We start from the raw sequence: 57,115 nt of genomic DNA, 5'->3' as shown, positions 1-57,115 counted from the left end.
CGGCCGCGGGCCCCGGTGACGTCGTCGTGGCCGGTTACCCGATCCTGCGGCGGCACGGAGACGTGCTCGCCGAACGCGACTGGGCGAGCACGGTGTTCGACGAGGCGCAGGCGTTGAAGAATCCGCGCACCCAGCTCGCCAAGGCCGCCCGTGCGCTCGCCAGTCCCGCGAAAGTCGCGCTGACCGGCACACCGGTGGAGAACCACCTCGAAGAACTGTGGGCGCTGCTGCATCTGATCGCGCCGCGCCTGTTCGCCCATCGCGGGCAGTTCCGCCGCCGCTTCGTCCGGCCCATCCAGGAGGGTTCGGCCGTGGCCGCCGCCCGGCTGCGCGACACCATCGAACCGGTCGTGCTGGCGCGCAAGAAGTTCCAGGTCGCGGCGACGCTGCCCGCCAAGATCCACACCGATCTGCTCTGTGACCTGACGGCCGAACAGGAGCAGCTCTACGACCGGCTGCTGGACCGAGCCATCGACGACGGGTTCGGTTCCGGCGCACAACGACAGAGCCGAGTGCTCGCCGCGCTGACCGCGCTCAAGCAGGTGTGCAACCACCCCGGATTGGTGACCGGCGACCTCGCCGAACTACCGGGCCGTTCCGGCAAGCTGGATCTGTGCACCGACATCGTGGCCACCAACCTCGAGACCGATTCGCCGACACTGATTTTCACCCAGTACCGGCAGACCGGTGAACTGCTGGTCCGCCATCTGGCCGAACAGTTCGGCGTCACCGCGCCGTTCTTCCACGGCGGGCTGAGCCAGGCCGAGCGCGCCGCGATCGTGCGCGACTTCCAGTCCGCGGACGGGCCGCCGGTGCTGGTACTGAGCCTGCGGGCGGCGGGCACCGGGCTCACCCTGACCCGCGCCGCCGACGTCGTCCACTTCGACCGTTGGTGGAACCCCGCGGTGGAAGCGCAGGCTTCCGACCGGGCGCACCGTATCGGCCAGACCCGCACGGTCACCATCACCACGCTCACCTCCGGCACCACCGTCGAAGAGCACATCGCGGGCATGCACGACCGCAAATCCGCGCTGACCGACCTCTCGGACTCGGCGGGCATCGCGGCGCTGGCCCGCCTCGACGACGACCAGCTCGTCGAGATCCTGCGGCGGAAGCGAGAGAACTGATGGCGGACAACGAATTCGGCTACACCCCCTGGGGCATGGACTGGGTGCGGCTCGCCGAGCCGCTGCGCCAGACCCGGCCGGAACCGCTGCTGCCCCGCGCCCGCAGCATCGCCCGCAATCAGGGGGTCCAGGCCACCGTCGAAGGCCGCGTCGTGCGCGCCCACATCCATCGCGGCGGTCAGGCCTCGGTGACCCATCTGGAGGTCGCGCCGCTGTCTCGTCAGTCGGTCGCCGCGATCGCCGAAGTGATCCCGGATCCCACTCTGCTGACCGACGAGATGCATCGCGCGCTCGTCACCGCCGGTGTGGCTCCGGCACCGGAGCTCGCGGCCGTCGACTGCTCGTGCTCGGCGCGCACCGATCGCTGCGTCCACGTGCTGGCGACGCTCTACGACATGGCGCGCCGGGTCGACGAGAACCCGCGGCTGGCGCTGGAAATCCGGGGATATTTCGAAGCGGCGCACAACGATTCGGACGTCCGCACCGAACAGCCGCGCTGGACGCCGATCAACACCCTCGACCCCGGCCGCTACTTCGAACCGGCCTGAGAACGGCTCAGGCCGCGGGACGGCGCGCGCGGAAGCGGAAACTCGTCGTCCCCGTCTCGATATCGACGTCGGTGAAGCCGGCGCGGGTCAGTCGCTCGGCCGCGGTGTCCGGGGGCACCGGCACGCAGGTGTCGCCCACGTGCAGCAGCCGGAAACCGCGGCTGTCGAGGCCGTCGCTGCCCGCGAACACCCCGCCGGGGCGCAGCACGCGCAGCGCCTCGGCGAACACCGCGTCCTGCACAGCGGCCGAAGGCACGTGGTGCAGCATCGTGAAACAGACGACGGCGTCGAATGCGCTGTCCGGCAAGGGCATAGCGGCGCCGTCGCCCTCGACGGCGGTCATGTCCGCGCCGTGCCTGTCGCGCAGCCGCGCGGCGAGGCCGGGGTCGATCTCGAGTCCGGTGAGAGCGCCGGTGCGCGACGCGAGGGTGCGCACGTTCGCGCCGTAGCCCGGACCGATCTCCAGCGCGGCGGCGCCGAGATCGAGCCCGGTCAGCGCCCACGGCACGATGCGCGTCGCGCTGGTGCGCTCCCAGAGCGCGGATCGGCAGAGCATGCGGTGCAAGAGGTTCATCGGCATGCACTCGACGCTAGGAATCCCCGGCCCCGTTCGCGAGAGGCTACGGTGACACACTGTGTCGCGCAACGGCCAACCCGCGCTGTATCCGGCCCCGTCGGGCCCGACCGCCATGGTGTTCGGCGTCGGCGCGCTGCCCGCCGGACACTGGTTCGACACGCACGCCCACCCGCAGCACCAGATCGCCTGGGCCGCACGGGGAGTCCTGGTCGTCGAGACCGACCACGGGCACTGGGTGCTTCCGCCGACGCGAGCGCTGTGGATTCCCGGCGGCCACCCGCATCGCACCGGCACCGCCGACGGCGCCGCGATGCGCGGCATCTTCCTCGAACCCGATCGCTGCCCGGTCACCTACACCGTGCCGACGATGGTGCGGGTGACCCGGCTGCTGCACGAACTGTTCGATCACCTCACCGCGCCCACGCCTGCCGCGGCCCGCACCGCCGCGCGCCGGGAACGCGCGGAGGCGGTGATCTTCGATCTGCTCGAGCCGGTGGACGTCATCCCGATCGGAGCGCGACAACCCGAGGATCTTCGCGCCAGAGCCGTCGCCGACGCGCTGACCAGCGACCCCGCCGACCAGCGCACGCTGGCGGAGTTCGCCGCCGACGTGGCGACCAGTACGCGCACCTTGGCCCGGCTGTTCCTCGCCGAGACCGGCGTCGGCTTCGGGCAGTGGCGCACCCAGGTCCGCCTCGCTGCCTCGCTGCCGCTGCTCGCGGCGGGCCTGCCGATCGCCAGGATCGCGGGGCGGGTCGGGTACGCCACGCCGAGCGCCTATGTCGCGGCCTTCCGGCGGACCGTCGGCGTCTCGCCGGGCCGCTACTTCACCGGCTGAGCGTCAGGCATTGGCGCCGCTGTCCACGGTGAGCATCGCGCCGGTGATGCTGCGGCCCGCGGGTCCCGCAAGGAACGCCACGGTGGACGCGACGTCGTCGGCGGTCCCGAAGCGGCCGAGTGCGGAGAGACCGACCTGGGTCGGGGCGTGTTCGCCGTCGGCCGGATTCATGTCGGTGTCGGTCGAACCCGGCTGCACCAGGTTCACCGTGATCGAGCGCGGGCCGAGCTCGCGCGCCAGCGCCTTCGTGAATCCGTTGAGCGCCGACTTGCTCAGGTTGTAGAGCGCGAGGCCGCCGAACGGGGCGTGATCGGTGAGATTGGTGCCGATGCTGATGATCCGGCCGCCCTCGGTCATGTGTCCGACGGCGGCTTGGGCGCCGACGAACGCCGCGCGGGCGTGCACGTGCAGCGCCCGGTCGATCTCCTCGACGGTGAACTCCTCGAAGGGCTTGCTCGGGAAGATCCCGGCGTTGTTCACCAGCACGTCGAGCCTGCCCAGTTCCGCGGCGGCGCGGTGCACCGAGTCCGCCACCTCGCCCGCGTCCGCGCTGTCGGCGCGCACGGCGATCGCGCGCCTGCCCAGCGCCTCGACCTCGGCGACCACGGAATTCGCGGCGGTTTCCGCGCTCTGGTAGGTCAGCGCGACGTCCGCGCCCGCGGCGGCCAGTCGCCGGGCGATGGCCGCTCCGATCCCCCTGCTGCCGCCGGTCACCAGTGCCACCTTGCCGGTCAGGTCGGACATCGGTACTCCTCCTTTTTGTGTCGATCAGTACATAAATAGCTAAGCCCACGGCCGCTGCGGCGTCAAGAGGTATATTTAACGATCGACACAGAAAGGAGTCCGCCGTGGCAGAACGGGGTCGTCCCCGGGCCTTCGACCGCTCGATCGCGCTGCGCCGGGCCATGGAGGTGTTCTGGGAGCACGGCTACGAGGGCGCATCGATGAGCGATCTCACCGCCGCGATGGGCATCAACTCGCCCAGCCTGTACGCCGCGTTCGGTGGCAAGGGAGCGTTGTTCCGGGAGGCCATCGAGCTGTACGGCCGCACCGACGGCGGCTACACCGACCGCGCCCTGCGCGAGGAGCCCACCGCCCGCGCCGCCATCGAGGCGATGCTGCGCGACAACGCCGCGGCCTACACGGTCGGGGACAAACCACACGGCTGCATGGTCGTGCTGGCAGGTGCGACCTACACGACCCGCAATACCGGCGTGCGCGACTTCCTCGTCGACAAGCGCAAGGAGACCACCGACCACATCCAGGCGCGCCTGCGCCGCGGGGTCGACGAGGGCGATCTGCCCGCGCAGACCGACACCGCGTCGCTGGCCGCGTTCTACACGACGATGCTCTACGGGCTGTCCATCCAAGCCAGGGACGGCGCGGCGCTGGACGAGCTCACCCGATCCATCGACTGCGCGATGGCGGCCTGGCCCGCGGGTTGAGCGCTACCGATGCGCGGATTCCTCGCCGACGCCGCCGTACGTGGCACTTTGCCGACGATGGCGCTTCACCGACGACAGCGCTTCACCGACGACGCAGTGCCGCGATGCGATCGCCGAGCTGTTCGGCGGTGGCCAGCGCGGTCGGCGGCCCGCCACACTCGCGACGCAGCTCGCCGTGGATCACCCCGTGGGGTTTGCCGGTGCGGTGGTGATGCATCGCCACCAGGCTGTTGAGTTCTTTGCGCAGCTCGCCGAGCCGGTCCGAGGTGGCCACCCGCTCCGCGGCCGCGGCGACCTGCGGCGCGGGCGCCGTGGGCTTCGCCTCGCCGCGGTCGGCCAGCTGACGAGCTTGACGATCGCGCAGCAGCGCCCGCATCTGATCGGCGTCCAGCAGGCCGGGGATGCCGAGGTAGTCGGCCTCCTCGTCGCTGCCGGCGAACGTCGCGGTGCCGAACGAGGAGCCGTCGTAGATCACCTGGTCGAGTTCGGCGTCCGCGGCCAGCGCGATGAACTTCTTCTCGTCCTCGCCGGGCTCGTCCTTCTGCTTGGCCGCGTCGACGAGCAGCTCGTCGTCCAGGCCGTTCTTCTCCCGGTGCGGCTTGCCGATGACGTGATCGCGCTGCACCTCCAGCTGCGCGGCCAGATCGAGCAGCACCGGCACCGAGGGCAGGAACACGCTGGCCGTCTCGCCCGCGCGACGCGCACGCACGAAGCGGCCGATGGCTTGGGCGAAGTAGAGCGGCGTCGAGGCGCTGGTCGCGTAGACGCCGACGGCCAGGCGCGGCACGTCGACGCCCTCGGACACCATGCGAACCGCGACCATCCATGGCTGGGTGTTGTTGCTGAACTCGGCGATCCGGTTCGAGGACGCGGGATCGTCGGAGAGCACCAGCGCGGGCCGCTCGCCCGAGATGTGTTCGAGCAGTTCGGCGTAGTCGCGGGCACGCTCCTGATCGGTGGCGATCACCAGGCCGCCCGCGTCGGGCATACCGGAGGCGCGCTTCTGGCGCAGCCGAATGTCGGCGGCGCGCAGCACCGCGGAGATCCAGTCGCCCGCCGGGTCCAGCGCGGTGCGCCAAGCGCGCGCGGTCTGTTCGGCGTTGAGCGGCTCGCCGAGGCGGGCCGAGTGTTCCTCGCCCGCGCTGTCGCGCCAGTGCGCGTCACCGGAGTAGGCCAGGAAGACCACGGGACGCACGACGCCGTCGGCCAGCGCCTCGGCGTAACCGTAGGTGTGGTCGGCGCGCGACTTCGGGAAGCCGGATTCGTCGGGCTCGTAGATGACGAACGGGATCTGGCTGTCGTCGGAGCGGAACGGCGTACCGGTCAGCGCCAGCCTGCGGGTCGCGTCGCCGAACGCCTCGGCCGTCGCGTCGCCCCAGCTCTTGGCGTCGCCCGCGTGGTGGATCTCGTCGAGAACGACCAGGGTCCTGCGGTTTTCGGTGCGCACCCGGTGCCGGGAGGGATGCGAGGCGACCTGTGCGTAGGTGACGACCACGCCGTGGTAGTCGCCGGAGGTGCCGCCGGTGGCGTTGGAGAAACGCGAGTCCAGCTGGATGCCGTTGCGGGCCGCCGAGGCCGCCCACTGGTGCTTGAGGTGTTCGGTCGGCGCGACCACGGTGATCTGGTCCACGGTGCGATCGGCGAGCAGCTCGGCCGCCACCCGCAGCGCGAAGGTGGTCTTGCCCGCGCCGGGCGTGGCCACGGCGAGAAAGTCGCGCGGCTTCGTGGCCAGGTACTTCGTGAGTGCGCGCCGCTGCCACGCGCGTAGTGAACCGCCCCCTGCTGGCGACTTTCCCGAATCGCCCGGCGTTGCTCCATCTCCCGCCGCAGCGCCATCCGACCCAGTCACGCAGAAGACAGTAGCGGCCGGGGACGGCGTGTCGCCAAACCGACGCGGTGGGCGCGATCGGCATCACACAATTCGGCGCGCAGTGCCCCGTGTTCACCTGCTGCCCGCCGACACGATACGGAGACGGACCGGTGCGCGAGCGCCGAGTGCGCGATGCTGTACACGATGACCGACCACAGACCCCTACCGGCGAGCGGGCCCGAGCCGATCCACAGCGGTGGCGCGGGCGCGCCCTCGCGCGGCTCGGACGTCGCCGTCCGGTGGGTCCGGCACGCCGGACGGCAGAGTCGCAGGCTCGTCGTCCGGGTCGCCAAGAAGGCCTGGGACGATTCGATCTTCGCCAAGTCGGCGGCGGCCGCGTTCTGGCAGACCCTGTCGCTGGCCCCGCTGCTGCTCGGGGTGCTCGGCAGTCTCGGTTATGTCGGCGGCTGGTTCGGGCCCGACACCGTCGAGATCGTGGAATCCAAGATCATGACGTTCAGCCGCGAGCTGTTCAGCGAGGCCGTGGTGACCGATCTGATCGAACCGACCGTCGGCGACGTGCTCGGCCGTGGGCGCGGCGCGGTGGTGTCGGTCGGCTTCGTGCTCTCGCTGTGGGCCGGGTCCTCGGCCATGGCGACGTTCGTGGACGCGATCGTGGAAGCGCACGACCAACAGGACGCCAGACACCCGGTGTGGCAGCGCATCTTCGCGCTGCTGCTGTACGTGCTGTTCCTGGTGGCGGCCGTGTTCATCCTGCCGCTCGTCGCGCTCGGGCCGTCCATGATCGGCCGGGTCCTGCCGGACGCGTGGCGGGAGCCGGGACTGCGGCTGCTGGACGCCTTCTACTATCCCGGCGTCGGCCTGCTGCTCATCGTCGGCCTGACCACCCTGTACAAGCTGGCGCTGCACCGCACGCTGCCCTGGCACCGGCTGTTCGGCGGGGCGCTGGTGGCGGGCGTGTTCTTCATGGCGGCCAGCGAAGGACTGCGCCGGTATCTGTCCTGGATCACCGCGACCGGCGTGAGCTACGGCGCGCTGGCGACCCCGATCGCCTTCCTGCTGTTCACGTTCTTCCTCGGCTTCGCGGTGATCCTCGGCGCCGAATTCAATGCCGCCGTGCAGGAATTCTGGCCCGCCCGCGCGACGCGCATCGAGCAGATGAAGGAGTGGATCTCCAACCAGGTGCGCGGCGAGACGCCGGAGGAGGAGGCCGAAGCCGACGCGGCGAGCCACCCGGAATCGGCGTGCGGGATCACCCCGGCCACGCGGGACGCGGTGCGCAGCTCGGGGTAGTCACGCGGTTCGAGGACTCAGTCGCCCTTGCGCAGGCTCTCGTAGACCTTCTTGCACTCCGGGCAGACCGGCGAACCGGGCTTGGGCGACCGGGTCACCGGGAACACCTCGCCGCACAGGGCCACGACCACGGTGCCCATGACGGCGCTCTCGGCGATCTTTTCCTTCTTCACGTAGTGGAAGAACTTCGGGGTGTCGTCGCCCGTCGTCTCGTCGGTGGTCGTGTCCGGGCGAACCAGGGTGTCGGTACTCACGGATTCCATGATGCCGTATGACGGCCTCGTGGCGCGCCCGCGCCCGGCGCCGGTGACGAATCGACCTCGGTGTGTGCGCCGGGAACACCGAGTGGAAGACTCGAGGTATGCAGCAGCACGGCGACTCCCCCGACGCCGACGACATCGGCCGCGGTGTTCGCCCGGACGTCACACCTCCCAGCCCTCCACGCTCGCGGGGTTATTTCCCCGGCAACGACGAGAAGCACCCGGTGCTCATCACCGAAGCCGCGCCCTCGCTGGAGGATCAGCATCGCGCGCGGGTGCGCAGGTACACGATCCTCATGGCGTTCCGCATTCCCGCGCTGGTGCTGGCCGCGGTCGCCTACAGCGCGTGGGGCAACGCCCTGATCTCGCTGCTCATCATCGGCGCGTCCATCCCGCTGCCGTGGATCGCGGTGCTCATCGCCAACGACCGCCCGCCGCGGCGCAAGGACGAGCCGAGCCGCTGGGACCGCCCGCACCGGGCCATCGAGTCCCGGCCGCACAACGCCATCGACGGCTGAGCCCTCACGCGGCGACCGTCCTGCGGATGACGATCGACATCAGCGCCGCCAGCCCGCACAGCGCGCCCGCCACATACCAAGCCGTGTCGTAGCTGCCCTGGAGGTCGCGAAGCACGCCCGCGCCGGTCGCGGCGATCGCCGAACCGATCTGGTGTGAGGCGAAGACCCAGCCGAAGGCCACGGGCCCGTCCTCGCCGAACAGCTCACGGCACAGCGCGACGGTCGGCGGCACTGTCGCGATCCAGTCCAGGCCATAGAAGATCACGAAGACCCACATGCTCGGCTCGGTGTGCGGCGCGAACAGCGAGGGCAGGATCAGCAGCGACGCGCCGCGCAGGGTGTAGTACGCCAGCAGCAGATAGCGCGGGTCGACCCGGTCGGTCAGCCACCCCGAGGCGATGGTGCCCGCCACGTCGAACACCCCGACCAGCGCGAGCAGGCCAGCCGCCGTGTTCGGCGGCATTCCGTGATCGTGGGCCGCGCTGACGAAATGGGTGCCGACCAGGCCATTGGTCGACGCGCCGCACACCGCGAAACCGCCCGCGAGCAGCCAGAATCCGCGCGTCCGCGCGATTCGCGCGAGCACGGTCAGCGCCCGCGTCGCGCCGCCGCTCACCGTCGTACGCACGCCCACCGCCGAGCCCGGTTCCGCGCCGTACGCCGAAACGCCCATGTCGCTGGGGAAATCGCGGATGAACAACAGCACCAGCGGCGCCACCGCCAGCGCGGCGCCGGCCACCACCAGCGCGGGCAGCCGCCATCCGTGCTCGTGCGCCAGCGCCGAGACCAGCGGAAGGAAGATCAGCTGCCCGGTCGCGCCCGCGGCCGTCAGCACGCCGGTGACCAGCCCTCGATGCCGCACGAACCAGCGCCCGGTGATGGTCGCCACGAACGGCATCGACATCGAGCCGACACCGACGCCGACCAGCAACCCCCACGTGGCGACCAGTTGCCAGGCCTGCGTCATGAAGACGGTCAGCCCGCTGCCCGCCGCGACGAGGACCAGCGCGCAGGCCACCACCCTGCGGATGCCGAACTTGTCCATCAGCGCCGCCGCGAACGGCGAAATGAGTCCGTAGAGCAGCAGATTCAGCGAGACCGCCAGTCCGATGGTGCCGTGCGACCAGCCGAACTCCGCGTGCAGCGGATCCATCAGCACGCTCGGCACCGAGCGGAACGCGGCCGCGCCGAGCAGCGCGACGAAGCCGACCCCCGCGACGCCCCAGGCGGGATGCCATCGTGGCGGCACCGGATCGATGGGCTCGGTGGGGGCGGTGCGCAGTTCGGTCACCCGCTGAGACTGCCGGAAAACCGCGCACCGAACGAGTGGCACGAATGCCACAGAACGTCGAGATTCCGCCAAATCGGTTCGACAGCCCTCCGGCCGCGCCCTACTGTGTCCGGGGGCACGGCAGCGCGATCGCGTGCGCCGTCGCTCGGTGACCACGTCGGCGGTCGCGGGCGCGTCCCGCGCGGCACAGGAGACAAGATGATTCGCTGGGTCTGGGCGTTCCTCGACCGTCCCGCACAACGTTTCGACGACTGCGCGGCCTTCTGGTCGACCATCACCGGCACCCAGCTCTCACCACGCCGCGGCGGCGACGACCAATTCCTCACGCTGCTGCCCGATCCGGCGCTCTTCGCCGCGGCCGGGGTCAAGATGCAGTCGGTGCAGGGCCTGGGCGGCGTGCACCTGGACTTCGACGTCGACGACATCGCCTCCGCCGTGCGCACCGCGCTGGACCTGAACGCCGAACTGGTCGCCAACCACCCGGACTACGCGGTACTCCGCTCGCCGTCCGGCCAGATCTTCTGCTTCACCCCGAGCGGGCGGGCCAAGGGCCGCCCCGCCCCCGCATTCCGCGCCCCCGATGGCACGCTGACCCGCCTCGACCAGGTCTGCCTGGACATCGGCGCCGCCGATCACGAAGCGGAGACGCGTTTTTGGGCCGATCTCACCGGCTGGCGGCACACCCCGGGCCGCCTCGCCGAATTCTCCCGCCTGCGCGCCGAGGAGACGCTGCCGGTCCAGCTGCTGCTGCAACGCCTCGGCGAGGACCGCCCCGCGAGCGCCCACATCGATCTGGCCTCCTCCGACATCGAGGCCACCGCCGCCTGGCACCAGTCGCTCGGCGCCGGTCTGGTGCAGCGCCACGAGCACTGGATCGTGATGACCGATCCGGCCGACGCGGTGTACTGCATCACCGCCCGCGACCCGAACGGCGTGTGATCCGCAGCCGAGTTCGACCCACACCGCGCTCCGTCTCCCGGTGACACGGGCGACAGGGTGCGGATGCCCGCCGGTAGCGGTGGCAGAGTACCGATGTGCCTACGAACCAGACGACGACCGGATCCCTGCTCACCGCCCTGTGCCCGGAGCTGCGGACGGCGCTGACCCGCGTCGGCTACGACGCCGACACCCTGCTGTCGGCGCTGGGTCCGGACGTGCACGCCGCGCTGGGCCGTTCCGAGCCCGTGCCGGTGCGGCGGGCCGCGCGTGCGGCCGGGGAACTCGGCACGCTGATCCGGCTGCTGTTGCTGGGCGACGCCCTGCCCGAGCGGGAGGTGGCGGCCGCCCTCGCACCGGTGGATGTCGAGCGGGCCGTCGCGGCGGGCCTGCTGGCGCGTGACGGCGACGAGGTCCGCGCGGCGCTGGACCTGCGTCCGCTGGACGCGGGCGAGGGCAACCGCTGGATCCTGTCGGATCTGGACGACTCGATGCGCAGGCGCACCCTCACCGAGGATCACGTGCTCGGCGTCGGCCACGCGTCGCTGTCGCTGTTGCGCGCCACACCCACCCGGCCCGTCGGCTCGGTCCTCGACCTCGGCACCGGCTGCGGCGTGCAGGCGGTGCACGCCGCGTCCTACGGGCGCACCGTCACCGCGACCGACGTGAACCCGCGCGCGCTGTGGCTCGCCGAGGCGACCGCCGCGCTCAACGGCATCGACATCGAACTGCTGGAGGGTTCCTGGTTCGAACCGGTCGCCGGGCGGCGCTTCGACCAAGTGGTCGCCAATCCGCCCTTCGTCGTCGGGCCCGCGCGCATCGAGCACTCCTACCGTGATTCCGGTCTCGCGCTGGACGGGGCCAGCGAACTGGTCGTCTCGCGTGCGCCGGAGCTGCTCGCGCCGGGCGGCACCGCGGCCATGCTGGCGGCCTGGGTGCACGTCGACGGCGAGGACTGGCGCCAGCGCGTGTCCTCCTGGCTGCCCGCCGAGGGCGTCGACGCCTGGGTGGTGCAGCGCGACGTCGCCGACCCCGCGCTCTACGTCGGCACCTGGCTGCGCGACGCGGGCCTCGACCCGCGCGATCCGGCGGCGCAGGCGCGCGCCGAGCAGTGGCTGGACGCGTTCGCGGCCGCCGACGTGGCGGGCATCGGCTTCGGCTTCGTCTATCTGCGCGCCGTCGACGGCCCCACCGAACTGCTCGCCGAGGACCTGACGCACGGCTTCGACGACCCGCTCGGCGCCGAGGCGAGCGCCTATTTCGAGCGTTCGGCCTGGCTGCGGACGGTGGCCGGGAACGAAAACCTCGCCTGGTCCGCACGTTTCGCGGTCGGCGAGGCGACCGCGCTGGAGCGGGTGTTCCTCGCGGGCCCCGAGGGCTGGCAGGAGCGCGTCGCGCGGCTGCACCGCGGCGACGGTCCGCGCTGGCAGCACGAGGTGGATGAGACGACGATCGCGCTGGTCGCGGGAATGCGGCCGGACGGGCTGCCGTTGTACGAGCTGATCGAACTGCTGGCGCTCGCCCACGGATTCGAGGAGGTGACGCCGGAGTTCGCGGCCGACGCGCTGACCGTCGTCGCCGGACTGGTCCGGCACGGGTTGATCGAGCCCGTGTAAGCAAAGGGCAACCGGGTATGCGTCGGCGGAGGCATCGGACAGGGAGCCGTTCCCACCCGCGGGGGTTCTCAGGAACTTCTCAGACGTAGGTGACCGAAACCGCAGTTCAGAAGCGGTTTATCGGGGCACGAGCGGGGAACTTTCTCTCTGTCGGGTCCGTTGATCGGAGTGAGACACCACCGACAGGAGGCAAGTCATGACCAGCCCCGCCACCACTCGAGTGCGCACCAGCGAATCGGACCTCGACGCCCAGAGCCCTGCCGCCGACTTGGTACGCGTGTACCTGAACGGAATCGGCCGCACCGCGCTGCTCACGGCTGCCGACGAGGTCGAGCTGGCCAAGCGCATCGAGGCGGGCCTCTACGCCCAGCACCTGCTGGAAACGGGCAAGCGGCTTTCCGCCGGCCGGAAGAAGGATCTCGCCATCATCGTGCGCGACGGCCAGTCCGCACGGGCGCACCTGCTCGAAGCCAACCTTCGCCTCGTGGTCTCGCTCGCCAAGCGCTACACCGGCCGCGGCATGCCGCTGCTCGACCTCATCCAAGAGGGCAATCTGGGCCTGATCCGGGCCATGGAGAAGTTCGACTACGCCAAGGGCTTCAAGTTCTCCACCTACGCCACCTGGTGGATCCGTCAGGCGATCACCCGCGGCATGGCCGATCAGAGCCGCACCATCCGGCTGCCCGTCCACCTCGTCGAGCAGGTGAACAAGCTGGCCAGGATCAAGCGTGAGCTGCACCAGCAGCTGGGCCGCGAAGCCACCGACGAAGAGCTGGCCAACGAGTCGGGCATCCCGGTCGACAAGATCTCCGATCTGCTCGACCACAGCCGCGACCCGGTGAGCCTGGACATGCCGGTCGGCAACGACGAAGAGGCGCCGCTGGGCGATTTCATCGAGGACTCCGAGGCCACCTCGGCCGAGTCCGCGGTGATCGCCGGACTGCTGCACCACGACGTGCGTAGCGTGCTCGCCACCCTGGACGAGCGCGAACAGCAGGTCATCCGCCTGCGCTTCGGCCTCGACGACGGTCAGCCGCGCACCCTGGATCAGATCGGCAAGCTCTTCGGTCTGTCCCGCGAGCGGGTGCGTCAGATCGAGCGTGAGGTCATGGCGAAGCTGCGCAAGGGCGAGCGGGCCGACCGCCTGCGGGCTTACGCCAGCTGACCCGTCGACGCCGGGTGCTTCCGAGGCGCCCCGGCGTCCGACTTGGTGGCCGACGCGTCACCGCACAGACGCCGGCCGGTGTCCGCGCGACCCGCCCCCTCCGGGTTCCGCGCGAACCGGTCGGCGAACTCTTGGTCAGGCCGGGTCGACGGCGACGTCGTAGTTGACCGTGTCGCCTTCCACCGAGGTCACCGTGACGGTGAGAGCGAGCGTGTCGCCGCCCGCCGTCAAGGTGCAGCGCATGGTCGTGCCGACCTTGCCCTCCAGATCGCCCGGGCAATCGATCGCGTCGGGCGCCTGTCCGACCTCCTCCGTCAACGTCTGCTTCACCGACTTCTCCAGCTCGCTCTCCTTCACCTCGGGCGTGGTCGAACCGATCTCCACCGAACACCCCGCGGCCACGAACGCGACGAACAACCCGGCAAGGGCAAAGGCTTTCATGTCGACACGAACCTCTCTGGTCGAATCCTTCGGATCTTCACCAGATCGGGTGTCGCACAAGCGCCGTTAACGCCGACCGGCAGCAGCCGGTCGCCGCGGCGCGGCGCTCACGCCAACCGCCGCGGGCCTACGTCGAACCGGCTCGGCTCGGGACCGATGCGCCCACGCGCGTAGATGATCTCCGCCGAGGTCGGCGAGGCCAGCACCGGATCGAAGGACAGCTCGCGCATTTCCGGGATGTCGTCGAACAGCGCCGAAATACGTTGGGCCAGTTCGGCGAGCGCGGCCTTGTCGACCCGCGGGCTGGCCGGTGTGCCGGACAGCAACGGGGCCGCGCGCGGCGCGTCTATCAGGGCCGCCGCCTCGTCTCTGGTCAGCGGGAGCGCGCGGTAGGCACGGTCGCCGAGCATTTCGATGATCATGCCGGACAAGCCGAACTCGATCACCGACCCGAACGACGGGTCGTCCTGGACGCGCAGGATGCAGCCGACGCCTTTGGTCGCCATCTTCTGGATGTGCAGCACCGGATCGCCGCAGACCTGCACCAGGTCGGTGTAAGCCTGGCGCACCGCCTCCGGTCGCCACAGGTCCAGGCGCACGCCGGACAGATCCGGCCGGCGCCGCCACATCTCTCCGGTGGCCTTCGCCGCCACCGGATATCCCAATTCCTCGGCCGCGGCCACCGCCTGCTCGGCGTCGCGCACCTCACGGAACTCGACCACCTGGATGCCGTAACAGGTCAGCAGCTCGACGGCCTCCAGATCGGTCAGCCAGCGACCGCCGGAATCACCCATCCACCGCGCCACCAGGCCCCTGGCCCGCTCGGTGTCGATGCCGTCCGGTCGCACCACCGCCGACACGGGTTTGTCCCGCCACTCCGCGTAGCGGCGGACCCGGGCCAGCGCCCGCGCCGCCCGTTCGGGATCCGGGTACGACGGAATCGATCCGCGCAGCGCCATCCCGCCCTGGCCACGCACCGCGAGCAGGTGCGGAATGCCCTGCTCAGCGATGAAGGTGGTGACGATCGGCTTGTCCGCCTCGGGCACCGCCGCCGCGGCAGACCGGATGGCGTCGGCGAACCCGGCCATCGGCAGCGGCACCGGCGGCGCGAAAACCACGATGACGGAATCGATCTCGGTGGCGCGCAGGGCCTCGACCACGGCGTCCAGGTAGGCGCCCGGGGTCGCCTGCGGACCCAGATTCACCGGTTCGGCCACATCCAGGCCCTCGCCGCGCGCCGCGTCGACGGCCAGCCAGCTCAGCGCGGTGCTGTTGCTGATCACCGCCAGCCGCGACCCGCCGGGCAGCGGCTGATAACCGAGCAGCGCCGCGCAGTCGAACAACTCCGAGATCGAGTCCACCTGCACGATGCCCGCCTGCGCGAACAGATCCCGCACGATCGAGCGATCCATGTCGCGGGCCGGCTGGCTGCGCCCCGCCTGCCGCCCGCTGCTCACCGCGACGATCGGTTTGGTGCGCGCGACCCGGCGCGCGATCCGCGAGAACTTGCGCGGGTTACCGAAACTCTCCAGGTACAGCAGGATCACGTCGGTGTCGGGCGCGGTGTCCCAGTACTGGAGCAGGTCGTTGCCGGACACGTCGGCGCGGTTACCCGCCGAGACGAAGGTGGAGAGTCCCAGGTTTCGCGCGGCGGCCTCGCCGAGAATCGCGGCGCCCAGCGGGCCGGACTGACAGAAGAACCCGATCCGCCCGCGCGCGGGCAGCACCGACGCCAGTGTCGCGTTCAGTGAGACCGCCGGATCGGTATTCGCGATGCCGAGCGCGCTGGGCCCGACCACCCGCATGCCGTGCACCCTGGCGGCCGCCACCAGATCGCGTTCGGCGGCGAGCCCCTCCGGACCGGTCTCGCCGAACCCGGCGGTGAGCACGACCAGGCCCTTGACGCCCTTGGCCATGCAGTCGTCGAGGACCGAATCGATCGCCGCGGCGGGCACCGCGACCACCGCCAGGTCCACCTCGTCGGGAATCTCGCGCACGGTGGCGTAGGCGCGCACCCCGCGCACCGATTTGCGGGTGGGATTGACCGGATACACCGGCCCCTGGAACACGCCCGACAGCAGGTTCGCCAGCACGACCCCGCCGACCCGGCCCGCGGCGGGCGTGGCGCCGATCACCGCGACCGAACCGGGCGCGAGCAGGTTCCCCACGCTGCGCGCCTCGGAGGCCCGTTCGCGCGAATCCCGCACGGACACCAGGGCTTCGGTCGGGTCGATGGCGAACTCCAGGTGCAGCACCGAGCCGTCCCTGCTGCGCTCGACCTGATAGCCCGCCTCCCGGAACACGGTGACCATCACGGTGTTCTCGGCGAGCACCTCGGCGACGAAGGTCTCGATCTTGCTCTCCGCCGCGGCGCCCGCCAAGTGCTCGAGCAGGATGGAGCCGAGTCCGCGGCCCTGGTGCTCGTCGGCCACCACGAAGGCGACTTCCGCCGAGCGGGGGCCGGTGCGGTCGAGCAGTTCGTAGCGGCCCACCGCGATGATCTGCTCGGCGAGTTCCACGACCAGCCCGACCCGGTTGTGATAGTCGAGATGGGTGGTCCGGTACAGGTCCTTGGGCGAGATACGCGGGTAGGGGCCGAAATACCGCAGGTACCTGGTGCGGTCGGAGAGCGCGGCGTGGAATTCCTGGATCCGGTCGCCGTCCTCGGAGGTCACCGGCCGCAGCCGCACCACCCCGCCGTCGGAGGCGAGCACGTCGGCGAACCAGTGCTGCGGCGGCGGGGGCGGCGTCGCCGGGGTGGACGGAGAGTCCGGGACGGGGTTCTGCTCAGTCACGGGGGTCCTCCGGATCCAAGCCGAGCAATCCGAAGCTGGCTCGGCGCGTTGCCAATACGGCCGTGTCGACGGCCCGCTGCGCCCGGTCGGCGCGCGCGTCTCCAGTCTCCACGGTCCCGCCGGGCCCGTCCCACGGACGGTATGTGATGTCGCCCCCGTCGCCCATGGTGCGCGGCGGCTCCGTGTTCGGCGCCACGGCGCGCACCATATCGATCCAGTCCTGCGGCACCGGGGTTTCCGGTGCGATGTCGCGGTCCAGCGCGGTCGCCAGCAGGTGACTCCAGGCGCGCGGCACCACCCGGACCAGGCCGTAACCGCCGCCGCCTACCGCGAGCCAGCGTCCCTCCGCGTATCGGTCGGCGAGATCGCGCATGGCGCGGAACGCCGCGCGCTGCCCGTCCACGGTGAGCTCCATGTCGGCGAGGGGGTCCTCACGGTGGGTGTCCACACCGCACTGGCTCACCACGATCTGCGGGCGAAACGCCTCCACCGCGCCGGGCACCACCGCGTGGAAACCTCGCAGCCACTGGGCGTCTCGGGTGCCGGGTAGCAGCGCGAGGTTGATCGCGGTGCCGTCTGCCGCGCCCACGCCGGTCTCCTCGGGCCAGCCGGTATTGGGCCACAGGGTCGCCGGGTGCTGATGGATCGAGACGGTCAGCACCCGGGGGTCCGCGTAGAAGACACGCTGCACCCCGTCGGCATGGTGCACGTCGACGTCGAGGTAGGCGATCCGGTCGAAACCGTGCTCGAGCAGCCAGGAGATCGCCACGGCCGCATCGTTGTAGATGCAGAAGCCCGAGGCGGTCGAGGCCATCGCGTGGTGCATGCCGCCGCCGATGCTGACCGCACGCCGGGTGCGGCCCTCGGCGATCTCGCGCGCCGCGGCGAGCGTGCCGCCGACGATGATCGAGGCCGCCTGGTGCATGCGCGGGAACACCGGGTTGTCGGGTGAACCGAGACCGTAAGGCGGGGCGAGGGGCTCGTCGGCCGGCGCGACCGCGTGCTCGACCGCCTCGATGTAGTCGGCCGTGTGGACGCGCAGCAGATCGGCGCGGTCGGCGGGCGCGGGCTCGAGCCGCTCGACACCGTCGAGCAATCCCAGGCTTTGGGCCAGCGCCATGGTGAACTTCAGTCGCGCCGGTTTCATGGGGTGCTCCGGCGTCCAGGTGTAGTCGAGGAAGCGATCGCTCCACACGACGGTGCCCGAACTCCGGTGCGCCCCTGGCTCGTGGGGCGACGCCGAGGGTGCAGTGGCCATGCTCGCAACGGTACGCGGGAAGCTACGCGCCCCGTCGGACGTTTGTATGCAGTAGAAATAGAGCAAGTACGAACACGGCGACAGGCCGTGCGCCGACACGGTTCCGATGGTGGGACGCGAACCGACACGGCGCACGGTGCTATCGCCGTGCGTGGGTAGAATTCGTGCCGACGAAGGGGTAACAGGTGAAGGATCTGGTCGACACCACGGAGATGTACCTCCGTACCATCTACGACCTCGAGGAGGAGGGCGTGGTGCCCCTGCGCGCCCGGATCGCCGAGCGCCTCGAGCAGAGCGGCCCGACCGTGAGCCAGACGGTCGCGCGTATGGAGCGCGACGGACTGCTGCTCGTCGCGGGCGATCGCCATCTGGAGCTCACCGAGAAGGGCCGCAGCATGGCCGTCGCGGTGATGCGCAAGCACCGGCTCGCCGAGCGGCTCCTGGTCGACATCATCGGCCTGGACTGGCAGAACGTGCACGCCGAGGCGTGCCGCTGGGAACACGTCATGAGCGAGGACGTCGAGCGGCGTCTGGTCGAGGTGCTCAACCACCCCACCACCTCGCCGTACGGCAACCCCATCCCCGGTTTGGACGAGCTGGGCATCACCGCGCCCACCGCGGTCGACGAGACCCTGGTGCGGCTCTCGGACCTGCCGCACGGCCAGCTGCACGCGGTCGTCGTGCGCCGCCTCGCGGAGCACATCCAGACCGACCCGGAGGTGATCGGCCAGCTGCGCGAGGCCGGTGTGGTGCCCGACGCGCGCGTGACGGTCGAGACCAAGCCGGGATCCGTGATCATCAGCGTGCCCGGCCACGACAGCGGCTTCGAGCTGTCGGACGAAATGGCCCACGCCGTCCAGGTGAAGCTGGTCTGATCCGTGAAACTTCTGGTCACGGGTGGTGCGGGTTACGTCGGGGGCGTCTGCGCACAGGTGCTGCTGGAGGACGGCCACGAGGTGGTCGTCGTCGACGATCTGTCCACCGGTAACGCCGACGGCGTCCCCGTGGGCGCGCGCTTCGTCGAGGGCGATGTCGCCGAGCTCGCGCCCGCGCTGCTGCGCGGGGAAACCTTCGACGGCGTCCTGCATTTCGCGGCCCAATCGCTGGTCGGCGAGTCGGTGCAGCAGCCGGAGAAGTACTGGCACGGCAATGTCGTCAAGACGCTGGAGCTGCTGGAGGCCATGCGGCTGACCGGCACGCCGCGCCTGGTGTTCTCCTCGACCGCCGCGGTGTACGGCGAACCCGAGCAGGTGCCGATCACCGAGGACGCGCAGACCCGGCCGACCAACCCTTACGGCGCGTCGAAGCTCGCCATCGACCACGCGATCACCTCCTACGCGATCGCCCACGGCCTGGCCGCGACCAGCCTGCGGTACTTCAACGTCGCGGGCGCCTACGGCGGCCTCGGTGAAAACCGCATGGTGGAAACGCATCTCATCCCGCTCGTCCTGCAGGTCGCACTCGGCCATCGCAAGGCCATCTCCGTCTTCGGCACCGACTGGCCGACTCCCGACGGCACAGCGGTACGCGACTACATCCACATCCGTGATCTCGCCGAGGCCCACCTGCTGGCGCTGCGCTCGGCCGAAGCGGGCGTGCATCGTGTCTACAACCTCGGCAGCGGCGCGGGATTCTCGGTGCGCGAGGTGATCTCGGCATGCGAGCGGGTCACCGGCCTGCCCATCGCCGCCCAGGACGCGCCGCGCCGCCCCGGCGACCCGGCCACGCTGATCGCCTCCAGCGAGCGGGCGATCGCCGAACTCGGCTGGCGGCCCGAACACAACGATCTCGACGAGATCGTCGCCGACGCTTGGGAGTTCCTGCGCTCGCTGGGTTCGCGCGCGCATAGCGCACCGTAGCCGCGCGCCGCACCGTCCGCCCCGCCGCGTCGGATCATCCCGGCCCCACCTCATCGGATCATCGGTCCGAGGTCGACGCCGAGCCACGCGGCGGTGGCGTAACCGCTGCGAGCGAGCCTGCGCAGCTGTTCAGGGCGCATGCCCGCGCACAGCGCGGTCTCCAACAGGGTCGCCATCGCGTTGGACGGGTCGGCGTCCAACGCCGCCTCCAGCGCGATGCCCGCGAACGGTCCATCGCCACGCAGATAGGCGCTGTAGCCGAGCAGGGCCGCGAACTCCGCGCGATCCGACCCGGAGCAACCGCGGGCGAGGGTCAGCCAGAGCCGTTCGGCGGCGGCCGCGTGGTCACCGGCGGCCAGCGCGAACATCGCGTCGCGGACCACCCGATCACGCAGGGCGGCAACGATTTCCGCGATCTCCGGCGCGGCTAGCACGGCGCCGGATTCGATGTTGGCGACCTGCCACAGCACGTGTTCCAGCGACCGCCTGCGGTATCCGGTCAGCTCGTCGTGCCGTATCGCCCTGGCGAACCGGTCCCTGGCCACCGCGACCGCGCTGTCGAGCTGGGCGCCGACCTCGGCGCACAGCGCCGCGTCGACGGCCACACGGTCGGTGAGCTCCGCGCGGGAACGCAGGATCGGCCGCCCGTCCAGCACGTGCGCCAGCGCCACCGTGGACGCGCTCGGATCCGGCACCGTGCCGCCGCCGGACCGGTCGAGCAGGCTCCACCACGGCCGCCCTTCCTCGATCGCGGCCACCGCCCACGCGCCGCCGATCCGGATGCCGCTGGAACCGAGCCGGTCGGCCAGTGCGGCGATCAACGCCCGCCCGGCGGCGCCGGACCGCGCGGCACGCCGCGCCTTGCGCGCGGGCCGACCGGCTCGGTCGTCGACGATCACCGCCAGCACCTCGGTCGCGCGCTCCGCGGCGCAGATCTGTCCGATCAGCGCCGCGAACGACGCGGCGAGACCACGACGGCCGCCCTCCGGCGCCAGATCGAACCGCAGCACCGCCGCGATGGCCGGGCTGGCGCCGGGCTCGGCGGGACCGAGCACCGCGACGACGAGTGAGCGAGACGGATAGAAACCGACCATCGCGGGCACGGCGGCGATCAGTTCGCCGGGATCGTCGACCCGCAGCGGGCGCGCCGAGTACCCGCCGCGATACAGCGGCGAGGGCTGTCCGCACAGCACACCTGCCCCTGGATCGTCCTCCTCGCCCGTCCTGCGGTTCCGTGAGCCGACGAACGAGGGACGTTGGCACAACCGCGGCCGTAGACCTTCCGGCCGCCGGTCGGTGCGCGCTGAGTCGCTGTGCTGCCGTCCGGGCGGGCAAGCCGGTTCGCGGCTCTCGCCGCCGCGCCGGGCCCCTGCGTCGCGGGGCGGGTTCGCTGGAGTCGTCATGCCGCCATCCTGCGCGTCGTCCGGACCGCCGCCGACCGCCCGACCTGCGCGAACGATGCCCCTGTGGATAACGGCCGCGCTGTGGACGAATCGGGGCGAGGCAGACGTCCGGCGGTGCGCGATGTCGTACCCCGCGAGTACCGGGCCGATGCCCGTGCCCGCACCGGCGCGAGCACCCGTCATTTCGCCCTGGACGACACGAATCACCGTGCGGAACCGACGATTTCGCCCCGGAGGACAGTCCCGCCGCGCGGGCCGATCCTCAGGCCTCGCGCACCTTCCGCACGGATGTCGTGAACAGCTCGTCCAGCGCCGCGCTGTCCGCGACCGCCTCGCTGAACGTCATGTAGGTCACCGCGATTCGCACATCACCCACCTGCCCGATCAGAGTCCGCATGTTCTGCGTCAGGCCGGGGCCGCCGACGTCGGGGGCGACGGTGCGGCGCAGCGCCAGCGTGTCGTCGGCATCGATGGGCGGCGCCGGGGTCAGCTCGGTCGACACGGTCGTGGTCGCGCCCGCGCGGGAGACCCGTACCTCACCGCACCGCCGGACCTGGTCGCGCAGTGTGGACAGCGGCTGCCGGGTCCGGGTGAGTTCCACGGTCAGCGTCCCGCGGGAGACCTCGTCGGTGCCGACCGCGATGGCGGTGTGATCGGGGCCGAACTGCTGTTCGGTGGGCGCGCACCCGTCCGGCCGCACGGTCGCGCCGCGGGTCACGCCGTTCAGATCGCCCGCCGCCTGGGCCGCCGCCTCCGGTGGTAGCACCACCGCCGGGTAGCTCGCGGGGAACTGCGCGGGGTCGGGCAGCATCGTCGTCAGTTCCGCGCCGATGTGCCGGACGGTCGTCGGCCCGACCGCGACCGGGCTCCCGGCGACGGTCGATCCGCAGCCCGCGAGAACCAGCGCACACACGACAGGCGCGCAGGCGCTCAGCACGCGCGTACGTCCCGTCCACACCGGCACAGTCACCCGGCCCACTGTGCCAAACGCGAGTTTCCGCTTCCACGCCGCCACGCCGACGACCCCGCCCCGGCCAGTGGCACATCGGGCGAAACGCTGTGCCGGTGTAACCCGCCGCGACGAGGGAATACCGGTATCGATCCGGGCGGGAATGCCTGGGGTTCGGGCGCTGTTGGCTCGTTCTATGGGTCGGTGTCCGCACCGTGCGCGGTACGTGTCATCGCCATGGGGGACAATGGACATGGGTTCCCCGCCGTGCTGCCCAGGATCGGCGGCCGCGGTGGACCGCGCAGGAAGGAGTACGCGATGGACTACGAGTCGCGAATGTACGAGCTGGAGTTCCCCGCTCCGCAGTTGTCGTCGGCCGACGGCGCGGGTCCGGTGCTCGTACACGGACTGGAAGGCTTCACCGACGCCGGGCACGCTGTCCGCTTGGCCACGACGCACCTGCGCGAGAGCCTGGAAAGCGAACTGGTCGCCTCGTTCGACGTGGACGAATTGCTCGACTACCGCTCGCGCCGTCCGCTGATGACGTTCAAGACCGATCATTTCGCCGATTACGCCGACCCCGAGCTGAACCTGTGGGCGCTCCGCGACACCGCGGGCACCCCGTTCCTGTTGCTCTCCGGTCTGGAGCCGGATCTGCGCTGGGAGAAGTTCACCACCGCGGTGCGGCTGCTGGCCGAACAGCTCGGCGTGCGCCGCAGCATCGGCCTGAGCGCCATTCCGATGGCCATCCCGCACACCCGCCCGCTCGGCGTCACCGCGCACTCCTCGAATCGCGACCTGATCTCCGATCACCAGCGCTGGCCGGGCGAGTTGCAGGTGCCGGGCAGCGCGTCCTCGCTGCTGGAGTTCCGGATGGCCCAGCACGGCCACGAGTCGGTCGGTTTCTCGGTGCACGTGCCGCACTATCTCGCGCAGACCGCCTACCCGGAGGCCGCGCAGACGCTGCTGGAGAACGTCGCCGAGAACGCGGGCCTGGAGCTGCCGCTCGCCGCGCTCGGCGAGGCCGCCGCGCGGGTCCGCGAGCAGGTCAACGAGCACATCGCGGGCAACTCCGAGGTCGAGACGGTGGTGAACGCGCTGGAGCGCCAGTACGACAGCTTCGTCACCTCCCAGGAACGCCAGTCCAGCCTGCTGGCGGGCGACGGCGAGCTGCCCAGCGGTGACGAACTGGGTGCCGAGTTCGAGCGTTTCCTCGCCGAACAGGGCGGTTACGACGGCGACAACATCTGACGGGCGCGGCGCGGTGGCCCGATCGCGGTGACGGCCCCGACAACGCCTGCCCTAAGCTGGTCGGAGTGGATCTGACCGAACTGCTCGACATTCCAGGAACCGACGCCGACGCGCTCTACGAGTCGTTCGGCATGTGGGCCGCCGAGCAGGGCACGCCGCTGTATCCCGCGCAGGACGAGGCGCTGCTGGAGCTGGCGTCCGGATCCCACGTCATCCTGGCCACGCCCACCGGCTCCGGTAAATCCCTGGTGGCGGTCGGCGCGCATCTGTTCGCACTGACCCGGGGCCAGCGCACCTACTACACCGCCCCCATCAAGGCGCTGGTCAGCGAGAAGTTCTTCGCCCTGTGCGAGGTGTTCGGCGCCGACAAGGTCGGCATGGTCACCGGCGACGCCGCGGTGAACCCCGACGCCCCGATCATCTGCGCCACCGCCGAGATCCTGGCCAACCTGGCGCTGCGCGAGGGCGCGGACGCCGACGTCGGCCAGGTGGTCATGGACGAGTTCCACTTCTACGCCGATCCGGACCGCGGCTGGGCCTGGCAGGTGCCGCTGCTCGAGCTGCCGCGCGCGCAGTTCCTGCTGATGTCGGCGACCCTGGGCGAGGTCGACTTCTTCGCCCGCGACCTGGAGCGGCGCACCGGCCGCGGCACCGCGATCGTGGCGGGCTCCGAACGACCGGTGCCGCTGACCTTTTCGTATGTGCGCACGCCGATCACCGAGACGCTGGAGGAGCTGGTCACCACCCATCAGGCCCCGGTCTACGTGGTGCATTTCACCCAGGCCGCGGCACTGGAGCGGGCGCAGGCGCTGACCAGCGTGAACTTCGCCACCCGCGCGGAGAAGGACGCCATCGCGGCGGCGATCGGCGACTTCCGCTTCGCGGCGGGCTTCGGCAAAACGCTGTCGCGGTTGATCCGGCACGGCATCGGCGTGCACCACGCGGGCATGCTGCCGAAATACCGCAGGCTGGTGGAGCGGCTGGCGCAGGACGGGCTGCTGAAAGTGGTGTGCGGCACCGACACTCTCGGCGTCGGCATCAACGTCCCGATCCGCACCGTGCTGCTGACCGGACTGACCAAGTTCGACGGCGTGCGCACCCGCAGGCTCAAGGCCCGCGAGTTCCACCAGATCGCGGGGCGGGCCGGACGCGCGGGCTTCGACACCATGGGCACCGTCGTGGTGCAGGCCCCCGAACACGAGGTGGAGAACGCCCGGCTGCTCGCCAAGGCCGGCGACGATCCCAAGAAGCAACGCAAGGTCCAGCGCCGCAAACCGCCGGAGGGCTTCGTGTCCTGGAGCGAGGAGACCTTCGACCGATTGGTCGCCGCCCAGCCGGAGCCGATGGTGTCCCGCTTCGCCGTCACCAACGCGATGCTGCTCAACGTGATCGCGCGGCCGGGCAACTGTTTTCACGCCATGCGGCATCTGCTCGAGGACAACCACGAGCCGCGTCCGGCGCAGCGCAGACACATCCTGCGCGCGATCCGCCTCTACCGCGCGCTGCGCGACGCCGGGGTGGTCCAGCAGCTGCCCGAGCCCGACGCCACCGGCCGCTACGCCCGCCTGACCGTCGACCTGCAACGCGATTTCGCCCTGGACCAGCCGCTCTCGCCCTTCGCGTTGGCCGCGCTCGACCTGCTGGATCGCGACTCCCCCGGCTACACCCTCGATGTGGTCTCGCTCATCGAGTCCACCCTCGAGGATCCGCGCCAGCTGCTGATGGCTCAGCAGCACAAGGCGCGCGGCGAGGCCGTCGCCGAGATGAAGGCCGATGGCATCGAGTACGACGAGCGCATGGAACTGCTCGAGGAGGTGACCTGGCCCAAGCCGCTGGCCGAGCTGATCGAGCCCGCCTACGAGACCTACCGCGCCGGACATCCGTGGGTCTCGGAGTTCGCGCCCTCCCCCAAGTCCGTCGTGCGCGACATGATCGAACGCTCGATGACGTTCGCCGAGCTCATCTCGCACTACGAGCTGGCCCGCTCGGAGGGCGTGGTGCTGCGCTACCTGGCCGACGCCTACCGCGCGCTGCGCCGCACCGTGCCCGACGCGGCACGCACCGAGGAACTCGACGACCTCACCGAGTGGCTGGGCGAACTTGTCCGGCAGGTGGATTCGAGCCTCCTCGACGAATGGGAGCAGCTCACCGGTCCCGGCGCGGAGAGCGACGCCGAGCAGCTGGCCTTCGGCGCGGAGACCATCCGCCCCATCTCCGCGAACGAGCGCGCCTTCCGCGTCATGGTGCGCAATGCCCTGTTCCGCCGCGTCGAGCTGGCCGCGCTGCGCCGCTGGGAGGCGCTGGCCGACCTCGGCACCGGACCGGACTGGGCCGAGGAGCTCGCCCCCTACTTCGCCGAATACGAGCGCATCGGCACCGGCCCGGACGCGCGCGGTCCCCAGATGCTCCGGATCGAGCAGCGTCCCGGTTTCTGGCATGTCCGCCAGATCCTCGACGACCCCGCGGGCGACCACGGCTGGGCCATCGAGGCGGTGGTCGATCTCGCCGAGTCCGACGCCGCGGGCGAGGTGGTGTTCGACGAGGTCACGGTGTCCGAAGGGTAGGGCCGCCGCCCCAGCTCGGATACGGGTTTCGACGGATTCGTATCTGGGTAGGGGCCGCTGATACTCTCTCCGCTGCTGCCCACGCGAAAGATCAACTATGCCCGAATCTCCGTACCTTGTCATCCACTCCGAGCGAGTTCGCGAAAATTACCGTGCGCTCGACGCCGCTGTCGCCGTCCGAGGGGACAAGGCCCGCATTCGCTTCGCGGTGAAGGCAAGCCCGGTGCCGGAGCTGATCACTCTGCTCGATGCCGAGGGCGCGGAATTCGACGTGGCGAGCATCGGCGAGATCGACCTGTGCCTCGGCCTCGGGGTGGCGCCGGACAAACTCTGCTACGGCAACCCCATCAAGAAGGCCGCCGACATCGCCCGCGCCTACGCCGCGGGGGTGCGCCGCTTCGCCTTCGACACCGAGGACGATCTGCTGCGCATCGTCGAGCACGCCCCCGGTTCGGAGGTCGAGTGCCGGTTCCTGGCCTCGGCCCCGGAGTCGCGCACCCCGTTCGGCACCAAGTTCGGCTGCGCGCCCGCCGAGGCGCTGCGGCTGCTGGTGCGCGCCCGCGATCTCGGGCTGGTCGTGGCCGGGCCCTACTTCCACGTCGGCTCTCAGCAACTGGATCCCGCGGCGTGGCGGATCGGCATCCAGCAAGCCGGTGAGATCGCGGAAGCGTTGGCCGCCAAGGACATTCACATCACCTCGGTGAACATCGGCGGTGGGCTGCCGATCTCCTACGCCGAGGCCGCCCCCGCGCTCGGCGAGATCGCCGCGGTCGTCAACGCCGCGGCCGCCGAATTCCTGCCCGAGACTGCCGGACTGGTCGTCGAGCCCGGTCGCGCGCTGGTCGGCAACGCGGGCACCATTCACGCCGAGGTCGTCGGCGTTCGAATCGCGCCGGACGGACGGCGCTGGGTGTATCTCGACATCGGCCGTTACAGCGGAATGGCCGAGACGGAGAACGAGTACATCGCCTACCGGTTCGTCACCGAACGCGACGGAGACCCCGTCGACGAGGCGGTGGTCGCCGGTCCAACCTGCGACGGCGACGATGTACTGTATCAACGCACACGGGTCCTTCTGCCGACCACGTTGCGAGCCGGTGATCGCGTCACGATCCTCGACACCGGCGCCTATACCGCGAGCTATTCGTCGGTGTCCTTCAATGGTTTTCCGCCCTTGACCGTTCATGTCTCGGGCGCTGAGCGAGAGTGAGTTTGCCTATGACGGCGGAATTCACCGGCTGGCACGTGCTGGCCGAGTTCGGTGGTGTCGACGCAGATCTCTGCGACGATCTCGAACGACTCGAATCGGCGTTGCGTGAGTCTCTGATCGCGGCGGGCGTCACCATCTGCGATGTCGTTCACAAGAAGTTCGATCCGCAGGGGGTGACCGTCCTCGCGCTGTTGTCGGAGTCCCACGCCTCGATTCACACTTATCCGGAGTCCGGCGACATCTTCGTCGACGTCTTCACCTGCGGCAGCATCGGCGCGGGCGCGACGAAGGCCGTCGAGATGCTGCGGGATAAGCTGTCCCCCAAAGACGTTCGCATGAAGGTCATTCAGCGCGGGCACGGCGCGCAGAAGATCGAGGAGCCGGTCGGCGCGGGCCTGACCCGGATCTGGGATCTGCACGATGTGATCGTCGACACCCATACTCCGTTCCAGCACATGGTCATCGCGCGCACCGAACAGGGCATCAGCCTGTTCTCCGACGACGACCGCCAGTCGACCGAATTCTCCCAGCTGACCTACCACGAGGCGATGATGGTGCCCGCCTTCGTGCTGGCCGAGAAGCTGGACAAAGTGCTGATCATCGGCTCCGGCGAGGGCGTCGCGAGCCAGATGTCGGTGGCCGCGGGTGCCACCCACGTCGACCATGTCGACATCGACCAGCTCGAGGTCGAGCTGTGCGCCGAGCACCTGCCCTACGGCTACACCACCGAGGAGCTCGCCGCGGCGGTCGCGGGCGAGGGCCCGGTCACGGTGCACTACGCCGACGGCTGGGACTTCCTGGCCAACGCCCAGCAGGCGGGCACTCGCTACGACGTCATCGTGATCGATCTGCCCGACGAGCGGGTCGAGGACGCGCAGCACAACCGGCTCTACGAGTCGGAGTTCCTGTCCCGATGTCGAGCGCTGCTCGCCCCGGGCGGCGTGCTCAGCGCGCAAGCCGGTTGCGCGACGATGTGGCGCAACGAGACCCTCGAGCGGTCCTGGAAGCGTTTCCACGAGCAGTTCGGCACGGTCGTGCACTACGGCAGCGACGAGCACGAGTGGTCGTTCCTGTTCGGTCTGGTCGACTCGATCGGGGATCCGGTGCCCGGCATGGTCGACCGCTTGGCCACCCTGCCCTACCGCGCGGAGACCATCGACGGTCGCGCGCTGGTGCGCGGCGCCATCGAGCCGCACGCGCTGCGCGCGGAGCACTAGGCTCCCGAAATACGCCGAATCGCATCGGCGCCAAGGATTTTCGACTTCCTCGGCGCCGGTGCGATTCGTCTTTTCCGCGCTCGGCGGTCAGCCGGGCGAGTACCGAAACGGTGCCGGCGCTCAGGTGGTGACGGGTGCGGGATCGCCGGAGCGCTCCGGCTCACCGCCCGGCTCCTTGCCCGCCGTCTCCGGTTTCGGCTGCTCACCGTCCGGTCCGAAGACCAGACCCGCCTTCCACGCGCCGCGCTCGAAGATCCGCTGCACCGGCGTCGCCACGAACGTGGTGATGATCGTCATCAGCGCCAGGATCGTGTAGAGCTCGCCGCTGATCAGCCCCGCGCTCAGGCCGATGTTCAACAGAATCAGCTCCATCAGCCCGCGGGCATTGGCCAGCGCGCCCATCGAGGCGGCCTCGCGCCTGCTCATGCCCTGCCAGCGCGCCGCGAGCCCGACCGCGCCGAACTTGCCCGCGAACGAGACGATCAGCACGATGGCCGCGACGAGCAGGACCTCCGGCTCGAAGATCAGGCTGAGCTGGGTGTTGAGGCCGGAGTAGATGAAGAACGCGGGCAGCAGCAGGTAGGCCACCAGCGGCTCGAAACGCTCCCGGATGGCGTCGAGCAGCTTGCCGCGCGGCATCACAGCGCCCGCGACGAACGCGCCGAATACCGAGTAGATCCCGCACCAGTCGGTGAACCAGCTGGCCAGCAGCACCACCAGCAGCACGATCGACAGTTGCGCGATCGGCAGCCCGCCCGCGCGCTCGGTGTCGCCGCGCTTGGGCTGCCAGGTCTCGAGCTTGGCCAGGAAGCGCCGCGCGACGAACACCATGAACAGCAGGTAGGCCAGTCCGCCGCCGATAGCGAGCAGCGCGCCGTTCATGCTGTCCTTGGTGGTGGCGACGACGGTGGCCAGCAGGACCCACGCGCACGCGTCGTCGACGGCGGCGCAGGCCAGCGACATGGTGCCGAGGCGCGTGTTCAGCAGACCCGAGTCGTAGATGATCCATGCCAGCATCGGGAACGCGGTGATGGCGACGGCCGCCGCCACGAAAAGCCCGCCCTGCCAAGGCTCCACCTTGTCGGTGAAATATCCGCCCGCGCCGACCATCCACCAGCCGAGCGCGCCGCCGAGCGCCAGCGGCACGGCCACGCCCGCGGTCGAGGTGGCGCCCGCCTTGCGCAGATGCGAGGACAGAATGTCCAGCTTGAACGAAGCGCCGACCAGGAACATGTAGAGCACCAGGCCGAGCTGGCCGACGACGTAGATCGCGGTCAGGTTCGGGTGCGTGATGCTCGCGCCTCCCACCGCGAGCTTGGCCGGGAACAGCCATTCCTGCGCCGAGGGCCAGATCAGGCCCAGAATCGACGGTCCGAGAACGAATCCGGCGACCATGATGGCCACCACCTGTACCTGACCCAACCGACGGAACACCGGCCAGAGCAGGCGGTAGGTCGCCAGGATGACCGCGACCTGAAGAAAGAAATGGGTGGTGATTTGCAAAAGCGATGGCATCGCAGCTCCCCTCCGTCGAGCTGGATTGTGCACTGACACTGAGAGATCGCGGAGCCCCTCCGGAACGCAACTCAGTGTCCTATTCTGTGCCTGATCCGCTCACCGTGCCGCCGCTTTCCTCCGGCACACCGGGATACGCCGACGCCCGGCGGCGTGTGGCCGGAACCGCGGTCCGACCACACGCGCGCCGGGCGCCCGCGCTCAGGAATTCCGTGCGCGCCAGTCCGCCACGTTCATCCCGCCGACGCCCCAATCGGTCAGCGCCACTTCGTCGATCACCACGAACGTGCTCGCCGGATCCTTGCCGAGCACATCCCGCAGCAGGTCGGTGACGCCCTTGATGAGCTGAGTCTTCTGCTCGACGGTGACGCCTTCGTCGGTGACCTTGATGTTGACGTACGGCATTACGCTGCCCTCCCGGAGATGAACCCGCCGTCGACGGGGAAGATGTGACCTGTGGTGAATTCGGCGTCCGCCAGATAGAGGACGGCCGCGGTGGTTTCGGTGACCTCGCCGATACGGTTGAGCAAAGCCAAACGGCCCGAGGCTTTTTCGTCGCCGTCGCCGTGCAACGGGGTGCGAATGATGCCCGGCGCGACGAGGTTCACCCGAATGCCCTCGGCGGCGAGTTCGGCCGCCAGGCTCGTGGTGAGCGCGTGCACGCCGCCCTTGCTGACCAGCGCGGCGGACGCGGGCAACCCGGCGAGCGCGTGGTTGATCAGCACGGTGCCGATGTTCACGATGCTCCCGCCGCCGCCTTGCTCTCGCATCCTGCGCACCACCGCCTGGGTGGTGAAGTAGGTGCCCTTGAGGTTGCCGTTCAGGTAGCTGTCCAGCTCCGCTTCGGTGACGTCGACGAACGGCTTGGCGCCGAAGATCCCGGCGTTGTTCACCAGTACGTCCACCCGGCCGAACCGCTCGACCGCGGCCCGCACCAGCGCGGAACCCGTTGCAGCGGAGCCGATGTCGCCGACCACCTTGCCGACCCTTTCGGGGGCGCCGAGCTCGGCGGCGACGGCGGCGAGCTTGTCCGGATCGCGCCCGTTGATCACCACGTTGTCGCCGCGGGCGACCAGCGCCCTGGCGACATCGCGACCGATCCCGCTGGAGGATCCGGTCACGATGACCGTTTTCGCTGACATGTTGTTTCCCTTCTTTTGATACGACCGGTCGTCTTGGAATGGGTACGAAGCGGCCCGCCGAAGCGGGCAGCGGAGTTCAGGGGCGGAAATAGTCGTCCAGGAGGCGCCGCAGACACTTGTGCAGCGGTTCCAGCGAGCGATCGACCTTCATCCGGATGACCGACCCCTCCCACGACTCGACCAGCAGGTCGGCGAGTTCCTCGGCCTCGATGTCGCCGCGCACCAGGCCGAGTTCCTGCGCCTCGTGCAGCGCCTCGGCCACACCGTCGCGCCACGTGCGGAACGCGCCGGACAGCGATTCGCGCAGCGTCTCGCTGCCCTCCAGCTCGCCGCCCAGGTTGGCGATCAAACACCCACCGGTGTAATCGGATTCGACGAACTCGCCCATCTGCCTGGCGAAGAACGCCCGCAGTCCGGTCACCGGATCCGGTGCGGGCCCGAGCGCTTCGGCGAGATTCCGCTGGATGCAGCGGGAGTGGTAGTCGATGACCGCCTGCCCGAAGCTCTCCTTGCTGTCGAAGTAGTTGTAGAACGAGCCTTTCGGCACGCCGACCGCGTCGAGCACCTGCTTGATGCCGGTGCCGTGATAGCCGTTGGCCAGGAATCCCGCGGCGCCCTCCTCCACCAGGAGCTGACGGGTGTCGTCACTGCGTCGCGGTCGTGCCATGCGAGAAATATACGACCGGTCGTCTAGGAATCGCAACCCGTCGGGTCGAGCGACCGTCGCCAGCCCGCGCACCGCAGGGTGAACGCGCTCAAGTGCTCGGCGGCGAACGCCTCGGCCCGCCACTCCACCGAGGTCGCCTCGGCGGTCCACACGTACGTCCACACCGCGCATGACGCGACAAACGCGCAGCCCTCGGAACTCTCCGGGTGGGGGCGCAGCAGGTCGTCGACCCGTTCTGCACCGAAATCCACTGGGCGCAAGTCGTATTCGTCGTCCTCGAAGGCGTCCAGCACCGCCCACTCCCCCGCGCTCAAGCCGAAGAGCAGCACGCCGCGCACCGTCGCTCGCCCATCCGGTACCAAGCCCGGATACACCCGGCCGGGCAGCGCGGCCGCGCGCCATCCGGTCAACTCGGCGGGTGACAGGTCGGGGCACCGGCCGAGCAGCTCGCGCAAGACCTCGGGAAACTGCAAGGTGCCGTAGACGAAGAGCGCGTGCTCGGACACGGACACCCGCGCTAAGCGTCCAGCCGGATGACCACCGACACCGTCCACCACAGCTCCTCTCCGCCGTCCCCACCAACTGTGCCGCATCGTCGGCGGCGGCGAGGACCCGGCTCCACGACAGGGACGGACCGGCGTCAGCCCCGCCCAGCGAGCCGGGCGAAGGCCTCGGCATCGTGCGACGAGAAGACGGTGATCTCGCCGCCGTGCGCCCGATTGAGTTCGAGGAGCCGTTCGCGGTTCTCCCGGAAGTCGCTCGACCCCAGTGAACGCAGCTCCAGGAGCTGCCAGATCAACGGGGTCCGCGGGTGCACCGGATCGACCTCGCTGCCGACGTAGAAGGCGTCGCCCGCGTGCAGCAACCAGCCGTCGCCGGTGTCGACCGCCACGCCCACGTGCCCCTCGGTGTGGCCGTACAGGGGGACGACGAGAATCTCCGGCGGCAGGCCGGGCAGGTCGCGGACCGCGCGGAAGCCGAACCACTCTGCGCCGCCGTCGATCTCGTTGGTCAGCCACTTCGGCCGGTGCGCCCACTGAGCGGGCTGGTAGCGCAACTTGTCGAACAAGCCCTTCGCGGAGGTCGCCGCGCGCAGTTCCGGGCCGTGCACATGCACCGTCGCGTCCGGGAAGTCGGCCAGCCCGCCCGCGTGGTCCAGATCCAGGTGGGTGAGCACGATATCGCGGACGTCGGCCGGGTCGTAGCCGAGCGCCTGGATCTGCCGGACGGCCGTCTCCCGTTCGAGCAGCTTGGCGCCCAACGAGAATCGCGCGGGCCCCATCATCCGCCCGGGATCCCGCACGCACTCCAGGCCATAGCCGGTGTCGACCAGGACCAGCCCGGTGTCCGTCTCGATCAACAGGCAGTGGTCGACCATGCCCAACGTCATCGACCCGCAGTTCAGGTGGTGAATCCGCACCCGCCGAGCGTCTCAGCCACCACGCCTGGCGGTCAATGCCCGCACCGCTGGGAATCCCTCACATCGGCCGCTGCGCGCGGATGATGGCGGCGAGGTATTCGTAGTCTTCGCTGCGGGCGCTGGAGGCGCGGAAGGCGAGGCCGATGGTGCGGCCGGGGGCCGGGTCGGCGAAGCGGGCGGTTTCCAGTGTGCCCCTTGCGGTTTCGGCGGCGACGGCCATTTCGGGGATGAGCGTGACGCCGAGTCCGCCCGCCACGCACTGCACCACGGTGGCGAGCGAGGCGGCGCGGGTGTCGCCGACGGCGCCGGGATGGACGTCGACCGAGCGGCACAGGTCGAGGGTCTGGTCGCGCAGGCAGTGCCCCTCGTCGAGCAGCAGCAGGGGCAGCGAGCCGAGCACCGCGGGCGCGATGTCCTTGCGGCCCGCGAGTTCGTGCCCGCGCGGAGTCACCAGCACGAATTCCTCGGTGTAGAGCGGAATCTCCACCAGACCCGAATTCTCGGTGGGCAACGCGAGCAGCGCGACGTCGAGCACGCCGGTGCGCAGCCCCTCCAGCAGGCGCGCGGTCTGATCCTCGACCACCTGCGGCACCAGCGCGGGCAGTCGCTTGAACAGCTCGGGCAGCAATCGGGGCAGTACGTACGGCGCGACGGTCGGGATGATCCCCATCCGCAGCGTGCCGCCGAGCCCGTCGCCGGTGGCAGAGGCCAGAAAGCGATCCGCCGCCTCGAGCGTCGCCATCGCCTTCGGCAGCAGGCGCATTCCGGCCGCGGTGACCAGGACCCGACGCGTGCTGCGCTCGATCAGCTGTAGCCCGAGTCCGTTTTCGAGCGCGGCCAATGCTTGCGATAACGTGGGCTGGCTCACATTGAGCCGGGCGGCCGCGGTACCGAAGTGCCGGTACTCCGCGATCGCAACGAACGCACGCAGCTGCGAGAGTGTCGGCTGATAAGTCTGATCAGTCACGCCTATCAGTTTAGTGCGACTGATCACCTTTACCTTTTCACCGGCCTTTAGGCAAGATCACAGCAGAACTTCCGCACGCCCAAAACCCCACAAAGGACGAGGAGACAAAGCATGGCCCTGCTGACCATCGGCGACCAGTTCCCGGCATACAACCTCACCGCGGTCATCGGCGGTGACCTGTCGAAGGTCGACGCTCAGCAGCCTGACGACTACTTCACCCAGGTCACCAGCGACGACCACGCGGGCAAGTGGCGGATCGTCTTCTTCTGGCCGAAGGACTTCACCTTCGTCTGCCCGACCGAGATCGCCGCGTTCGGCAAGCTGAACGACGAGTTCGCCGACCGCGACGCCCAGGTGCTCGGCGCCTCGGTGGACAACGAGTTCGTCCACTTCCAGTGGCGCGCGCAGCACGAGGACCTCAAGACCCTCCCGTTCCCGATCCTGTCCGACCTCAAGCGTGAGCTGGCCGCCGCCACCGGCGTGCTCAATGCCGACGGCGTCGCCGACCGCGCGACCTTCATCGTCGACCCGAACAACGAGATTCAGTTCGTCTCGGTCACCGCGGGTTCCGTCGGCCGCAACGTCGACGAGGTGCTGCGCGTGCTCGACGCGCTGCAGTCCGACGAGCTGTGCGCCTGCAACTGGAAGAAGGGCGATCCGACCATCAACGCCGGCGAGCTCCTCGCCGCCAGCGTCTGATTCGGAACACCCCGTCCCCCAACTGATCCCGATCCCCGCGCCTGCGGGGAGCGTCATCGAGAACGTCCCCCGCGCGCGGGGCCCGATCCACACAGAGGAAGCGTCGAATGAGCATTGAGAACCTGAAGAACTCCCTCCCCGAGTACGCCAAGGACCTCAAGCTCAACTTGTCATCGATCTCGCGCACCACCGTGCTGAACGAACAGCAGCTGTGGGGCACCCTGCTCGCGTCGGCGGCCGCGACCCGGTCGGCGACCACCCTGCGCGAGATCGCCGAGGAGGCCGCCGACGTCCTGTCGGCGGAGGCGTACAACGCCGCGCTCGGCGCCGCCTCGATCATGGGCATGAACAACGTGTTCTATCGGGGCAAGGCGTTCCTCGGCGGCCGCTACGACGACCTGCGGGCCGGTCTGCGCATGCAGATCATCGGCAACCCCGGCGTCGACAAGGCCGATTTCGAGCTGTGGTCCTTCGCGGTCTCCTCGATCAACGGGTGCGCCCACTGCCTGGAGGCGCACGAGCACACCCTGCGTGAGGCCGGTGTCTCTCGCGAGGTGATCTTCGAGTCGCTGCGCGCCGCCGCCATCGTGGCGGGCGTCGGTCAGGCCGTGCAGTCCACCGAGACGCTCGCCGCCGCGTCGGTCTGACGCGGCGACAACCCGGCGGTCCCGTCCACATCGGACGGGACCGCCGTCGTTTCGCCACCTCGGCGGACGCTCCGAAGAGTGACCAAGGCTACATTTGCTAGCAAGTAGCCAGCGGTGAGAGCCGGTAGGCTCGCGTGCATGGGCACACAGGATGAACCGGAAGCCATGGGCACACGGGTCGAGGTGGTGCGCGTATTCACGGATGCGACCGGACGCCTCGGCAATCAACTGGGCATCGCCCGTGCGAAAGACGTCGGCGACGTCGACGCGCAGGCCCTCGCGGCACGGGCCGGGTACAGCGAGACGGTGGTCGTCGAGGATCCGGTCGACGAGATAGCCCGCGTGCGGATCTATACCCCGGTCGTCGAACTCCCGTTCGCCGGACATCCGTCGGTCGGCACCGCGTGGTGGTTCGCCGAACAGGGCATCCCGGTGCGAGTGCTCGACCTGCCCGCCGGTCCGGTGGCTGTCGAGCTGGCCGAGGGCATGACGTGGATCAAGGCCCGCGGCGAATGGACGCCGGACTTCACCTTCCATCAGCTCGACAGCGTCGACGAACTGGAGACGGTGCGGCCCGACGAGTTCCCCGGTGGACCGCACTACCTGTGGTGCTGGACCGAGGAGCACCGTGCGACGGTGCGGTCGCGAATGTTCGCCCCCACCATGGGTATCGCCGAGGACGAAGCCACCGGCGCGGCGGCCGTCGCGCTCACCGCACTGCTGCGCCGCAGCCTGATCATCACCCAGGGTCAGGGCTCGCAGTTGTTCACCGAGTGGGACTCCGACGGCTGGGTGCGCCTGGGCGGACGGGTCGTCGCCGACACCGTCGTCGAGCTCTGATCGCGACCCGGCCGGGCGCCGTCGCTCCGAGCGGCGCGTTCCCCGCTAACGGCGTCTCACCGGAGCGCGGCGTTGCCGCCCAGCACGGCGGCGACCAGCATGTACGCCGTGCCGAGATCCATCACCACATGCGGCGCCACGGCCGCCGAGCCGCCACCGACCGGGTGCGCGAGCCGGTGCCATCCGCCGCCGCGCAGGCACAGCACCGCGGCCGCGTCCGCCAGGAAGAGCGCGGCGAGCGCGAGGGCCGCGAGCGGCGCGGGACCCGTGTGACCGCCGCCCGAATGGCCGGACATCGCGTAGAGCATGGCCGCCGCGGCGATCGCGTGATACCCGATCGCGAAGACCTGTCCCGCCGTAACCGCGCCACGAGCCGCGCGCCATTCCACGATCCGGCTCACCAGCAGCGCACCGAACACGACCATCATGGCGATCAGCACGCCGCGCACTGCGTGCGGGTTCGCACCGGCCGGAAAGATCAGCATCGCGAGCATGATCAGGCACATGACCAGATGAGCGGCATCCGATTCCTGAGGGTTCGCGCGAATCGTCGGTGAAAGTGACAGGGCCGAAAGCTGATTCGCGGACGATGGCGCGGCGGCGAGCCCGAGCGGCGCGGCGTCCGGCCCCGTCGCGCCTGAACAGTGATCGACCGCTCGGTCTCGGCCGAGAACCGATCCGGCCAACCGCAGCACCACGACCGCGGACGCCGCCAAGAACGCCGCCACCACCGCCCACCGCAATGCGGCGTATTCCTGCACGAACTCGGCCACACCCCACCACCTTTCGCCGCGGCGATCGTGAGACAGCCCTTCCATGCTCGCATCTCACACGGTGTTAGTGCGCCCTTTCTCACGACTCCGAGTTCGGGCGAACCAGCGCGGAAGCTCCCACCCGCGTCGCTCACCGCAGACGAAAGACCGGCCCGTTCGGACGAAACGGCAACGACGCGCCCGCCGGGATCAGATAGGCGTGCTCACGACGCACCCGCAGCACATCGCAGGCACCGTCGGTGATGATCAGGATCGGCCCGTCGGCGGGAAAGTCGTCGGCGCGTTCGAGCAGCCGCACGCCCGGCTGCAATACGGTGCCGCCGCGGCCGCGCACCCGCGCCCCGCGCGCGATCTCCTCGACCGGCAGGTATCCGGCGTCGTAGGCCGCGGCGTCGCAGTAGACCACTCTGGCGCGCGGCACGTCCCTGGCCAGTGCGTAGGAAGCGATGGCGCCCAAACCTTTTCCGAGCAGCGTCGTATCCATCGATCCCGACGTGTCGAGGACGACGCCGAAGGTCGGCAGACGCGCGGTCTCCTTGGGCCGCACCCAGGCGGGGCGCGGGATATCGGGCGTCGCCGCCTGCCTGCGGGAGGCGCGCGCGTAGCTGCGGCGCTTGTCGGCGGCGGGGACGTGCTCGTCGAACCAGCGCGCCAGCTGCGCGTCCCAGGGCAGCGGCGGCTGGTCCATGGCGCGGATGGCCTCTTCCAGCGCGGCGGGGACGTAGCCGCGCCCGCTGTTCAGGTGATAGGCGAGGCCGGTGCTCAGGGCGTTGCGGTAGTACTCGTCCAGATCGACATAGCGCCCGGCGCCGCCGGGATGCGGCAGCGGTTCGCCGAGCACGTCGCCGCGACCGCGCCCGCGCAACGTCGCCAGCTTGCGCAGCCGCCGCAGATCCACCGCGATGCGGTCGTACACCTTCTCGGCCGAACAGCCTTGCAGCGCGGGGTCGTAGAGCAGTCCCTCGGGCATGACACCGACCCCGAGCTCTGCCAGCCATCCGTTCACCACGTAGTCGCAGGCGATGTTGAACAGGTACGGGTCGCGCCACCCCGCGCGTTCGCCGTGTCGCAGTGCGGCGTGCAGCATTTCGTGCGCGAGCACGAAACGCCACTCCTCCTGGGTCAATCCGGCCAGTGGGTTGACGTAGATCTCCGCAGCCTCGGCGTTGACGGCGGCGATGGCGATGTCCCAGCCGCGCGCCAGATCCGCGTCGGCGACCAGCGTCATCCCGGCCGCCAGCGCGCCGAGCAGCGGATAGGAAGACACGAACCAGCTCAGCGCCGCGTCCCAGGCCCGCAGCGGCCGACGACCCTCCGGCGTCGCCTCCCCGCCCGCGACGGTCAGCGCGTCGCGGGCGGCGGCGGCGATGCCCGCCGCGAAGCGCCCCTGATGGTCGGCGTGCTCGGCCGCGACCGCGCCGCTGATCAGGAAGTCCGGCGGGTCGTCGCGCCGGTACTCGACGGGGACGGCGCTGTCGCGCCAGCGCGCCGCTGCCGCACGCTCGTCGGACAGGCTCGGCGCGCTGGGGAATTCGATCGGCCGACGCCCGATCTTCATGGTGGCCAGGTACTGGTCGACCACCGCGCAGCAGGCGGCGCGGTACGCGGGGTGCGGTTCGGCCTGGTCGATGGCCCGGCTCTCGGCCAGATCGATCTCGGTGAGGATGTCGCGAGGGTCGACGCCGCGCGGATCCAGATGCCCGAACCCGGCGTGCAGCAGGCAGTGCGCGAAAACCCAAGCCCACTCCTCGGATTCGGCGCGACGCTTCGGGTGGTAGGCGAGGCCGGAACCGATGATGCGCGCCCACACCTCCGGCGGGGTCACCCGCGGATCGAGCTCGTAGAGCCGTACCGGCAGGTGGCCGAAGGCCCGGTGGGCATTGACCATGCCCCAGCCGTCCAGCACCGCCTGGCGCCAGGGGTCGACGATCGCGCGGCGCTTCCCGCGCGCGGCGCTCACGACTACCGCCGCGCGGCCAGGCGCGGCAGGTCGCGAGTCACCTCGACCAGAAACCAGGAGGGCAGCACGGGCGCGCCGTCGGCGTCCGAGGCGATCACCAGTTGCGCGCATTCGACCGAGATCTCGGCCAGCTCCACGAGCATCGTCTTGGCCCGCAGCACGAAACGGTGCACCCCGCCGGAGACGTGCTTGCGCGAACCGGGCAGTTCCTTGATCAGCCGGGCGCGGAAGGTCTCGGACAGGAAGTACAGCAGATCCCGGTCGCCGGGGTCGCGCGGCCAGCCCGCCTCGCCCTTCAGCACGGCCTCCAGATCGTAGGCGTGGCGGATGGTCTTCACGAAGGCGCGGAACGCCGAGGCGTGCGCGGGCGTCAGCGTGCCCGCGGCGAGCACGTCGAGCAGGGTGTCGTCGAGGTCGTCGCCGCAGGAGTGCAGTGCGTCGGAGAGCATGTGCCACCCGCGCGGGGTGGAGAAGGGCGCCTCCGACTTCGGCGCCGCCGACCACAGGTGATCGGGGCGCTGGGTCACGTAGCGCACCACCCAGGGGTGAATGTCGTTGTGCGCGGCCCACTTCAGCCAGTCGTCCACGTCGGCGCGCAGGTGCAGGTGCACCATGCGGTTGACCAGCGCCGAGGCCATCGGCCGTGCCAGCGCGTTGTCGGTGGCACGGTTGCCCGCGCCGATCACCACCGACCCGGCGGGCAACTCGTAGGAGCCGATGCGGCGGTCCAGGATCAGCGAGTAGAACGATTTCTGCACCTCGGGCGCGGCCGCGTTCAGCTCGTCCAGGAACAGGCAGTAGGGCGTCGGCCTGGCGATGAGCTCGGGCGGCGCGAATCGGCTGCGGTCGCCGACGATCTGCGGCACCCCGATGAGGTCCTCCGGCGCCAGCTGGGTGCCGAGCAGCGTGACGCACTCCAGCCCGAGCGATTCGGCGAACGAGCGCACCAGCGAGCTCTTGCCGATACCCGGTGCGCCCCACAGGAACACCGGCCGCACCACGGCGACGTGCAGCAGCAGTTCCGGCAGCTGGTCCGGGGTTACCGTGACCGTCGCCTCCATACCTCTCCTCCCCCGTCGAGTATCACGAGGGTCGAAGGTACGCCCGCCGAGCCAGGTCGAGCCACCGTTTTTCCGGGACGTCAGGCGATCGACGGCGGGCCCTCCCGCTCGGCGGCGGCGCGGGCGAACCGGCCGGGCGAGGTGCCGCGCCACTGTTTGAACGCGTTCGAGAAGCTCGGCGCGCCCGAGTAACCCATCCGGTAGGCGACGTCCTCGACGGTCAGGCCGGCGGCCAGCAGCTCCTCTGCCAGGTTCCCGTAGGTCTCGCTGTACAGCCTGCGGTAGGAGGTGCCCTCGTCGGCCAAGCGGCGGCGCATGGTGCGCAGGCTCATGTGCAGCGCGGCGGCCACGTCCTCCTGCGAGACGCGCGCGCCCAGTCGGCGCAACAGGACCTCGCGCACCGATCCGGCGATGCCCTGCGCCAGCCCACGCCGCTGCAACAGCTGCGCGCACTGCTGTTCGAACAGCGCCGCGGTGAGCGGACTCGCCTGCGGCAGCGGGTCGTCGAAGCCTGCGGTGTCGAAGACGACGAGGTGCGGGCCCGCGCCGTCGGTGGCCGTGATGCCGTACTCGTCGAGGATCGGCCGCAGTCGCGGACGCAGTCCCCACGCGACCTCGCCGCCCACGATCGGCGCGGGAGCGTGGTAGACCGCGGTCCAATTCGTCAGCAGCACCGCAACATCGCGCTCCAGCAGGAAGCCACGCAACCGTTCCGGCACCTCGCGATCGTCGGCGTAGAGCAGCAGCCGCCCGTCCCGGTAGACGTGCCGGGTCTTCGCGAAGGTCGTGGTCATCCGGATGTAGCGCATCAGCAGATCCACCGCGGACCGCACGGTCGGGCTGCTGAGCAGCGCCAGTCCGAGGGCGCCGTAAGTGGTGACGTACGTGCGCATTCCGGCCTCCAGCCCGAGACCGGGGCGGTCGTCGAACCGGGTGACGAGATTGCCGATCAGGGCGAGTTCCTGCGCGGCGGTGACCTCCGTGCCCGGCGTCGTCAGCTGGGCGGGCTCGATCCCGGTGTCGCGCAGGCATTCCTCGAGCGGCACACCGTGGTCCCGCGCCAGCTCGACCAAGACAGCCGACAATGCGACCGAGCGCCGCCACTCCCATGTGGACACCGCTCCATCGTCGTCCAGGATGGCCGGATTCCGCATGGGTTTGGCCGGACATCGCAAGGACAGCCGCTCGTCCGGTCCATCCGTCCGCGGTACGCGGCGAACCTCGCGCAGCCGCAGCACAACTGGCCGATATGTGAAATGTCCTGACCCGACATCGCATGGCACCGGCCCCGCGCCGCGCCCTACCGTCGAGTAGAGGCGGAAGCGAGCGAAATCACATGTCGAAGAAGACACTTGTGGGCAAACGGGTAGCGATCACCGGCGGCGCGTACGGCGTCGGTAAGGAGACCGCGCTGGCCTTCCTTGCGGCGGGCGCGGACATCGCGCTGGGGGACTCGGACACGGGGCGGGCGCGCGCGGTCGCCGAGCAGTTCGGACGGATGCACGGCGGCACCATCGTCGGTCTCGCGCTGGACACCACCGACAGCGCCCGGTTCGCGGAATTCCTGGCCCGCGCCGAACGCAAGCTGGGCGGGCTGGACGTGGTGGTGAACGCCGCCGACGCCGCGCCGACGGGATCGTTCCTGAGCGAGTCCGAGGCCGAATCGGATCTCCAGATCGACGTCAACCTGCGCGCGGTCGTCACCGGATCCCGGCTGGCCGGACGGCGTTTCGTGGAGCAGGGGCACGGCCACATCGTCAATATCGGCTCGGCGGTCGGCGTCACCGCGGCGCTCGGCGCGGCGGTGTACAGCGCCACCAAGCACGCTGTGGTCGGGCTCGGCGCGGCACTGCACCGCGGGCTCGCCCCACAAGGCGTGCTGGTCAGCACCATCGCCCCCGGCTACGCACCCGCCCCCGAGATGGTCGCCGACGCCATCGTCGACTGCGTCGAGCACCGCAGGGCCGGGCTGGTGGTGGTGCCGCCCGACGGCTGGTTCCGCACCACCGTTCCCGATCCCGTTCAGCTGCGCCAGACCATGCGCCGCATGTTCGGGATGGCTTAGGCCCTGTCTAACGCAGTTCGCGCAGTAGGCGTTTGAGTACTTTGCCGGTCGGGTTGCGGGGCAGGCTGTCGACGAAGAGCACATCGCGCGGCACCTTGAACCGAGCCAGATGCGCCTTCACGTGCTCGCGCACCTCGTCCTCGGTGAGCGCGTGTCCGGCGCGGACCACGACCACCGCACGCAGCCGCTGGCCGTAGCGCTCGTCGTCGACGCCGAAGGCGCTCACCTCCGCGACCGCGGGGTGGGCGGCGAGCAGTTCCTCGACTTCGCCGGGAAAGACGTTCTCACCGCCGGAGACGATCATGTCGTCGTCCCGCCCGTCGATGAAAAGCCTGCCCGCACTGTCGAAGTGGCCGACGTCGCCGGTAGACATCAGGCCGTCGATGCGGTCCTTGTCGCCACCGCCGGTGTAGCCCTCGAACTGGTAGTCGTTGCCGACGAAGATGCGCCCGGTGCGGCCCTGCGGCAGCTCGGCGTCGTTGTCGTCGAAGATCTTCACCGTGGTGCTCGGCACCGGGGTGCCGACGCAGCCGGGCTCGACCGCCAGATCCGCGGGCGTGGCAATGGTCGCGTAGGCCACCTCCGTGGAGCCGTAGACGTTGTAGACCACGGGCCCGAACGCCTCGGTGACGCGCACACACAGCTCCGCGCCCAGCTGCGAGCCCGCGACGAAGATGATCCGAAGCCGCGAGAAGTCGTGTCCGGCACGGGCTTCGGGCCCGAGATCGACCAGTCGCTGCAGCATCACCGGCACCGTGATCAACGCCGTGGCGCGATGGCGGTGCAGGCTGTCGAGCACCGCTCGGGGATCGAAGCGGCGCCGGATCACCAGGGTCGACCCGAAGCCGACGGCAGTGACGGCGTGCGCGAAGCCGAGAGTGTGGAACAGCGGCGCCGGGCATTCGGTGATCTCCTCGGCGCGGAACGGAACCCGGCCGAGGATGGCGCCGAGCGGAGCCAGCGACCTCGGCTCCCGCCGCGGCGCGCCCTTCGGGGTTCCGGTGGTGCCGCTGGTCAGCAGGATGATCCTGGCGGCGGTGCTCGGCCTGCGCGGCGGTTTCCGGGAGCCGCCCGCGATCAGGTTCTCCAGCGAGTCGACCGCGGGCGCGTCGGTCCAGGCACGGTAGCGCCCGCGCGGCGGCCGCAGATCGCCGAGGATGCCCGCGTATTCGTCGTCATAGACCAGCAGGTCGGCGCCTTCGCGGCCGAGCACCTCGCGCAGCTGCGGCCCGGCGAAATCGGTGTTGAGCAGGATGATCCTGGCACCGCATTTGGCCGCGGCGAACACCGCGTAGTGGAAGCCGCGATGGTTGCGCGCCAGCACCGCGACGCCTTCGCCGTCGCGCAGACCGCGCGCCCGCCAGGCGTTGGCCAACGCGGTAGTGCGCTCGTCGAGCTCGCGGAAGCTCACCGCGCCGAGTTCGTCGATGAGCGCGGCCCGGTTCCGGTAACGCAGCGCCGCGACCGTCACGAGTCCGCCGAGCATGCCAGAGCGCACCACCGCCATGCCCATCCGCGCCAATCGGTCCGGCCGTTGCGGCGTCGCCAAACCCGCGCGCACCGCCAGGCTCGCGTAGTAGGTCTCGTCGGCGACGCGGCGGGCCGCGCCGAGCGCGACGGAGCCGAGGGTGTTGACACGGTTCATGGATCCACCTGAGCTGGGGCCGAGATGAGGGCGGGTGTCCTCACAGTAAGGTGTCTCACACAGTCCCGTCGAGAGCTCGGCTCGCGGCCATGATGGACGGTATGTCGAGCCGCATCGAGGAGCCGCCGTCGCGCACTGGGACACGCATTGCCGTCGACGACCTCACCGGCACCGACATCGTCGACCTGCTGGCCACCCACCTGGCCGAGATGCACGCCAACTCCCCCGCTGGCAGCATGCACGCACTCGACCTCGCCGAGCTCCGCGGGCCCGGCATCACCTTCTGGAGCGTGCGCGAGGGCGCCGAACTCCTGGGTTGCGGCGCGCTCAAATGGCTGGACGCCGCCCACGGCGAGATCAAATCCATGCGCACCGCGACCGGGCACACCGGCCGCGGTGTCGCAGCGGACCTGCTGCGGCACATCGTCGGCGAAGCCCGCGCCCGCGGCTACCGCAGGCTCAGCCTGGAGACCGGCGCCGCGCCCTATTACCTTCCCGCCCAACGCCTTTACGCGCGGCACGGCTTCCAGGTCTGCCCGCCCTTCGCCGACTACACCGACGACCCGCACAGCGTTTTCATGACACTGGCACTGTGAGCAGCCGCGATCAGCCCAGCGCTCGGGTGAACGCCGCCACCAGCTCGTCGACCTGCGCGTCGGTCATCACGAACGCGGGCGAGACCTGGATGGCTCCCTGACCCGCGGCTCTGCTCGAAACCCCTTGGGCACGAAGCTCTTTGACGAACGACAGCGCTTCGGACGGTTCGGCCAGCTGCACCGCGGCCACCGCGCCGAGTCCGCTACGCACCTCGGCGACCCGCGGATGCGCCGCCAGCGGCGCCAGCTTCTCGTCCAGGGTGGTTTCCAGCCGGGCGGCCTCGGCGAGGAGGTTCTCGCGTTCGACGATGTCGAGGTTGACCAGGCCCGCGACGGCCGCGGCGGCGTGCCCGCCGTAGGTGTAGCCGTGCCGCCACCAGACGCCGCCGCGGAAGAACGGCTCGGCCACGTGCGGCGCGGCGAACATCGCGCCCATCGGCAGATAGCCGCTGGTCAGCCCCTTGGCGGTGGTCATGATGTCGGGTCGCAGGTCGAATCGGGTAGAGGCGAACCAGCTTCCGCCGATGCGCCCGAATCCGGTGACCACCTCGTCCGCAACGAACAGGATGTCGTGCTCGCGGCAGATGCGACGCACCTCGCTCAGGTAGCCCTCCGGCGGCAGGTACACCCCGCCCGCGCCGATGATCGGCTCGCAGAAGAAGGCGGCGATGCGTTCGGCGCCGACCTCATCGACGAGGGCGAGCAGCGCCGTCGCGTCGTCCCACGCGATGATGCGCGCGTCGGGCATGAGCTCGCCGTACCCGGCGCGGTTGAGCGGCAGACCCGCCAAAGCCGTTCCCGCGACGTGCATTCCGTGATAGGCGCGCTCCCTGCCCACCACGATCGTCTTCTCCGGCCTGCCCAGTTCGTTCCAGTAGCGCCTGGCCAGTTTGGCGGCGGTGTCGATCGCGTCCGAGCCGCCGGAGGTGAAGAAGATCTTGCTGCCCGGCACCGGGGCGATGGTCGCGAGCCGCTCGGCGAGTTCCCTGGTGGCCGGTTCGGCCAGGTCGCCGAAGTTGGAGTAGTGCGCGATGGTGCGCAACTGGCCGGCGACCGCGTCGGCGATCTCGGCGCGGCCGTGCCCGACGTTGGCGAACCACAACCCGGCCGTGGCGTCGAGATATCGCGTGCCCGCCTCGTCGTAGACATAGGCGCCCTCACCGCGGGCGATCACGAACGCGCCGTCCCGTTCGACGGCGCCCATGTCGGCGAATCCGTGCCACAACGCGCTCATGCCTGCACCTCGCCGGCGCTCGGCTCCGGCACGCGCGAAGCGCGCTGACACATGATTCGCTCACTACGTTCACTCATGCCTGCACCTCGCTGGGTTCGCGCCATCGCTCGGCGAGCCCGCCGAGGGCGGCGACGGCCATCGCCAGCAGCGCGAACACCCCGGTCAGGACGATCAGTCCGATGATCAGCGAGACATATCCCTGATCGCGGGGATCCAGGAAGGGATACGGGTACCAGTCCACGAAGGGCCCCCGCGCGAGGGTGTAGACGCCGTACGCCGCGGGATAGATCAGCCAGCCACCGACGAGCCTGCCGGTGACGCCCAGGCTCACCGGTACCAGGATCCAGTCCAGCACCAGCACGATCGGCAGGATGCGGTGCAGGATGTCGTTGATCCACTTGTCGGTGAGCATCACGTCGATAGTCGCCAGCAGCACGGCGTACACCACGCCGGTGATCAGCAGGTAGAGCGTCGCCGCGCCGCGAAGCACCTGCCAGCGCCGCGAGCCCAGGTCCAGCAGGCCGCCGATCAGCAGCACGAGCACGCCGAGAACGTTCGACTGGATGGTGAAGTAGCTGAAGTAGTTCGCGGTGGAGAAGGTGTCCACATCCAGATTGCGCAGCGGGATCCAGGCCAGCGCAACGATGCCGAGTACACCGAAGGCAACACGAGGTCCTCTGATCACCCACGACGTGCCCGAGCCCGCGTCCATCGGCCGATCTTCGCACACCGGACGACGCTCGACCGGTCGAATCACCGCCGCTGGCATACGTTCGGCTAACGGCGCGGTCCGTCGCGGCGGACCGGCAGCGGCGGGCCGCGATGCCCGGCCCGGTAGGCTGGACGACGCAATGACCAGGACAGCTGATACCGGAACCCGCGCGCTCCGCACCCGCCTGGCGAATCTCTCCCTCCGCGACGAGTACCGGCTGCGGCGTCGGCTGGACCGGGCACGCGGCACGGACCTCGACGAGATCGCCGCCGACATCGCCGCCGCCGAGCTGCGCGTGGAGGCGCGCCGCGCGGCGGTGCCGCGGATCCGCTACCCGGAGCAACTGCCCGTCACGACCCGTCGCGCCGATATCGCGAAGGCCATCGCCGACAACCAAGTGGTGATCGTCGCGGGCGAGACCGGCTCCGGCAAGACGACGCAGATCCCCAAGATCTGCCTGGAGCTGGGGCGCGGCGTCCGCGGTGCCATTGGCCACACCCAGCCGCGCAGGCTGGCCGCGCGCACCGTCGCCGAGCGCATCGCCGAGGAGCTGGGCACCGAGCTGGGCGACGTGATCGGTTATACGGTGCGGTTCACCGACCAGGCCTCCGAGCGCACGCTGGTCAAGCTGATGACCGACGGCATCCTGCTCGCCGAGATCCAGCGCGATCGGCTGCTGCGCCGCTACGACACGATCATCATCGACGAGGCGCACGAGCGCAGCCTCAATATCGACTTCCTGCTCGGCTACCTCAAGCAGCTGCTGCCCCGCCGCCCCGACCTGAAGGTGATCATCACCTCGGCGACCATCGATCCGGAGCTGTTCGCCCGGCATTTCGCCGACGAAAAGGGCACGCCCGCACCGATTGTCGAGGTGTCCGGCCGGTCGTATCCGGTCGAGATCAGGTACCGGCCGCTGAGTCTCGAGCTTCCCGCCGCCGACGAGGACGACGAGGACACCCGCGTGGTGGACCGCGACCCCGTAGACGCCATCGGCGACGCGGTGCGCGAGTTGTTCTCCGAGGGCGACGGCGACGTGCTGGTCTTCCTCTCCGGCGAACGCGAGATCCGCGACACCGCCGACACACTGCGCGACCTGAAACTGCCGCGCACCGAGATCCTGCCGCTGTACGCGCGGCTGTCGGCCGCCGAGCAGCACCGGGTCTTCCAGTCGCACACCGGCCGCCGCGTCGTGCTGGCCACCAACGTCGCGGAGACCTCGCTGACCGTGCCCGGCATCCGCTACGTGATCGACCCGGGCACCGCGCGCATCTCCCGCTATTCGATGCGCACCAAGGTGCAGCGGCTGCCGATCGAACCGGTCTCCCAGGCTTCGGCCCGGCAGCGCTCCGGGCGCTGCGGCCGCGTCGCCGACGGCATCGCGATCCGGCTGTACGCCGAGGACGATTTCGAATCCCGGCCCGCCTTCACCGAACCGGAGATCCTGCGCACCAACCTGGCCGCCGTCATTCTGCAGATGACCGCGCTCGGGCTGGGCGATATCGAGAACTTCCCGTTCGTGGAGCCGCCGGACAAGCGCGCGATCCGCGACGGTGTCGCGCTGCTGGAGGAGCTGGGCGCGCTGGCTCGCGGCGCGGCGAGTCCCGACGCCGCGCTCGCGCTCACGCCGGTGGGCCGCGAGATGGCGCAGCTGCCGGTCGATCCGCGTATGGCGCGCATGCTGGTGCAGGCCAACGCCAACGGCTGTCTGGCCGAGGTGTTGATCGTCGTCGCGGCGCTGTCGATCCAGGACGTCCGCGAGCGGCCCGCCGAGTTCCAGCAGGCCGCCGACACCAAGCACGCGCGATTCGTCGTCGAGGGCTCGGATTTCCTCGCCTACCTGCGACTCTGGGACTACCTCACCGAGCAGCGGAAATCGTTGTCGTCCAATCAGTTCCGGCGGATGTGCCGCGAGGAGTTCCTGCACTACCTGCGGATCAGGGAGTGGCAGGACCTGCACGGGCAGCTGCGCACGATCACCAAGGGGCTGGGCTGGTCGGCCGACGGCCGCGGCTCTCGAACTTCCCGCGCGACAACAGAATCCGCGCCCGAGGGCGGCGATGACTCCGCCGCGTCGAACCGTTCCGGCAGACGGCGCGGCGGCCGAGGCACGGCCAAGCCCTCGGAGATCCCGGTCGTCGCATCCGAGAACGACGGCCTGCCATGGGATTCCACGGCGATCCACCAGTCGCTGCTGGCGGGCATGCTCTCCCACATCGGCGTGCGGGAGGCGGAGACCAGGGAGTTCCTCGGCGCGCGCGGCGCCAAGTTCATGATCTTCCCCGGCTCGTCGCTGGCGAAGAAGCCGCCGCGCTGGGTGATGGCCGCCGAACTCGTCGAGACGTCCCGCTTGTTCGGCCGTATCGCGGCCCGGGTGGAACCCGAGTGGGCCGAGCGGCTCGCGGGCGATCTGGTGAAGCGCACCTACTCCGAACCGCACTGGTCGGCCAAGCGTGGCGCGGCGCGCGCCTACGAGCGGGTCACGCTCTACGGCGTGCCGCTGGTGACGAGCCGCCCGGTGGACTACGGCCGGATCGATCCCGAGGTGTCTCGCGAGCTGTTCCTGCGGCACGCGCTGGTGCAGGGCGAGTGGCAGACCAAACACGAGTTCTTCCACCGCAACCGGGAACTGCTCGACGACGTGGCCGATCTCGAGCACCGGGCCCGCCGGCGCGACATCCTGGTCGACGACGAGGTGCTGTTCGAGTTCTACGACCAGCGCGTCCCCGCCGAGGTCGTCTCGGCGCGCCACTTCGACAGCTGGTGGCGCACGGCGAAGCGGAAAGATCCCGCGCTGCTGGACTTCTCGAAGTCCACCGTGGTCAACGCGAACGCGGCGGCGCTGGACCCGACGGCCTTCCCGGACGCCTGGCGCCAGGGCGAGCTGAGCTTCCCGCTGACCTACCAGTTCGAGCCGGGCCAGGAAGACGACGGCGTCACCGTGCGCATCCCGGTCGAGCAGCTGGCGCACGTGCGGGCCGTCGGCTTCGACTGGCTGGTGCCTGGCATGCGCGAGGAGCTGGCGGCGGCGCTGATCAAGACGCTACCGAAGACGTTGCGGCGCAGCGTCGTTCCGGCCCCGGACTTCGCCGCTGCCGCGCTGGCCGCGCTCACCCCGCGCGCCGAGCCGCTGCGCACCGGCCTGGCCAGGGAGCTGTCGCGGCTCGGCTCGGTGACGATCACGCCGAACGACCTCGACCCCGCCGCGCTGCCCGACCACCTGCGCATGACCTTCGCCGCGGTCGACACCAGGGCCCGGGTACTCGCCAAGGGCAAGAGCCTCGCCGCGCTGAAGACCGAACTCGCCGAACAGGTGGCGGCCTCGGTGGCGCGGGCGACCGCGGGCGCCGAGCGCGCCGCGGCCACCGTGTGGACCTCGGAGTCTCTCGGCACCGTCGAACCGACCGTGCGCCGCCAGGTCGCCGGGCAGACCGTGACCGGATATCCGGCGCTGGTGCCCGAGGGCGAGGGCGTCGCGGTGCGCGTGCTCAGCTCTCCCGCCGAACAGGCCGCCGCGATGCGGGCGGGCACCCGCACCCTGGTGCTGCACGCGATCCCCACCTCGGTGCGCACTGTCACCTCGGCTCTCTCGCCCACGGATCGCCTTGCGCTGAGCCAGAATCCATACGGTTCGCTGGAGGGTTTGGTCGACGACTGCCGCGCCGCGGCCGTCGACGAGCTGATCGCGGCCGCGGGCGGCCCGGTGCACAGCCCCGACCGCTTCGAGGCGCTCGTCTCCGCGATACGCCCCCGGCTGGCCACCGAGGTCGCCCGCATCGTCCGCCTCGTGGTGCCGGTCCTGGCCGCGGCGCATCGGGTGACCTCGGCGCTGGGCGGCGTCGCGGAGCGCGACATCGCCGAGGACGTCCGGCACCAGCTCGATGATCTGGTGTTCCCCGGCTTCGTCTCCGAATGGGGCAGTGCCCGCCTGCGGGACCTCCCCCGCTACCTGCGCGCCGCGCTGGTCCGGCTGGAGTCGCTGCCCGGTTCCGCCGTCCGCGACCGGCAGGGCATGGCCGAACTCGACCGCGTCCTCGCCGCGTACGACAGCTTGCTCGCCGCATTGCCCGACGGGCGCAAGAACGCGGCCGACGTCACCGAGATCTGGTGGATGACCGAGGAACTCAGGGTGAGCCTGTTCGCCCAGAAGCTCGGCACGCCGTATCCGGTGTCCGCCAAGCGGATCGAGAAAGCGATCGCCGCCATCCGCCGATGAGCGGACCTCGCTGCGGCAGGTACCTCGTCCGGCAGCGAGCCCGCCGGATTTCGTTCCGGTGGGCTCGGACGTCCACGTCAGTCGGCGACGACGCCCGCCGCGGCGCGCGCCTCGCGCATCTGCTGAATCTCGCGTTCGAAATCCTCGGCGGAGGTGAACGACCGGTAGACCGAGGCGAATCGGAGATAGGCCACCTCGTCGAGGTCGCGCAGCGGGCCGAGGATGGCGAGGCCGACCTCGTGGCTCGGCACCTCCGGCGAACCCGTCGCGCGCACGGCGTCCTCGACCTGCTGGGCCAGCAGGTTCAGCGCGTCGTCGTCGACCTCGCGGCCTTGGCAGGCGCGCCGCACGCCGCGGATGACCTTCTCCCGGCTGAACGGTTCGGTGACGCCGCTGCGCTTGACCACGGACAGGATGGCGGTCTCGACCGTGGTGAAACGCCGCCCACAGTTCGGGCAGGAACGTCGACGGCGGATGGCCGCGCCTTCCTCGGCCTCGCGCGAGTCGACCACCCGCGAGTCAGGGTGTCGGCAGTACGGGCAATGCATCCGAGAGATCCTTCGTCGATGTACCCGGCACAAGGCATATCCGTATCGACACGCGATATACCTCCATAGCTCTTCGAGGATACCCGGGTCGTCACCGGGGGTTTCGCCCGGCGGGCCGCATCACTCGACGAGCTGCCATCGCGCGGTCAGGTCGGCGACCAGTTCGGGCAGGCGCGGGACCAGCCTGCCGCGAGCGAGCTTGTTCCAGAAGGACTCGCCGAGCACCGCCGCCGCGAGCACGCTGTCGGTCTCCATGTCGATGTGACGCGGCACCAGGTCGCCCATGATGTAGGTCCAGCGGTCGTCCCGGTCGGCCCAGTTGAAGGCGGGGAGCGCGGTGCGCAGCGCGACCGGCCGCCCGCCGAGATCGGCGCGCACGGTGGCCGGGGCGAAGACGCCCGGTGCGCGCACGCCGGGCACCGCGGGTTTGCCCGCGATGGTGCTGACGTAGGTGAGCACCCGCCCGATGCCGTCGCGACCCGCGGCGGTGACGTCCCACTGATCGGCGACGATGTGGTTCTGCTCCCGGTCGGTCATCCGGATCAGCGCGTCGATGTAGCCGTCGCGGGTGCCCGTCGTGATCGACTGCCACGCGGCGTGGATGTCCGCGTCGACGATGCCCGCGGCGTACATCTCGTCGATGCCGGGCATGCCCAGCGCGACAAAGGCTTCGTGCATCGGGACGAGGTCGGTGAAGATGTGCTTCTGCATGATCATCAGCCGGGTCTGGTACCAGGCGATGTCCTCGGCGGACAGTCGCGCGCCCTGGGTGGCCAGCAGCCCGATATCGGCGGGCAGTTCGCCGACGAGTTCCTCGGGGGTTCCGCGCAGCAGGTCGGCGACGGCGTTGCCGAGCTGATGGATGCCGGGCACGTCGAGGACGACGCCCACATCGCTCATGTCGAAGAAGCCCGAAGCGAACGAGCCGCCCGCGATCCCCGCGAGCCCGGCCCAGTAGAACTCCGGGTGCGTCGTGGTGAGCCGCAGATAATTGACGTACACCTGATTGAAGGTGCGCTCGTTGGCCCGCGTGCCGCGGCTCGGATCCCAGCCCGCCAGATCGATCGCGGCGTTGCCGGTGGCCACCACGAGCCAGTACTGATGCAGCAGTGTCGCATAGCGTTCCGGCGCGATGCCGTCGGACCGCGCTTCGTCCAGCGCCGCGCGCAGCGTCGGTTCGTCCAGCGGCAGTGCGGGATTCAGGCCGCCGCCGCGCTCACCGTCGCCGTTGACCGACGGCAGATCGAGATAGCCGAGGTAGGCCGGAGCGGCGTGGGCGGCGGGAATCGCGGCGAGTCCCAAGAGAAGACAGAAGAACAGTCCGGCGAAGGCCCGCAGCGCGCCGCCCGCGGTGTGTCGATGCGTCATTGCACGAAGTCCCGAAATCGTTCGAGGCAGATGTTGCCTGGGTCACGTTTTCAGCACAGTAGCAACGTGTTCTAGTTGTCGATCGAGATTTTCGGCCACGGTTCGCGGCCTCGGACGACTCGGGAAGGACCGCCGAATCCACCCGGGAGGCAACGAATCAGCGCGGAAGGCCGTCGTAGACCGGCTGCTGCTCGATCTCCGCGGGAATCGAGGTCGACGGCTCGGGAACGACGACGGAGCCCGCCCGCCAGTGCGCCAATCCCAGCAGCGCCGCCACCACCAGCGCACTCATCAGCGCCGCGACCGCGAGCACCGCGAAGCCCAGCTGCGCCTGTTCCACACTCGGCACCGGGTGCGTTCCGCGCGGCGGGCGGGCCGCGGACGTGCGCACGGGACCGCGCCGATACATCTCCACAGACCCGCCCGGCCTGCTCGCCCGTGGGCGACGATCCGCCACGGCGCGCCCCGACGCCTCCACGGCGCGAAGTCCGCCGCGGTGCGCGCGTCGCACCAGGGGTACGGAGTCGAAGCCGAGCTCGTCGACCGGGTCACACGTTTCCGGGGCGGATGCGGCGGCGGGGATTTCGCGGATCGCTGTGTTCATCGGACAAACCTCCGTGTAGATGCAGGCAGGGTGGCTCGAAGGGAGTCGCTTTCGATCACATGTTCGAAGAACTGATGTTCGATTTCTACCACGCGCGGCCGCCGAAGTCAGCACGAAACGCCCGACATGCGTCGAACAGATGTTTGAAACCTCGGCGGTACCGGACTAAATTCGAGAGGCGACATCAACGACAAGAAGGGCGGTTGCGGTGAGCCACACAGACGACACGGGCGACGAGAGCGGAGTCGGCGGCGACCCGTCGCCGACCGGGGCAGATCTCACCGTGCGTCAGCGCAAGGTACTGGAGGTCATCCGGACCTCGGTGAGCGAGCGCGGCTACCCGCCGAGCATCCGCGAGATCGGCGACGCGGTCGGATTGACCTCCACCTCCTCGGTCGCCCATCAACTGCGGGCACTGGAGCGCAAGGGCTATTTACGCCGCGACCCCAACCGCCCCCGCGCGGTCGACGTCCGCGGACTGGACGAGGCGGTGCGCGCGGTGACCAGCCTGCCCGGCGCCGCGATCGAGGACGCCGAATCCGCCGCGATCGATCCGAACCGTCCGACCCCGACGTTCGTTCCGGTGCTCGGCCGGATCGCCGCCGGTGGGCCGATCCTGGCCGAGCAGGCCGTGGAGGACGTGTTCCCGCTGCCGCGCGAACTCGTCGGCGACGGTTCGCTGTTCCTGCTGAAGGTCGTCGGCCAGTCGATGGTCGACGCCGCCATCTGCGACGGCGACTGGGTGGTCGTCCGCCAGCAGAACGTCGCCGACAACGGTGACATCGTGGCCGCGATGATCGAGGGCGAGGCCACGGTGAAGACCTTCAAGCGCAGCGGCAAGGACGTGTGGCTGATGCCGCACAACCCGCTGTTCGAGCCGATTCCGGGTAACGACGCCCGCATCCTCGGCAAGGTCGTGACGGTGATCCGCAAGATCTAGCCGGCCGGGCGACGTCCGGCTACCGCGGGCGTACGGCGCGCGCGAGGGCGGAGGCGCGCCCCGGCAGTTGCCCGCCGCGGGAACGGAATTCCTGCGGCGGGCACCCGTTCCAGCGCCGGAAGGCACGGATGAACAAGGCCGATTCGGCGTAACCGAGCCGGGCGGCGATCTGTTCGGTGGTCATGCGCGTGCGGCCGAGCAGGTGCTCGGACCGGGACCGCCGCACGTCGTCCACCAGTGCGCGGAACGACGTGCCCTCCGCGTTGAGCCGCCGGGACAGGGTGCGAACGCTGAGGAACAGTGCCGCGGCGACCCGCGGCAGATCCGGGATCGCGGCGGGGTCCCTGACCAGTTCGTCGCGCACCGCTCCCGCGACATCGGCGCGAATCATCTTGCGCGGCAACCGATCACGGTGCGCCGCAGACATGTTTCCCGCCGGCGCGGACATTTCTCGAGATAGTTCGGAGTCGGACATCTCCGCGAACCCCCATCGACCTTCCCTGGACACCCTCGCGGGTCCGCGAAAAGTACCAATTCCGCGCGCGGTCGGCGGGCGAAACTCGCGAATTCCCTTCGGAGGGAAGGCCGCTAAACGGCGGTGCGGACGTGCGCGATCGCGGGCGGGATATCGCGCAGCACCGGCAGTCGCTCGAACAGCGGCAGCGTGGCGGGCAACGGTCCGTGCGACGGGCCGTACGACGAGACCGTCACCTCCACCACCTTCGGGCTCCACGAGCGCACCAGGGCCGCGATGTCGCTGCGCCGGACACCCCACGGCATCGGCGGCGCCTGGTAATGCGGGGTCTTGTGGAAACCGCGCACAGTCTTGCGGGAGAACCAGGGCGGGATGGTGTCGAACATCAACTCCACGCCGGGGAATCGGTCCAGGATCGCGGAGCACAGCCGCCGCACCTGCTCCGGCTCGAAGTACATGAAAAGCCCTTGCGCCGTGACGAATACGCCCCGCGACGGATCCACCTCGTCCAGCCAGGCGGTGTCCAGCGCGCTCACGGACAGGTGCCTGCACCGCTCACTCGGCGGCAGGAATCGTTCGCGCACCGCGATCGCGTCCGGCACGTCCACACACAGCCACCGCACCCGCCCGTCGTCGCAGCGCTGGAATTGCGTCTCGAGTCCGGCCGCGAGTTCCACCACCGTGCCGCCTGGGTGTGCCGCGAGCCAGGGCCGCAGCACCGCGTCGAACTTCTTCGACCGCACCGCGTGCGTGCCGTCCGGCTTGCCGAAGGTCCGCTCGTAGTCGAAGGCGATGGCGTCGTAGATCCGCTCGCAGTCGGGATCGCGCAGGATCGCATCGGGTCGCGTGGACTCGCCTGCCCGGTTGTGCAGGGTCCAGAGCATGGTCAGCGGGATCCCGTCGAGTTCGATATCGGCGCCCATCGCTTCGTCCTCCCACTCGGTCGGCGGAGTCACCCGCGCACCCCAGCCGCATTAGTGAAATCGATGTTCAACAAGAACTAAGGACAACCTAACTCAGGTCCGCTGCCTCCGCAACGACCTCCGCTCGTGGAGTTACCGCACGGCGACCGCCAGCGGACGACCCGCCAAACCACGCGGGCGCACAGCGAGCCGCTGTGCCACCTCGCGGAGCACCCCCGCGGCCACCGAGTCGGGTTCGGCGAGAACGATCGGCGCACCCCGATCCCCCGCGGCGCCCACCTCGGGATGGAACGGAATCTGCCCGAGCAGCGGACAGGCGGCGCCGAGCAAGGCGGCCAGACGATCGCTGACGGCACGACCACCACCCGCGCCGAAGAGGGCGTGACGGCCACCCGCGGGGTCCTCGTACCAGGACATGTTCTCCACGACCCCGGTTACCCGCTGCCCGGTCTCCGCCGCGACGGCGCCTGCCCGCTCGGCGATCCGGGCCGCCGTCGGCTGCGGCGTGGTGACGATCAGCAGTTCGGCGGTGGGCAGCAGTTGCGCCAGCGAGATCGCGATGTCGCCGGTGCCGGGCGGCAGGTCGACGAGCAGCACGTCCAGATCGCCCCAGAACACCTGCGAGAGGAACTGCCGCAGCGCGCGGTGCAGCATCGGCCCGCGCCACACCACAGGCTTGTCGGAATCGAGGAACATGCCGATCGAGATGACCCGCACGCCGCGGGCCGTCGGCGGCACGATCATCCGATCGATCTGGGTCGGCGCGCCCGTGACGCCGAGCATCCCGGGAATCGAATGGCCGTGGATGTCCGCGTCCAGCACTCCCACCGCGAGCCCGCGCTCGGCCATGGCCGCAGCGAGATTGACCGTGACCGTGGACTTTCCGACGCCGCCCTTGCCGGAGGCCACACAGTAGACACGGGTCCGGGAGTGCGGCTGGGCGAACGGAACGACATCGTCCGGCGCGCCGCCGCGCAGTCGGGTGCGCAGCGCGGCCCGCTGCTCGTCGGACATCACGCCGAACTCGACGGTCACCTCGGCGACGCCGGGAACATCGAGCACCGCGGCGCGGACGTCACGGTCGATCGTCGTCCGCATCGGGCAGGCGGCGACGGTGAGCAGCACCCGGACGGCGATCCGGTTGCCTGGATGCACCTCGATGGCGTCGACCATGTTCAATTCGGTGATGGGGCGGTGGATTTCGGGATCCTGGACCAGCGCGAGCGCCTGCGCGATCCGTTCCTTCGATACCAGCGGCTGGGTCATCGCGGGTTGCCTTTCGGTGCGGAGTTCGGGACGGTCAGCCGAGGCTCGCGCGGAGCATGTCGGCGCGCTCGACGACCTTGACGCGCTCGCGGCCTTCGGGCTCGCCGAGTGCGCGCTCGTAGGTGTCGAGCCGGTGCCAGCCGTCCCACGTCGTGTACGGCACGTCCTTCGAGCGCAAGAATTCGAGCACCGACTGCGGATCGGGATCGGTTGCACCGTCGAAGGTTTCGCGATCCTCGAGCAGGCAGGTGATGGTCTCGTTGGCGTCGCCCTTGGTGTGGCCGATCAGGCCGACCGGGCCACGCTTGATCCAGCCGGTGACGTAGACGGCCGGGAGATACCTCGCGGACCCCACGGCTTCCTCGTCGACCAGAATGCGGCCCGCCTCGTTGGGCACCGTTCCCGAGCAGTCGTCGAACGGTAGCTTCCCCGGCGGCGTG

At 70.1% G+C, this 57,115-nt stretch carries 52 protein-coding genes and 1 pseudogene (1 of these 53 cut by a window edge); 22 read left to right on the top strand and 31 right to left on the bottom strand.

The annotated features are described in order from the left end of the window. A protein-coding gene (locus AC3ERS_RS26880) for a DEAD/DEAH box helicase (RefSeq protein WP_431970986.1) crosses the window boundary here: on the top strand, positions 1-1,127 show its 3' portion. Its footprint begins 769 nt before the window's first position; the window shows 1,127 of its 1,896 coding nt (coding positions 770-1,896); its start codon lies off the left edge, out of view; its stop codon occupies positions 1,125-1,127. Further along, positions 1,127-1,675, top strand: a complete 549-nt coding sequence (locus AC3ERS_RS26875; RefSeq protein WP_431970879.1) for a hypothetical protein — start codon at positions 1,127-1,129, stop codon at positions 1,673-1,675. The genes AC3ERS_RS26880 and AC3ERS_RS26875 overlap by 1 nt, the downstream gene beginning before the upstream one ends. Before the next feature lie 7 nt (positions 1,676-1,682). On the opposite strand, the gene AC3ERS_RS26870 is transcribed toward AC3ERS_RS26875, so the two are convergent. After that, positions 1,683-2,255 (bottom strand): class I SAM-dependent methyltransferase, encoded by a 573-nt coding sequence (locus AC3ERS_RS26870; RefSeq protein ID WP_431970878.1) that lies wholly within the window; start codon positions 2,253-2,255, stop codon positions 1,683-1,685. Between the two features lie 55 nt (positions 2,256-2,310). Between AC3ERS_RS26870 and AC3ERS_RS26865 the strand changes: the two genes are divergently transcribed. Then, positions 2,311-3,090, top strand: coding sequence for an AraC family transcriptional regulator (locus AC3ERS_RS26865; protein ID WP_431970877.1), 780 nt, complete (start codon positions 2,311-2,313; stop codon positions 3,088-3,090). 3 nt (positions 3,091-3,093) lie between these two features. Here the strand turns inward: AC3ERS_RS26865 and AC3ERS_RS26860 are convergent, their stop codons facing one another. Then, positions 3,094-3,834 (bottom strand): SDR family NAD(P)-dependent oxidoreductase, encoded by a 741-nt coding sequence (locus AC3ERS_RS26860; protein WP_431970876.1) that lies wholly within the window; start codon positions 3,832-3,834, stop codon positions 3,094-3,096. 104 nt (positions 3,835-3,938) lie between these two features. On the opposite strand from AC3ERS_RS26860, the gene AC3ERS_RS26855 reads away from it, so the two are divergent. Then, positions 3,939-4,535 carry a TetR/AcrR family transcriptional regulator gene (locus tag AC3ERS_RS26855; protein ID WP_431970875.1) on the top strand — a complete coding sequence of 199 codons (597 nt, stop codon included), beginning with the start codon at positions 3,939-3,941 and terminating at the stop codon, positions 4,533-4,535. Between the two features lie 82 nt (positions 4,536-4,617). Here the strand turns inward: AC3ERS_RS26855 and AC3ERS_RS26850 are convergent, their stop codons facing one another. Continuing rightward, a complete protein-coding gene (locus AC3ERS_RS26850) occupies positions 4,618-6,267 on the bottom strand; it encodes a DEAD/DEAH box helicase (protein WP_488186865.1) in 1,650 nt (549 codons plus the stop codon). Positions 6,268-6,549: 282 nt separating this feature from the next. Between AC3ERS_RS26850 and AC3ERS_RS26845 the strand changes: the two genes are divergently transcribed. Next, positions 6,550-7,659, top strand: coding sequence for a YihY/virulence factor BrkB family protein (locus tag AC3ERS_RS26845; protein WP_431970873.1), 1,110 nt, complete (start codon positions 6,550-6,552; stop codon positions 7,657-7,659). Positions 7,660-7,676: 17 nt separating this feature from the next. Here the strand turns inward: AC3ERS_RS26845 and AC3ERS_RS26840 are convergent, their stop codons facing one another. After that, entirely contained in the window at positions 7,677-7,913 is a 237-nt protein-coding gene (locus AC3ERS_RS26840) for a DUF3039 domain-containing protein (RefSeq protein WP_431970872.1), read from the bottom strand. A 107-nt stretch (positions 7,914-8,020) separates the two neighbouring features. On the opposite strand from AC3ERS_RS26840, the gene AC3ERS_RS26835 reads away from it, so the two are divergent. Then, positions 8,021-8,437 carry a DUF3099 domain-containing protein gene (locus tag AC3ERS_RS26835; protein ID WP_431970871.1) on the top strand — a complete coding sequence of 139 codons (417 nt, stop codon included), beginning with the start codon at positions 8,021-8,023 and terminating at the stop codon, positions 8,435-8,437. A gap of 4 nt (positions 8,438-8,441) precedes the next feature. Here the strand turns inward: AC3ERS_RS26835 and AC3ERS_RS26830 are convergent, their stop codons facing one another. Further along, complete coding sequence (locus AC3ERS_RS26830) at positions 8,442-9,728, bottom strand: MFS transporter (RefSeq protein WP_431970870.1); 1,287 nt, start codon at positions 9,726-9,728, stop codon at positions 8,442-8,444. 198 nt (positions 9,729-9,926) lie between these two features. Here AC3ERS_RS26830 and AC3ERS_RS26825 point away from each other — a divergent pair, with 198 nt between their 5' ends. From AC3ERS_RS26825 to AC3ERS_RS26815, 3 genes are all read left to right on the top strand, one after another. Continuing rightward, the gene (locus tag AC3ERS_RS26825) at positions 9,927-10,667 is read left to right on the top strand and encodes a VOC family protein (RefSeq protein WP_431970869.1); all 741 of its coding nucleotides are present in this window, start codon (positions 9,927-9,929) and stop codon (positions 10,665-10,667) included. Between the two features lie 95 nt (positions 10,668-10,762). Next, entirely contained in the window at positions 10,763-12,280 is a 1,518-nt protein-coding gene (locus tag AC3ERS_RS26820) for a DUF7782 domain-containing protein (protein WP_431970868.1), read from the top strand. 196 nt (positions 12,281-12,476) lie between these two features. Next, entirely contained in the window at positions 12,477-13,445 is a 969-nt protein-coding gene (locus AC3ERS_RS26815) for a sigma-70 family RNA polymerase sigma factor (protein ID WP_357400583.1), read from the top strand. 135 nt (positions 13,446-13,580) lie between these two features. Here the strand turns inward: AC3ERS_RS26815 and AC3ERS_RS26810 are convergent, their stop codons facing one another. The 3 genes from AC3ERS_RS26810 to AC3ERS_RS26800 all read right to left on the bottom strand — a co-directional run bounded on the left by AC3ERS_RS26810 (position 13,581) and on the right by AC3ERS_RS26800 (position 17,939). Continuing rightward, the gene (locus AC3ERS_RS26810; protein WP_431970867.1) at positions 13,581-13,886 is read right to left on the bottom strand and encodes a DUF4333 domain-containing protein; all 306 of its coding nucleotides are present in this window, start codon (positions 13,884-13,886) and stop codon (positions 13,581-13,583) included. Positions 13,887-13,993: 107 nt separating this feature from the next. Further along, a complete protein-coding gene (locus AC3ERS_RS26805) occupies positions 13,994-16,681 on the bottom strand; it encodes a bifunctional acetate--CoA ligase family protein/GNAT family N-acetyltransferase (protein WP_431970866.1) in 2,688 nt (895 codons plus the stop codon). Beyond that, a complete protein-coding gene (locus AC3ERS_RS26800; RefSeq protein ID WP_431970865.1) occupies positions 16,674-17,939 on the bottom strand; it encodes an acetoin utilization protein AcuC in 1,266 nt (421 codons plus the stop codon). The genes AC3ERS_RS26805 and AC3ERS_RS26800 overlap by 8 nt, the downstream gene beginning before the upstream one ends. Before the next feature lie 185 nt (positions 17,940-18,124). Here AC3ERS_RS26800 and AC3ERS_RS26795 point away from each other — a divergent pair, with 185 nt between their 5' ends. Beyond that, on the top strand, positions 18,125-18,814 hold the full coding sequence (locus tag AC3ERS_RS26795) for an iron-dependent transcriptional repressor DtxR (RefSeq protein ID WP_431970864.1): 690 nt from the start codon (positions 18,125-18,127) through the stop codon (positions 18,812-18,814). Positions 18,815-18,817: 3 nt separating this feature from the next. Further along, entirely contained in the window at positions 18,818-19,798 is a 981-nt protein-coding gene (gene galE / locus AC3ERS_RS26790; protein WP_431970863.1) for a UDP-glucose 4-epimerase GalE, read from the top strand. Positions 19,799-19,848: 50 nt separating this feature from the next. Here galE and AC3ERS_RS26785 read toward each other — a convergent pair whose 3' ends face one another. Then, complete coding sequence (locus AC3ERS_RS26785) at positions 19,849-21,201, bottom strand: DUF4192 domain-containing protein (protein ID WP_431970862.1); 1,353 nt, start codon at positions 21,199-21,201, stop codon at positions 19,849-19,851. A gap of 262 nt (positions 21,202-21,463) precedes the next feature. After that, on the bottom strand, positions 21,464-22,171 hold the full coding sequence (locus AC3ERS_RS26780; RefSeq protein WP_431970861.1) for a DUF5642 family protein: 708 nt from the start codon (positions 22,169-22,171) through the stop codon (positions 21,464-21,466). A gap of 297 nt (positions 22,172-22,468) precedes the next feature. On the opposite strand from AC3ERS_RS26780, the gene AC3ERS_RS26775 reads away from it, so the two are divergent. The 4 genes from AC3ERS_RS26775 to speD all read left to right on the top strand — a co-directional run bounded on the left by AC3ERS_RS26775 (position 22,469) and on the right by speD (position 28,392). After that, positions 22,469-23,401 carry a PAC2 family protein gene (locus AC3ERS_RS26775; protein WP_431970860.1) on the top strand — a complete coding sequence of 311 codons (933 nt, stop codon included), beginning with the start codon at positions 22,469-22,471 and terminating at the stop codon, positions 23,399-23,401. A 65-nt stretch (positions 23,402-23,466) separates the two neighbouring features. Further along, the gene (locus tag AC3ERS_RS26770; RefSeq protein WP_431970859.1) at positions 23,467-25,965 is read left to right on the top strand and encodes a DEAD/DEAH box helicase; all 2,499 of its coding nucleotides are present in this window, start codon (positions 23,467-23,469) and stop codon (positions 25,963-25,965) included. A gap of 97 nt (positions 25,966-26,062) precedes the next feature. Continuing rightward, a complete protein-coding gene (locus AC3ERS_RS26765; RefSeq protein ID WP_431970858.1) occupies positions 26,063-27,175 on the top strand; it encodes a type III PLP-dependent enzyme in 1,113 nt (370 codons plus the stop codon). An 8-nt stretch (positions 27,176-27,183) separates the two neighbouring features. Then, positions 27,184-28,392: an adenosylmethionine decarboxylase gene (gene speD / locus AC3ERS_RS26760; protein ID WP_431970857.1), complete on the top strand. Its 1,209-nt coding sequence runs from the start codon at positions 27,184-27,186 to the stop codon at positions 28,390-28,392. A gap of 120 nt (positions 28,393-28,512) precedes the next feature. Here the strand turns inward: speD and AC3ERS_RS26755 are convergent, their stop codons facing one another. From AC3ERS_RS26755 to AC3ERS_RS26725, 7 genes are all read right to left on the bottom strand, one after another. Continuing rightward, complete coding sequence (locus AC3ERS_RS26755; protein ID WP_431970856.1) at positions 28,513-29,907, bottom strand: cation:proton antiporter; 1,395 nt, start codon at positions 29,905-29,907, stop codon at positions 28,513-28,515. A gap of 201 nt (positions 29,908-30,108) precedes the next feature. Continuing rightward, complete coding sequence (locus AC3ERS_RS26750) at positions 30,109-30,312, bottom strand: tautomerase family protein (protein WP_431970855.1); 204 nt, start codon at positions 30,310-30,312, stop codon at positions 30,109-30,111. Next, positions 30,312-31,049 (bottom strand): SDR family NAD(P)-dependent oxidoreductase, encoded by a 738-nt coding sequence (locus AC3ERS_RS26745; protein ID WP_431970854.1) that lies wholly within the window; start codon positions 31,047-31,049, stop codon positions 30,312-30,314. Before AC3ERS_RS26745 ends, AC3ERS_RS26750 begins: the two co-directional genes overlap by 1 nt. Positions 31,050-31,125: 76 nt before the next feature. Beyond that, positions 31,126-31,716 (bottom strand): LmrA/YxaF family transcription factor, encoded by a 591-nt coding sequence (locus AC3ERS_RS26740; RefSeq protein WP_431970853.1) that lies wholly within the window; start codon positions 31,714-31,716, stop codon positions 31,126-31,128. A gap of 23 nt (positions 31,717-31,739) precedes the next feature. Further along, positions 31,740-32,228, bottom strand: a complete 489-nt coding sequence (locus tag AC3ERS_RS26735; protein ID WP_431970852.1) for a gamma-glutamylcyclotransferase family protein — start codon at positions 32,226-32,228, stop codon at positions 31,740-31,742. 128 nt (positions 32,229-32,356) lie between these two features. Then, positions 32,357-33,136: an MBL fold metallo-hydrolase gene (locus AC3ERS_RS26730; RefSeq protein WP_431970851.1), complete on the bottom strand. Its 780-nt coding sequence runs from the start codon at positions 33,134-33,136 to the stop codon at positions 32,357-32,359. Between the two features lie 58 nt (positions 33,137-33,194). Beyond that, on the bottom strand, positions 33,195-34,103 hold the full coding sequence (locus AC3ERS_RS26725; protein WP_431970850.1) for a hydrogen peroxide-inducible genes activator: 909 nt from the start codon (positions 34,101-34,103) through the stop codon (positions 33,195-33,197). A 111-nt stretch (positions 34,104-34,214) separates the two neighbouring features. Here AC3ERS_RS26725 and AC3ERS_RS26720 point away from each other — a divergent pair, with 111 nt between their 5' ends. The 3 genes from AC3ERS_RS26720 to AC3ERS_RS26710 all read left to right on the top strand — a co-directional run bounded on the left by AC3ERS_RS26720 (position 34,215) and on the right by AC3ERS_RS26710 (position 36,289). Continuing rightward, positions 34,215-34,802 (top strand): peroxiredoxin, encoded by a 588-nt coding sequence (locus AC3ERS_RS26720; RefSeq protein ID WP_431970849.1) that lies wholly within the window; start codon positions 34,215-34,217, stop codon positions 34,800-34,802. Positions 34,803-34,909: 107 nt separating this feature from the next. Then, positions 34,910-35,449 (top strand): alkylhydroperoxidase, AhpD family, encoded by a 540-nt coding sequence (gene ahpD, locus AC3ERS_RS26715; protein ID WP_431970848.1) that lies wholly within the window; start codon positions 34,910-34,912, stop codon positions 35,447-35,449. A gap of 165 nt (positions 35,450-35,614) precedes the next feature. Next, positions 35,615-36,289, top strand: a complete 675-nt coding sequence (locus tag AC3ERS_RS26710; RefSeq protein WP_431970985.1) for a PhzF family phenazine biosynthesis protein — start codon at positions 35,615-35,617, stop codon at positions 36,287-36,289. Between the two features lie 56 nt (positions 36,290-36,345). On the opposite strand, the gene AC3ERS_RS26705 is transcribed toward AC3ERS_RS26710, so the two are convergent. The 4 genes from AC3ERS_RS26705 to AC3ERS_RS26690 form a co-directional block, all read right to left on the bottom strand. Beyond that, positions 36,346-37,062, bottom strand: a complete 717-nt coding sequence (locus tag AC3ERS_RS26705; protein WP_431970847.1) for a DUF5134 domain-containing protein — start codon at positions 37,060-37,062, stop codon at positions 36,346-36,348. Positions 37,063-37,192: 130 nt separating this feature from the next. Continuing rightward, positions 37,193-39,022, bottom strand: coding sequence for a vWA domain-containing protein (locus AC3ERS_RS26700; RefSeq protein ID WP_431970846.1), 1,830 nt, complete (start codon positions 39,020-39,022; stop codon positions 37,193-37,195). A 2-nt stretch (positions 39,023-39,024) separates the two neighbouring features. Next, positions 39,025-40,083 carry an AAA family ATPase gene (locus AC3ERS_RS26695; RefSeq protein WP_431970844.1) on the bottom strand — a complete coding sequence of 353 codons (1,059 nt, stop codon included), beginning with the start codon at positions 40,081-40,083 and terminating at the stop codon, positions 39,025-39,027. A gap of 80 nt (positions 40,084-40,163) precedes the next feature. Further along, entirely contained in the window at positions 40,164-41,201 is a 1,038-nt protein-coding gene (locus AC3ERS_RS26690) for an AraC family transcriptional regulator (RefSeq protein WP_431970843.1), read from the bottom strand. 218 nt (positions 41,202-41,419) lie between these two features. On the opposite strand from AC3ERS_RS26690, the gene AC3ERS_RS26685 reads away from it, so the two are divergent. After that, positions 41,420-42,148, top strand: coding sequence for an SDR family NAD(P)-dependent oxidoreductase (locus AC3ERS_RS26685; RefSeq protein WP_435592714.1), 729 nt, complete (start codon positions 41,420-41,422; stop codon positions 42,146-42,148). A 7-nt stretch (positions 42,149-42,155) separates the two neighbouring features. Here AC3ERS_RS26685 and AC3ERS_RS26680 read toward each other — a convergent pair whose 3' ends face one another. Further along, the gene (locus tag AC3ERS_RS26680) at positions 42,156-43,793 is read right to left on the bottom strand and encodes an acyl-CoA synthetase (RefSeq protein WP_431970841.1); all 1,638 of its coding nucleotides are present in this window, start codon (positions 43,791-43,793) and stop codon (positions 42,156-42,158) included. A gap of 101 nt (positions 43,794-43,894) precedes the next feature. Between AC3ERS_RS26680 and AC3ERS_RS26675 the strand changes: the two genes are divergently transcribed. After that, the gene (locus AC3ERS_RS26675) at positions 43,895-44,389 is read left to right on the top strand and encodes a GNAT family N-acetyltransferase (RefSeq protein ID WP_431970840.1); all 495 of its coding nucleotides are present in this window, start codon (positions 43,895-43,897) and stop codon (positions 44,387-44,389) included. Between the two features lie 10 nt (positions 44,390-44,399). On the opposite strand, the gene AC3ERS_RS26670 is transcribed toward AC3ERS_RS26675, so the two are convergent. Both AC3ERS_RS26670 and AC3ERS_RS26665 read right to left on the bottom strand, forming a co-directional pair. Continuing rightward, positions 44,400-45,623: an aminotransferase family protein gene (locus AC3ERS_RS26670; RefSeq protein ID WP_431970839.1), complete on the bottom strand. Its 1,224-nt coding sequence runs from the start codon at positions 45,621-45,623 to the stop codon at positions 44,400-44,402. Between the two features lie 73 nt (positions 45,624-45,696). Then, positions 45,697-46,335 carry a Pr6Pr family membrane protein gene (locus AC3ERS_RS26665; RefSeq protein ID WP_431970838.1) on the bottom strand — a complete coding sequence of 213 codons (639 nt, stop codon included), beginning with the start codon at positions 46,333-46,335 and terminating at the stop codon, positions 45,697-45,699. 139 nt (positions 46,336-46,474) lie between these two features. Between AC3ERS_RS26665 and hrpA the strand changes: the two genes are divergently transcribed. Further along, entirely contained in the window at positions 46,475-50,551 is a 4,077-nt protein-coding gene (gene hrpA, locus AC3ERS_RS26660) for an ATP-dependent RNA helicase HrpA (RefSeq protein ID WP_431970837.1), read from the top strand. 77 nt (positions 50,552-50,628) lie between these two features. On the opposite strand, the gene nrdR is transcribed toward hrpA, so the two are convergent. The 3 genes from nrdR to AC3ERS_RS26645 form a co-directional block, all read right to left on the bottom strand. Then, positions 50,629-51,099, bottom strand: a complete 471-nt coding sequence (nrdR, locus tag AC3ERS_RS26655) for a transcriptional regulator NrdR (RefSeq protein ID WP_431970836.1) — start codon at positions 51,097-51,099, stop codon at positions 50,629-50,631. 120 nt (positions 51,100-51,219) lie between these two features. Then, entirely contained in the window at positions 51,220-52,467 is a 1,248-nt protein-coding gene (locus AC3ERS_RS26650) for a hypothetical protein (RefSeq protein ID WP_431970835.1), read from the bottom strand. Positions 52,468-52,624: 157 nt separating this feature from the next. Then, complete coding sequence (locus tag AC3ERS_RS26645) at positions 52,625-53,071, bottom strand: hypothetical protein (RefSeq protein WP_431970834.1); 447 nt, start codon at positions 53,069-53,071, stop codon at positions 52,625-52,627. 283 nt (positions 53,072-53,354) lie between these two features. Between AC3ERS_RS26645 and lexA the strand changes: the two genes are divergently transcribed. Continuing rightward, the gene (lexA, locus tag AC3ERS_RS26640; RefSeq protein ID WP_488186288.1) at positions 53,355-54,011 is read left to right on the top strand and encodes a transcriptional repressor LexA; all 657 of its coding nucleotides are present in this window, start codon (positions 53,355-53,357) and stop codon (positions 54,009-54,011) included. Positions 54,012-54,030: 19 nt separating this feature from the next. Here lexA and AC3ERS_RS26635 read toward each other — a convergent pair whose 3' ends face one another. The 4 genes and pseudogenes from AC3ERS_RS26635 to AC3ERS_RS26620 all read right to left on the bottom strand — a co-directional run. After that, entirely contained in the window at positions 54,031-54,414 is a 384-nt protein-coding gene (locus tag AC3ERS_RS26635) for a helix-turn-helix transcriptional regulator (RefSeq protein ID WP_431970832.1), read from the bottom strand. Between the two features lie 185 nt (positions 54,415-54,599). Next, a complete protein-coding gene (locus AC3ERS_RS26630) occupies positions 54,600-55,442 on the bottom strand; it encodes a class I SAM-dependent methyltransferase (RefSeq protein ID WP_431970831.1) in 843 nt (280 codons plus the stop codon). 99 nt (positions 55,443-55,541) lie between these two features. Then, on the bottom strand, positions 55,542-56,675 hold the full coding sequence (locus tag AC3ERS_RS26625; RefSeq protein ID WP_431970830.1) for an Mrp/NBP35 family ATP-binding protein: 1,134 nt from the start codon (positions 56,673-56,675) through the stop codon (positions 55,542-55,544). A 34-nt stretch (positions 56,676-56,709) separates the two neighbouring features. Then, positions 56,710-57,115: pseudogene (locus AC3ERS_RS26620) on the bottom strand (pyridine nucleotide-disulfide oxidoreductase); the annotation flags it as partial.

The organism is Nocardia sp. bgisy134 (genome assembly GCF_057708325.1).
Note: the sequence above shows the minus strand (reverse complement) of the source record. Positions and strands in the feature narration are given on the sequence as shown.

Excerpts from the sequence above, each read along its gene's own strand:
- AC3ERS_RS26875 (WP_431970879.1), top strand. The coding sequence starts at position 1,127 with ATGGCGGACAACGAATTCGGCTACACCCCCTGGGGCATGGACTGGGTG.
- AC3ERS_RS26870 (WP_431970878.1), bottom strand. The coding sequence starts at position 2,255 with ATGCCGATGAACCTCTTGCACCGCATGCTCTGCCGATCCGCGCTCTGG.
- AC3ERS_RS26860 (WP_431970876.1), bottom strand. The coding sequence starts at position 3,834 with ATGTCCGACCTGACCGGCAAGGTGGCACTGGTGACCGGCGGCAGCAGG.
- AC3ERS_RS26845 (WP_431970873.1), top strand. The coding sequence starts at position 6,550 with ATGACCGACCACAGACCCCTACCGGCGAGCGGGCCCGAGCCGATCCAC.
- AC3ERS_RS26835 (WP_431970871.1), top strand. The coding sequence starts at position 8,021 with ATGCAGCAGCACGGCGACTCCCCCGACGCCGACGACATCGGCCGCGGT.
- AC3ERS_RS26825 (WP_431970869.1), top strand. The coding sequence starts at position 9,927 with ATGATTCGCTGGGTCTGGGCGTTCCTCGACCGTCCCGCACAACGTTTC.
- AC3ERS_RS26815 (WP_357400583.1), top strand. The coding sequence starts at position 12,477 with ATGACCAGCCCCGCCACCACTCGAGTGCGCACCAGCGAATCGGACCTC.
- AC3ERS_RS26810 (WP_431970867.1), bottom strand. The coding sequence starts at position 13,886 with ATGAAAGCCTTTGCCCTTGCCGGGTTGTTCGTCGCGTTCGTGGCCGCG.
- AC3ERS_RS26800 (WP_431970865.1), bottom strand. The coding sequence starts at position 17,939 with ATGGCCACTGCACCCTCGGCGTCGCCCCACGAGCCAGGGGCGCACCGG.
- AC3ERS_RS26785 (WP_431970862.1), bottom strand. The coding sequence starts at position 21,201 with ATGACGACTCCAGCGAACCCGCCCCGCGACGCAGGGGCCCGGCGCGGC.
- AC3ERS_RS26775 (WP_431970860.1), top strand. The coding sequence starts at position 22,469 with ATGGACTACGAGTCGCGAATGTACGAGCTGGAGTTCCCCGCTCCGCAG.
- AC3ERS_RS26765 (WP_431970858.1), top strand. The coding sequence starts at position 26,063 with ATGCCCGAATCTCCGTACCTTGTCATCCACTCCGAGCGAGTTCGCGAA.
- speD (WP_431970857.1), top strand. The coding sequence starts at position 27,184 with ATGACGGCGGAATTCACCGGCTGGCACGTGCTGGCCGAGTTCGGTGGT.
- AC3ERS_RS26755 (WP_431970856.1), bottom strand. The coding sequence starts at position 29,907 with ATGCCATCGCTTTTGCAAATCACCACCCATTTCTTTCTTCAGGTCGCG.
- AC3ERS_RS26750 (WP_431970855.1), bottom strand. The coding sequence starts at position 30,312 with ATGCCGTACGTCAACATCAAGGTCACCGACGAAGGCGTCACCGTCGAG.
- AC3ERS_RS26745 (WP_431970854.1), bottom strand. The coding sequence starts at position 31,049 with ATGTCAGCGAAAACGGTCATCGTGACCGGATCCTCCAGCGGGATCGGT.
- AC3ERS_RS26740 (WP_431970853.1), bottom strand. The coding sequence starts at position 31,716 with ATGGCACGACCGCGACGCAGTGACGACACCCGTCAGCTCCTGGTGGAG.
- AC3ERS_RS26720 (WP_431970849.1), top strand. The coding sequence starts at position 34,215 with ATGGCCCTGCTGACCATCGGCGACCAGTTCCCGGCATACAACCTCACC.
- ahpD (WP_431970848.1), top strand. The coding sequence starts at position 34,910 with ATGAGCATTGAGAACCTGAAGAACTCCCTCCCCGAGTACGCCAAGGAC.
- AC3ERS_RS26710 (WP_431970985.1), top strand. The coding sequence starts at position 35,615 with ATGGGCACACGGGTCGAGGTGGTGCGCGTATTCACGGATGCGACCGGA.
- AC3ERS_RS26695 (WP_431970844.1), bottom strand. The coding sequence starts at position 40,083 with ATGGAGGCGACGGTCACGGTAACCCCGGACCAGCTGCCGGAACTGCTG.
- AC3ERS_RS26685 (WP_435592714.1), top strand. The coding sequence starts at position 41,420 with ATGTCGAAGAAGACACTTGTGGGCAAACGGGTAGCGATCACCGGCGGC.
- AC3ERS_RS26680 (WP_431970841.1), bottom strand. The coding sequence starts at position 43,793 with ATGAACCGTGTCAACACCCTCGGCTCCGTCGCGCTCGGCGCGGCCCGC.
- AC3ERS_RS26675 (WP_431970840.1), top strand. The coding sequence starts at position 43,895 with ATGTCGAGCCGCATCGAGGAGCCGCCGTCGCGCACTGGGACACGCATT.
- AC3ERS_RS26670 (WP_431970839.1), bottom strand. The coding sequence starts at position 45,623 with ATGAGCGCGTTGTGGCACGGATTCGCCGACATGGGCGCCGTCGAACGG.
- AC3ERS_RS26665 (WP_431970838.1), bottom strand. The coding sequence starts at position 46,335 with ATGGACGCGGGCTCGGGCACGTCGTGGGTGATCAGAGGACCTCGTGTT.
- hrpA (WP_431970837.1), top strand. The coding sequence starts at position 46,475 with ATGACCAGGACAGCTGATACCGGAACCCGCGCGCTCCGCACCCGCCTG.
- nrdR (WP_431970836.1), bottom strand. The coding sequence starts at position 51,099 with ATGCATTGCCCGTACTGCCGACACCCTGACTCGCGGGTGGTCGACTCG.
- AC3ERS_RS26650 (WP_431970835.1), bottom strand. The coding sequence starts at position 52,467 with ATGACGCATCGACACACCGCGGGCGGCGCGCTGCGGGCCTTCGCCGGA.
- AC3ERS_RS26645 (WP_431970834.1), bottom strand. The coding sequence starts at position 53,071 with ATGAACACAGCGATCCGCGAAATCCCCGCCGCCGCATCCGCCCCGGAA.
- AC3ERS_RS26625 (WP_431970830.1), bottom strand. The coding sequence starts at position 56,675 with ATGACCCAGCCGCTGGTATCGAAGGAACGGATCGCGCAGGCGCTCGCG.